Here is a 57,671-nt window from a genome sequence, read left to right on the forward strand (position 1 = left end):
CCGGCTGACCGCCCGTGTGGTGGACGGCAGACTGGTCACCGACCTGGTGTACGCGTGGCCCCGGACGGCGCACGCCGGCGCGCTCGACGTGATGTCCGGGTTCTCCCGCGCCGTGGCGTCCGCCGCCCGGACCGCCGCGCCCCCGCCGGTCAGGGCGCCGTCGACGACGTCGGGGCAGATCCTGCACACCGGGCGCCACCCCGCCCCCGGGCGGGTGCGCGTCGGGCGTGAACCGGTGGACGTCCTGTTGACCGGCGCCACCGGTTACGTCGGCGGCCACCTCCTCACCGCCCTCGTCGACCGGGGCGCCCGCGTCACGTGCCTGGTGCGCGGGGAGCGCGACATGGACGCCGCGGCCAGGCTCGACATTCCGCGCGGCGCCGTCGACACCGTCGCCGGCGACATCAACCGCGAAGGGCTCGGCCTGTCCGCGCACGGGCTGGCCCATGCCCGCCGGGCCGACATCGTCGTCCACGCGGCGGCGGACGTCCGGCTGGTGGCCTCGCCGGCCGAACTGGAGCGGACCAACCACACCGCGGTCCGGCGCCTGTTGGCCTGGATCGACACCGAGACCCGCGCGGCGACGCTGCACCACCTCTCCACTCTCGCCGTCGCGGGAACCGTCGGCGGTGGTCCCCGGCGGTTCAGTGAGGCCGACCTCCGCATCGGCCAGAACTTCACCACCCCCTACGAGCGGGTGAAGCTGGCCGCGGAGGAGACCGTCCGCGCCTGGGCGGCGTCGGGCCGCCGCTGCTGTATCCACCGCAGCGGCCACATCGCCGCGCACAGCCGGACAGGTGCCTTCCAGCACAACATCGCCGACAACCGCGTCTACCAACTGGTCCGCGGCTACGTACAGGCCGGCGCCGCGCCCAGCAGGCCCGCCGAGACCTTCGCGTTCTCCTACGCCGACACCGTGGCCGCCGGTATCGCCGCGCTCGCCACCCACCCGTATACGGCCCCCGGCGTCTACCACGTGGAGACCCCGTACTCGGTCCCCCACGACGACCTGGTCCGCTGGATGACCGATCACGGCTACCCGATCGCCCTGACCGACGGCCCGACCTTCGCAGCGGCGCTGGCCCGCGCCGAACGCGAGAACCCCGAAACAGCCCGGCTGACGGCCGCGTGGTCCCATGCCGCGCGGCGCAACGTCGAGATCGACTGCTCCTACACCACCGCCGCCCTCGAACGCCTCGGCGTCCGCTTCACCCCTCCCACCCCCGCCTGGTGGTCCCGATGCCTGGACTGGGCGCAAAGCACGGGATTCCTGCCGACGGCCGTGTCCTGCGCCCGGCCGGTCTGAGCGTCTTCGCGCCCTCCCGTCGCAGCAACGAAGGGAAAACCCGTGTCCCAGCTCTCCCCCGTGCTCACCCAGGCCACCCCGGTGGTGGCCGTCCGCGGCGAAGGCGTGTACCTCTTCGACGCCGAAGGACGCCGCTACCTCGACTTCACCGCCGGTGTCGGGGTGACCGGCACCGGCCACTGCCACCCCAGGGTCGTCGAAGCCGCCCAACGGCAGGCGGGCCGGCTCATCCACGGCCAGTACACCACCGTGTTGCACCAGCCGCTGCTCGATCTCACCGAACGGCTCGGGACCGTACTGCCCGAGGGCCTGGACTCCGTGTTCTACCTCAACTCCGGCAGTGAGGCAGTGGAGGCGGCCGTGCGTCTCGCCCGCCACGCCACCGGCCGGCAGAACGTGATCGTGTTCGACGGGTCGTTCCACGGGCGCACCATGGGGGCGGCGGCCCTCACCACCGCCGGCACCCGCTTCCGCGACGGCATCGGCCCCCTGATGCCCGGCGTGGCCGTGGCCCCGTTCCCCTACGCGTTCAGGCTCGGGCTGGACGCGGAGGCCGCCGTGGAGCATGCGCTGCGCGGCCTGGACCATGTCCTCGCCACGGTGAGCTCCCCCGGAGAGACCGCCGCGCTGTTCGTCGAGCCGGTCCTGGGAGAGGGCGGCTACGTGCCCGCGCCTCCCGGCTTCCTCGCCGGCCTGCGGGAGAGGGCCGACCGGCACGGCATGCTCCTCGTCCTCGACGAGGTGCAGACCGGCTTCGGCAGGACGGGGCGGTTCTGGGCCCACCAGCACGGCAGCGGCACCGTGCCCGACATCCTCATCACCGCCAAGGGCCTGGCCAGCGGATTCCCGCTGTCGGCGATCGCCGCGCCCACCGCGTTGATGCGCAAGGCACGGCCCGGCTCCCAGGGCGGCACCTACGGCGCCAATCCGGTGGCCTGCGCGGCCGCCGTCGCCACCCTCGACGTCATCAGGGACGAGCGCCTGGTCGACAACGCCGCGGCACAGGGCGAACTGCTTCTGCGCGGCCTGCGGGAGGCCGCCGCCGGCGTCCCGGCCATCGCCGATGTGCGCGGCCTCGGACTCATGGCGGCCTGCGAGTTCCAGCGTCCCGACGGCTCACCCGACCCCGCGACGGCCCGACGCGCCCAGCAGGCCGCCGCGGAACTGGGCCTGCTGCTCCTCACCTGCGGGGTGCACCAGAGTGTCGTGCGCATGATCCCGGCGCTCGTGGTGGACAGTGACCAGATCGGCGAGGCCCTCTCCCTGTGGTCCAAGGCCGTGACCTCGGCCACGGCCTGAGCGCAGCCCCCGAGCAGACCGTCCGTTCCCGTGCCGGAAAGGTTCACCCATGTCCGACGACACCCTCACCGACGTCAGCTGGGACAGCGACTACCTCGAATCCCACCGCGAGCTGTGGTCCCTGCCGCTGACCGACACCGACCGCGACGCCCTGTGGCGCGACGCGTCCGCCGGGGAGTGGGGCCCGGCCGACTCCGCGCGCCGCGGCCTCCGCTCCTTCGCACTCACCAGCCTGAGGACCGTCGGCTTCGTCCACGTCCGCAACCTCGTGGACGCCTCCGCACCCGAGGACGCCATCGTGTCCGCGCTGTCGTTCCTTCTCCGGGACTTCGGCCAGGTCATCCCGCAAAACGCCCAGGGCGACCTCACCCAGGTCCTGCGGGACCGCGACGGCGACGGCGCCACCGAGCTCGGCTTCCACTGCGACACCTGCGACCTCCTGGTGCTCCTGTGCCTCCAGCCCGCAATCCGCGGCGGCGGCATGACCAAGCTGGCCAGCGCCCGCCGTGTCCACGACATCATCGGACGCGAACAGCCCCGGGCCCTGGCCGCCCTGCGCGAGGACTGGACGTTCGACAGGACCGGCCGCGCGGGACAGCAACTGATCGTCTCCCCGATCCTCTTCACCCAGCCCGACGGGGCCATCGGCTGCTACTACCAGACCCGCACCGTCCGCGCCTCCGCGGAACGCAGCGCCACGCCCGTGACCGCCCGCCACTGGGAGGCCCTCGACGTCCTCGACGAGGTCCTCTACCGGCCCGAGATCGCCTTCGGCCTGCGGTTGGAGGCCGGCGAACTCCTCGTCATCCGCAACAGCAGGGTGCTGCACGGACGGTCGCCCTACACCGACGTCCCGGGCCCCGCCTCCCGTCGCGTACTGCGCCTCTGGATGAACACGGAGGCCCTGTGACCACCGCACACCGGCCCGCCGGCCGGGTCGCCCTCGTCACCGGCGGCGGCAGCGGCCTGGGCCGGGCCTGCGCCTTGGCCCTGGCCCGCGAGGACTGGTCGCTGGTCCTGGTGGGACGCCGCGAGGAAGCCCTGGCCGAGACCGCCGCGCAGTGCGCCGCGCCCCCCGGCCGGGTGCTCGCCGTCCCCACCGACATCACCGACCCCCAGCAGGTCGGGGCGCTCTTCGACGCCGTCCGCAACCGTTTCGGCCGCCTCGACCTGCTGGTCAACAACGCCGGCGCGCCCGCTCCCCGGCTGCCTCCCGAGGACGTCGCGTACGAGGACTGGAGCCGGGTGCTGGACACCATCGTCACCGGCGCCTTCCTCTGCTCCCAGCAGGCGTTTCGGATCATGCGGGACCAGGACCCGCAGGGCGGGCGCATCATCAACAACGGCGCACCCTCCGCGCACACGCCGCGCCCCTGCTCCACCGCCTACACCGCGGCCAAGCACGCCCTCCTCGGCCTGACCCGCTCCCTGTCCCTGGACGGACGCCGCCACCGGATCGCCTGCGGCCAGATCGACGTCGGCAACGTCGCCCCGCCGGACGGCAGTCCGCAGCCCCCGGCGTTGCAGGCCGACGGCAGCAGGGCCGTCGAGGCGACCCTGCCCGTCGAACGCTTCACCGAAGCCCTGGTGCTGATGGCCTCCATGCCGCTGGACACCAACGTCCAATCCCTCACGGTGCTGCCCACGACCATGCCGTTCGTCGGCAGGGGCTGATCCCATGCTGGTCAGCGCCCGCTCCTACGACGAATACCGCGCCATGTTCGCGCTGACCGACGAGGACCTCTCCCAGCGCGTGCTGGACTGCCCGGGCGGGGCGGCCGACTTCACCGCCGTCGCCTCCGCCCGGGGCGGCGACGCCCTCGCCGTCGACCCCCAGTACGCCCTCGGTCGGGACCTCGGCCCCCTCGTCCTGCGCGAGATCCAGTACAAACACGCCGACCTCGCGGCCACGGCCGACGCACACGTCTGGACCTGGTTCGGTGACGCCGACCGCTATACCCGCCTGCGTCTTCGATCCGCGCGGACCTTCAGCGCCGACCTCGCCACCCGTCCGGAACGTTACCTCGCCGCCGCCCTGCCCTCCCTGCCCTTCGCCGACCGTTCCTTCGACCTCGTCCTCAGCTCGCACCTGCTGTTCTCCTACGGGGCCACCCTCGACGAGGCGTTCCACCTCGCCGCCCTCCTCGAACTCGCCAGGGTGGCCCGCAAGCAGGTCCGGCTCTTCCCCGTCGTACTGCACACCAGCAACCGGCCCTACCCCGCACTCGACAGGCTCAGGCAGCGCCTCCACGACTCCACCATCCCCACCCGCCTGGAACCGGTCGGATACGAGTTCCAGCCGGGCGGCAACCAGGTCCTCATACTCGACTGCACCCACCACGACCCCCTTCCGGGCACGACCGCCGCCATACACACACCCCACCTGATCGATCCGACCCGATGGAGGCACCTGGAAACGCCCCGCTCCACCCCGTCATGACCCGGACCCGCACAGGCGGCCCCTCCCGAACGGCTCCGGAAGGAGGCGCACCTCATGAGGAATGGTGGGGCAAGGCCAACCAGGGGCTTCCCCCATCACCGGGAAACGGTTCCGATGCGCCCGTGTATCCGGGGGCCGGGCCTCCTCCTTGTCCTGGTTCGCCGCGGACTGCTCAGACCACGGCGGCCAACGCATCGGACGTCTCGGGGCCGGCGCAGGCATGGGCGCGCTCGAAGTGATCGAGGTAGGGGCGGGCCAACGGCCAATCGTCTTGGTCGTCGTGCGGGGTGCGGGTGGGACAGGGCTCCAGGGACCAACCCCCGCGTGTGCGGGGAGCACGAAGTCCTGTGTGTTGAGCGAGTGGATGCCTGAGACCAACCCCCGCGTGTGCGGGGAGCACGAAGTCCTGTGTGTTGAGCGAGTGGATGCCTGAGACCAACCCCCGCGTGTGCGGGGAGCACCCACTGGCAAAGGGCGACTGCCTGGTTCTGGGGGACCAACCCCCGCGTGTGCGGGGAAGCACCACATCGAGTTCGGCGCGCGGGAGATGGCGGCGGACCAACCCCCGCGTGTGCGGGGAGCACGGACAGGTCCCGGGCAAGGGCCTGGGCCTGAAGGACCAACCCCCGCGTGTGCGGGGAGCACGCAACGCCCCGGACTGCTCGGAGGGGTGCTGGGGACCAACCCCCGCGTGTGCGGGGAGCACCTGGTGGCCCGTCAGTGGTCGCGGATGCTGGCGTGACCAACCCCCGCGTGTGCGGGGAGCACTCCAGCCGGTCGCGGCCGCCCGAACGGGTGGAGGACCAACCCCCGCGTGTGCGGGGAGCACCGGTGGAGCCCAGAGACTTCCCCACCAAGGACGGACCAACCCCCGCGTGTGCGGGGAGCACTGAGTAGAGGCTGACCTAGTCGATGGCGGGGTGGACCAACCCCCGCGTGTGCGGGGAGCACGGTACGTGATGGAGGGCTGCGGCCTGTTCCGGGGACCAACCCCCGCGTGTGCGGGGAGCACTTGAGGGCGTCGAGGTCCTTCGCGGCGCTCGCGGACCAACCCCCGCGTGTGCGGGGAGCACTACTCCCGGCAGTACGCCACCAACAAGGGCGCGGACCAACCCCCGCGTGTGCGGGGAGCACGGTGGGTGATTGCCCAGACACGGACTCCGTCGAGACCAACCCCCGCGTGTGCGGGGAGCACGGGGTGACGATTCGGGGGTCGGTCTGGGCGACCGACCAACCCCCGCGTGTGCGGGGAGCACGCGATCTGCGCGTCGCGCCCGGCCACGATCATCGACCAACCCCCGCGTGTGCGGGGAGCACTTCCGGTAAAGTCGCCCGCCCTTTGATTATCATGACCAACCCCCGCGTGTGCGGGGAGCACGGCGTCCTCGGCTGCGCCTGCCACGTCGCCCAGGACCAACCCCCGCGTGTGCGGGGAGCACTGTATGAGACGAACGGGGTCACGGCTGTGGCCGGACCAACCCCCGCGTGTGCGGGGAGCACACGTTTCAGGTATGACTGTGCGTGACATAGCGGGACCAACCCCCGCGTGTGCGGGGAGCACCGGCGTTTCCATTTCGTCGGGCGAACTTCTCGTGACCAACCCCCGCGTGTGCGGGGAGCACGGCCCCGACAGGCGTCGCGCGGCCGAAGGCGCGGACCAACCCCCGCGTGTGCGGGGAGCACGGTGGTCGCCGCGCCGTACTGATGGGGCGCGGAGACCAACCCCCGCGTGTGCGGGGAGCACCTCAAGCGCTCGCGTACCAGCGGTCACATCCAGGACCAACCCCCGCGTGTGCGGGGAGCACCGCACGCGGGGATGGACCTTCGTCAGTAGTCGGGACCAACCCCCGCGTGTGCGGGGAGCACCCACCTGCTACCACAAGTGCGATCCGCGACCAGGACCAACCCCCGCGTGTGCGGGGAGCACGCGGGGTCGTCGCTCAGGGGAATGCCGGTGCGGGACCAACCCCCGCGTGTGCGGGGAGCACAAGATCGCTGAGGTGGGGTGCAGAAAGGACGCGGACCAACCCCCGCGTGTGCGGGGAGCACCTCCCCGGCCGGGCACGGTGACCACCGAGAGAGGACCAACCCCCGCGTGTGCGGGGAGCACGCATATGCTCCTGATCCCCCGATGGACATCGGGGACCAACCCCCGCGTGTGCGGGGAGCACGCCAGGTCGGTGCCGGCCAGCACGTGGATCCCGGACCAACCCCCGCGTGTGCGGGGAGCACGGGTTGAGGACCCGCTCGGGGTGGCCCGACAGGGACCAACCCCCGCGTGTGCGGGGAGCACCGTCTGGGTGCGCCCGTCCAGGGTGAGGGTTCCGACCAACCCCCGCGTGTGCGGGGAGCACCAGGTCGGCGACGCCCACGGCGAGGCGGGGGCGGACCAACCCCCGCGTGTGCGGGGAGCACCTTGGTGGCAGCAGTCACCGTAGAATCGCGAGGGACCAACCCCCGCGTGTGCGGGGAGCACCCGAGGGGTCCGACAGGGGTCCGGCGGGGTCTGGACCAACCCCCGCGTGTGCGGGGAGCACAGCTGGCCAGGAGACTGGAGGAGGTCCAGCGCAGACCAACCCCCGCGTGTGCGGGGAGCACCCTTCGCGACCTGCAGCAACGCAAGCCGTTATAGATTTTTAATCTTAGGGATTTCGAATAAAATAGACCTAAATGGTTCAAATTTACCGGTTTCACCGAAGCACTTCACCACAGCGCCTTGAACGAGCATCCCGCCCCTCCTACGCAGCTTGAACACTGCTGGCCATTCCATCCCACTTTGAGTATCGACGAACCAGCCCAGCCCTTCCACCCCTTCAACGTTTCGACTCACAGGGCACTCCCTCACGACTTGGCACAACCATTGAAGATGCCCCCGCATCGCCAAAACGAGCAAAATATGACATTTGACCACCCAGGGGGAGAGTGAGTTCCTCGGAAGCTATCGAAGTTAGGATCGAGAGCGCTAGCAACTTCCTCGCACGCGCGAGGGTGGGCCAAGCCGCTGCTGATTGACGCGGCCAGCCGATAGCACAGCTCCCTGCACGCGCGGGGGTTAAATCAGCGGAGTGACCGAATCTGGCATTTAGCGAACAGTCGATGCTGATTGATGTAATTTACTTGCCATGTCCTTTCGCCGCTCCCTCCAGAGAGCCACCGCCCGCACTGCCGCCCCCCAACGTGGCAACGACCGGCCTCGGGCGTTGGGCGTGGTGTGGGGCAAGTCCGAAGGACTTCCAGCCCCGTATCCCCTGATCGCGCACCTTCTCGACGCCGCCGCCATGATCGTGGCACTGGGTAGTGACAATTTCCGGATGGGCTTCGGTGGAGCGTCCAAAGCACTGGGGCGACAGGAGCTTCTGTGCCTGGCCCTGTTGGCGGCGCTACATGACCTCGGCAAGGCCATCACCGGCTTTGCCGCCAGGGACAAAACGGCCTGGTTGGCCATGTGGAAGGGGAAACCTCCTTTTTCCGAAGGTTTCTCGCGGGCGCACACCGCCCCGGGACACGCCAGCGCCATACAGGACGGCTGGATCGCGCAGATGGTCGCCGCAGGTCCAGCTGTTAAGACCGTCATCGAATACGTGGGGCTGGTGGTCGGTTCCCACCACGGCAAGGTCCCAGGACTGATGAACACGACCGACGCGCTCACGGCCCTGGCCGCCAGCGGTGACGCGCAGGCCGACTGGGTGTGGGTGCGCTCAGAGATCGCACACACCGTATGGCAGGCGTTGGGCAGCCCGATGTTCTCGGCGGATGAGGACGAACGCTCAAGTCGCGCCCTGGCGGTGGCGGGGGCCTGCGGGATGGTGCAGTGGGCCGACTGGATCGTTTCCCAGGAGTCCTACATCCAGCGCCGCATGGAGCATCTGCCCGGGCCACGGGGGTGGACGGTCGAGGCCGCCCGAGCGTTCTTCGAGTCGGGAATCGAGGCAGCGGCCGCCGAACTCAAACGCATCGGTGTACGGCCGTTGAAGCTGCAGAAGCAGACGTTCGTTGAGCGCTTCGGTTTTGAGCCGCGCGGGGTGCAGCTTTCCCTGCGACAGGAGCTGGCACCCATGATCACCGGGCCTGGTCTGCTGGTCATCACCGACCGTACGGGTGCGGGCAAGACCCAAGCCTCCTTGGATGCCTTCTCCATGATGCGCGAGCGGCTCAACGAAGAAAGAGGGCTGTTGTTCGTCTTGCCGACGATGGCCACCACCGACGCGATGTTCGGGCGGGTCGTGAAAGACATGCGGCGGACTCTGGGCGAGGATGCCACGGTTGAGCTCCTGCATTCCATGGCCAGTTTCTCCGAAGAGGCCGCCCGGCTGTTGGAGAGAAGACCCGGTACTGCCGAGGCCGTGGGTGGAGCCGCGATGGACAAAGCGGTGATCGAGTCCGACTGTGAGCGGGGCAGCCCTTACCGGTCGAAGTGGATGTCGCAAGGGGCGCGGCGTCTGCACGCCACGGTCGGGGTGTGCACTATCGACCAACTGCTCGCGATCTCCCTGCCTTCGCGTTTCCAACCGCTGCGCATGGCCGGTCTGCGCGACAAGGTCGTCGTGATCGACGAGGCCCACACCTGTGACGCCTACTCCCAGAGCCTGCTGCGGCGCACACTCATGTGGCTGGGGGCCATCGGGGTTCCGGTGATCGTGCTCTCGGCGACGCTGCCCGACAAGTTGACGCGATCTCTTCGTGACTCCTATGACGTGGGTGCCGCTTGTTGGCGGCGTATCAACGGTCTGGGCACGGTGGAGCAGTCGGGGCATGAGCAGCGGGCTCCTTACCCCGGCTGGCTCTACTACGACGCCCGGTCGGCGCGTACCCAGGTACGGCACTCTCCCGTGGGTGAGGTCGCCCAGCTCTCGTTTCGCCTGCACGCAATGGAACTCGCTGAGCGCGATCTGGCCAAGCGGGGGGTGCAGATGGCGGAGCGTTGCCGAAGTGTTCTGGACGCGATTTTCGCGCCTGGGGGGCAGGGAAACGCGTTGATCGTGGTCAACACGGTCACTGCGGCCCAGGCGCTGGCGGTGCGGTTGCGCGCGCAAGCCCCGGCCGATTGCCGGGTGGAGCTGCTGCACGCACGTTTTCCTGTGGGAGAGCGCGGTCGGCGCACGGACCGGCTGGAGCAGCAATTCGGCAAACCCGGCTCGCGGGACTCCGAGCAGCGTCTGGCGCGGCCACGCCGCTCGATCCTGGTGGCGACATCGGTTGTCGAGCAGTCCTTGGATTGGGACTTCGACGTGGTGATCAGCGAGCTGGCGCCGATGTCGCTGCTCTTCCAGCGCGCGGGCCGTGCCCACCGCCACCGCTCTGGCGGCCAGATTCCGCGTGCGTGGCGTCAGTGGTCGGTGCACGTGTTGGCGGGGATCGAGCAGGGGCTCCCGGTGGAGGCCGTCCCTTACCCTCTCGACGAGCTCATGGCCACGTGGGAAGCCCTTGAGGAACGCACGGGCAACGGGCTGGAAGCAGCTGCGGGCCTTCCTGGTCGTCTGGTCGAGGTTCCCACCGGTGTGCAGGAACTGGTGGAGCGGGCCACTCGCGACCAGTTGTGGCTGTGTTCGGAGGATGAGCGTTTCGCCGAGGCGGCGATGGCGTGCTGGAGCGAGGCCACGGTGCAGGCCGGGCAAGGCGAGCAGGTCGTCATCCCCCGCCCCGATCTTCGGGTCAAGGATCTTCACAAGCTGACCAGTGCTTCTGAGGACGTCGAAACGATCCTCACCACACGGCTGGGTGCTGACAGCGTGCGGCTGCTGCCGGTGTGGACCAAGGACGACCAAATGTTTTTGGATGCCGACTGCACGCTGCCGATGCCTCAGGTCCCAGAAGAAGAGGACGAGGAGAAGCCCGGTCGTAAGAAAAAGCGCAAGCGGGTCGACCAGGAGATCGTGTGGAGCATCGTCAAGCACACCATCTCCGCGCGTTCGGCCTTTTGGCACGAGGAAGCCCGATCGCCTTCTCCCGGTTGGTTCGACAGAGACCCCGCTCTGGAGCGCGTGGTCACCGTCGAGTTCGAACGCACAGCGACCGACCACCGCATCGCCGACACCGATGTCACCATCACCGGCCACGCTCCGGTTCACCCGATCAGCGCCTACCGGGTGTTGCTCTCGGAGGATCTGGGCCTGTTCGCCGCGTTCTCACGCCGCTACCGCTAGCAAAGGCACCCCTCTTGGACGACTACGACTACAGCCTGCGCCATTGCCCATGGCTGCCTCGCCGCCACTTCAACAGGGACACCGTGGAAGGAGGTTTGCAGTCCCTTTTCACCACGGCCCAGCACACGATCGACATCGTGGCACCCACCCCTCCGGCTTATGGGGCCGTGTGGCTGGTACTGACCACGCTGACGTATCGCATCACCGGCCTGGACCGACAAGACACCCCGCAGGAGTGGGAGAAGCGCCGCGACGCCTGGTATCGCCATGGCACCTTCACGTCCGTCCCCCCTGAGCTGCGCGACTCCGCCGGCGGTGCGGCGGAGAGCAACCCGGTCGAGGAATACTTCGAGCGCTACGCCGATGCTTTCTTCCTCTTCGGGGACAAGCCCTTCCTGCAGGATCGACGCCTTGCCGCTGAGTGCAAGCAGACCTCGGGGGTCAACAAGTTCGTGTTGGGCCGCCCCACCGGTGTCAACTCGGCCACGTGGTGGACACGCCACCACAAGGACAAACAGACCCCGATTCCCCCTGCGGAGGCCATCTGGTGGTTGCTGGTGCAGTGGTACTACGGTGCTGCCGGCCAGATCACCGCACGCGAGGTCGACGGCAAGTCCTCTTCCTCATCACGGTCAGGCATGCTGCGCGGGAGCATGGTCTACATCCCGCGCGGCAAGACCTTGTTCGAGAGCCTTTTGCGATCTCTGGTGCCTCCGGGAGAAGCCGCACCCGACCCGGGTGTGGCGGCGTTCGCCGACGAGTGCCCCTGGGAGTGGGAGGCCTGGCCCTCCCCCGGGCGGCCCGCTCTACAGCCGGGTGGGATGTGTGCGCTGTTGAGCGCGGTGCACAACCATTCGATGCTGCTGGTACGCGACGACAACGGCGATGTCGCCGATGTCTATCGCACGTGGGCCTACCGCAACCCGTGGCCCGCGCTCAAGAAGATCCCGTTTTTGAGTTACGAGCATTCCAAAGGCAACACCCGCAAGGCCAATCCCTCCCGCGCACTCTGGCGTGAACTCGACGCGCTTCTCCCCAGCGCGCGCAACAACGCGCAACCGAGCCGCGACGGCTATCTCCCTCCCGCGTTCCTGGCCGAACGGCCAGACGAAGGCATCGGGATCGCAGGTCTTACCGCGGTGGCCTTCCACCAGGATCCCAAAACCGTGGACTACGCCTGGTGGCTCTCCCAGACCCCTGTGGCTTTGGCTGAGTTCCTCACCGCGGCTGACGAGAACGAGCGGGCGATGGTGGCCGCCGAGATCCAACAGCTGCTGCAGACCTTCGACACCGAGGCGTGGCTCCTGCGTAGCGCGCTGCGCAGCGCCTGGCGCAATGGTGTTCGCAGCGGCCCCAAGGAGAAACTCCTCGAAGCATGGCCCAACCGCGCCACCCCGCTGTTTTGGAAGCGCGCCGAAAACCTCTTCTACGGGCTTTTGTCCGGTGACCAGAGCACCGCCCCTGCTGGGGACGGTAGCCAGGGCCAGCACAGGGGCCAGCGTGCGATTCGCGCACTGACCTGTGAGATCTACGACGAGGTCACCGACCTCGTCGTGCACGCCGAGACCGCCACATCAGCTGATTACCTCCTGCGTCGCGCGGTGATCCGCCACCGCCCCCGCCTCAACCAGACCGCTCATCGAAAGTGAATCCATGACCACACCACTTGCCGATACGCGTTATCGGCTGAGCGAACAGACTCTGCGTGACTTCGCCAAGGAGTTCACCGAGCTGGCGGCCTTCAACGCCTCAGCCCGCGGCGATCTGCGCACTGCGGTGCGTGCTGATCGCACCGACGCTGTTCGCGCTCAGCGCTACCTGATCAGTTGGATGCACGACGAGTTGGGCGGTCTTCCCTCACCCCACGTGCAGGCGTCGCTGTACACCACGGCCGGTCTCATCGCGCATTTCCACAGTGCCCCGACCCTGCTCGAACGCTATGAGCGGCACCTGGAGCAAGAGAAAGAAAAGGAGGAGAAGAACGAGGAGGAGGGAGGGTTTCCTGCGTGGGTTCCCCGCCTGGACCTGGGACTGGCCCTGGGCGAGGTGCAACGCGCCCAGGAAGCCCGCCGCTCTGAGAGGCCCTCCTCGGAATCCGCCGGCCTCTCCCCCATGGAGAAGAGGCTGCAACACCTGTGCCGCTGCGACGACGAGCGGCTACGCCGGTACCTCTTCTCGGCGCTCTCCTACCTGAACTCCGCCGGCGCGGTCCTTCCTGCGTGGTGGCAGCTGGCAGACGATCTTCGCTTCCGCGTCTACCAGCGCAACAAAGTCGCCCTGTACTGGCAGCAGTCCTTCATTTTCGCGCCCCCATGGCGCCGATGACCACACCACCGGTTTCCACCGGCGAGCACACCACCACCTCTTCATTCAACCGAAAGCGAGCACACTCCTGATGAACCCGCGTTTTCTCGACATCCACGTCCTGCAGGCCATGCCCCTCTCCAACCTCAACCGCGACGACCTGGGAGCCCCCAAGGAACTCTCCTTCGGGGGGAAGACGCGGATGCGCGTGTCGAGCCAGTGCTACAAACGCGCCACGCGAACCACGTTGAAGGACCTCTCCACCGACGGCCTGTTCGACTTCGGCGACCGTTCCCGCGCCCACGGGCGTTCCATCATCACCGAGCTGCAAGGCCGGGGCTGGGACGAGAAGGCAGCCAGCATCGCCGCACGCGACGTCTTCTCCACCATGGACAAAACCGAGGAAGCCGCTGCGGCCGAAGAGGCCAAGCCCAAGCGCGGCCGCACCAAACCCAAGGCCGAAGAGGTCGAAGGCAGCAAACTGCTGACCAACGTGTTGCTGTTCCTCAACACCAGCGACATCGCACGCCTGGCCGACCTCGCCGAGCAGCATCGCGACGCTTATGAGAATGCCGCAGCCGAAGGAAAAACCAAGACCGAGACCGCGCAGATCAGCTCCAAGGAACTCATCAAGACCCTCAAGGCCGGAACCGGCGCTGGCCTTGCCCTGTTCGGCCGCATGATCGCGGCACTGCCAGAAGGCAACATCGACGGTGCCGTACAGGTCGCCCATGCCTTCACGACCCACGAGGCCAAACTCGAAGTCGACTACTTCACCGCCGTGGACGACCTGCTCACCGGCACCGGCAAGGAAAGCGGAAGCGCGCACCTGGGAACCGCCGAGTACGCCAGCGGCGTCTTCTACCGCTACGCCACCATCGACATCGCCGAACTCACCCGCAGCCTCGGCGACGAGAAGGCAGCTCTCACCCTCGCGGGTCTCTTCACCCAGGCCTTCGCACTCGCCGTCCCCTCGGGCAAGCGCACCTCCACCGCCCCCCACACCCTCCCCACACTGGTCTACACCGCGGCTCGTACTGACCGCCCCGTCAGCCTCGCCGCAGCGTTTGAAGCCCCGGTTCGCCCCAACCAACACGGCCACCTCGACACCAGCCTCAAGGCGCTGGGAGAACACCTGGCCGGCCTGGACGGCTTCCTCGGCACCGAAGGACGCCTCTGGCACGCCCACTCCGCAATGCTCAGCACCCAGAAAATGCAGGACTCCCTTTCCCGGGACACCTCCGCGAGTTCCACCGACACCTCCGCAAACACCCACGTGTCGGCCGACGTCTTCGGGGACCGCCTGACCCTGCCGGCCTTGACCGAGCGAATCAGCGCAGGCGCGAAGTGACCGAACGAACCCTCGCGCTCTTGCTGACCGGCCCCTTGCAGTCTTGGGGCTGCAGGTCGTCGTTCAACTACCGTGACACCCAGGACCACCCAACGCTGTCGGGGATCTTGGGGTTGTTGGCCTCCGCCTCAGGAATTACTCGTGATGAGCCTTTGCCCGAGGAATGGTCGGGCCTGAGCATGCTCATCCGCGTCGACCGCGCCGGCACCCCCCTCACCGACTACCACCTCATCGGTGGGGGCTACCCGGCGGCCGAACGGATGATCACCGCCGAGAAGTCACGCCGGTCACACGCTGTCATCACTGAACGCGACTACCTCAGTGATGCCGCTTTCACCGTCTACCTCCAAGGGTCCGCTGAGGTGACCGAGGAACTGGCGCGAGCACTCAAAGCACCGCACTGGTCGCCCTACCTGGGCAGGCGCGCCTGCCCGCCATCCCTGCCGGTGCTTCTTGGAACCGTCGGCGAGAAGAAAGAGGAGATCGCCGCGCGTCTGCCCCTCTACCGGGCCGGCCGCAAAAAAGCAGCCGGAGGGAAACCAGCCGTGTTGCGCGTCGACGCCTACCGCGACGCCCGCTCCTCTGCTCGGGAAGAGGACGACATCCCGGTCGACCGTTGGGCCCGCGACGTACCCACCGGCAGCGACCCCGAGAACCGCTCTTTCAGTGAGCGGCCGGTCAACGAGTTCCCGCTCGAATTCACCACAGACGACTGCGCAGGCATCGGCATCGCCGCTTACACCACGATCGTCACCGCACTGAAGGAAGCAGCGTGAGCGACCCGCAAGAACTCTGGCTCACCCAGATCGTCTTTCCCACCGCCTCGGTGGGACGCTTCCTGCGCGACGCCAGGAAAACGCACCAGATGATCATGGGGATGTTTCCCGACGACCTCGGCGTCCACCCCCGCCGTGCATGCGGGGCGCTGTACCGCATCGAGCCCACTGAGCGTCAAGTCGTGATCCTCGTGCAGTCCACGATCGAACCTAAAACGAAGAAATTCGCGCACAGCCGCACGCTCTCACTCGCCCCGTTACTCGACCGGCTCACCGAAGGCGCGACCGTGCGCTACCGGATCGCCGCCAACCCCATCAAGTCGGCCAAGACACCGGGGGACCGCTCACGCGGCCAGCGCAAAGCCCTGCACGGCCACCATGCCGAGGAGTGGTGGGAGCGCAAAGCCCACGAGGCGGGCCTGCACCTGACTCTCACCCGCAGCCGCCGCTACGACTTCGCCGCGGCCCCTCCAACCGAGGAACCTCCCGAAACGGACGACAAAAAACCCGACCGTCTTCTGCACCACGGAGTCCGCTTCGAAGGACTCGCCGAAATCACCGACCCCAAGGCGCTCACAACCGCCATCGTCGACGGAATCGGTCGAGGAAAAGCCCACGGGCTCGGCCTGCTCTCAATCATTCCCCAGGAGACCTGACCATGGTCCGCCGCTTACCCAAAACCCTGGGAGCGCCCTCGGTCATCGCGCTCCCCCGAGTCATCGACCGATTGAGCTTCCTCTACCTCGACACCGTCAAAATCCAAGCCGACCGCAACGGCGTGTGCGCCATGGTCGAATTCGACGGAGAAACCGAGCGGGTCTACCTGCCCAGTGCGGGCATCGCCTGCATCCTCCTTGGACCGGGCACCTCCACGACCCACGAGGCCATCTCCAAACTCACTCGTGACGGAACCACCATCATCTATGTCGGAGACGCCGGTGTGCGGTGTTATTCGGCGTTCCTCAACGACAGCACAACCACTCGTCTCCTCGACCGCCAAATCGAGATCGTCTCCGACCCACAGCGCCATCTCGACGCCGCGCGCCGTCTCTACGGCATGCGCTACGACGAGCCCCTCCCTGAAGAACTCACACTGGACCGGCTTCGCGGTCTGGAGGGGCGGCGGATGAAAGCGCTGTACCGCACACTCGCCCAGCAGCACAAAATTCCCAGCTTCAAACGCAGCTACGACCCCAACGACTGGGAGTCCCAGGACCCGGTGAACATGGCGCTCACCTGTGCCAACATGACCCTCTACGCCATGGCGACCGCCGTCCTGCTCAGCCTGGGGGCATCGCCGGCCATCGGCATCCTCCACCACGGCCAGCAACGCGCGTTCGCCTTGGACATCGCTGATCTGTACAAAGCAAAAGTCTCGGCACCTCTGGCATTCTCACTTCACAAAAGTCTCCATCCCGACCGACAGGTCCGGCACCGGATGCGTGAAGATTTCCGCCTCCTGAACCTGATACCGAGCATGGTTGAAAACGTCTACAAAGTATTGGACCTCCCACACAAAAAGCAGTCAGAACCCGCTGACATCGTCAACCTCTGGGACCCCGACGGCGCTGTCCCCTCAGGGGTCAACTACAGCAAAGTGGACTGGTAGATGGCTGGCGGGTTTGTCGCTATCGCCACTACAGCCATCGTGGATGGAACCCGCGGCGCGCTGACTCGATGGATGGTCGAGCCTGCGCCCGGGGTCTACGTCGGGACACTCACAGAACGCGTGTGGAAAGAGCTGTGGGGTGGTCTTTGTTCGTCGATTGATGCTCAAGGCGGGTGGGCCGTGTTGATCCACAACGCTCCAACCGAACAAGGGTTCAGCGTCCTCACCCATGGAGAAGGGACAAGGCGACCTCGCGAAATTGACGGATTTGCATTAATTGGGTGGCCTTTGTCTGAATCTCTTGAGGTTAAAAATCTATAACGGCCCACATTGCCGCAGGTCGCGAAGGGTGCTCCCCGCACACGCGGGGGTTGGTCCGAGGTGGTTCTGATGGATCTGACGCAGCAAACGTGCTCCCCGCACACGCGGGGGTTGGTCGTACTCGACGGTTCCGTCAGTTTGGCGCTTGGCGTGCTCCCCGCACACGCGGGGGTTGGTCCTGCTCGCGTGGTGCGGTTGTGGCGGTCAATCTGTGCTCCCCGCACACGCGGGGGTTGGTCCCATGGGTTCAGGACGACAGCGAGCTGCGCAAGGTGCTCCCCGCACACGCGGGGGTTGGTCTAGGAAAGGGATACGGCCCCCTTTTCCCATCCCGTGCTCCCCGCACACGCGGGGGTTGGTCCCCCGCGATTCTACGGTGACTGCTGCCACCAAGGTGCTCCCCGCACACGCGGGGGTTGGTCTAACCCCCTCCCGATCCGCCAAGTCTCGCTCGGGTGCTCCCCGCACACGCGGGGGTTGGTCCATTTGGAGCTGCACCACGAGGGTTGGCAGACGGTGCTCCCCGCACACGCGGGGGTTGGTCGCCCAGGCCCAGGCCGAGAAGACCGGCCGTGACGTGCTCCCCGCACACGCGGGGGTTGGTCCGGGGGACTTCGGGCCGACCGGCCCCGACCGCTGTGCTCCCCGCACACGCGGGGGTTGGTCCTCACCGCGCTGCTGGCCGGACATGACTGCACCGTGCTCCCCGCACACGCGGGGGTTGGTCCTGGAGGTATTCGGTGGCCTCGTCCGGCCTGTTGTGCTCCCCGCACACGCGGGGGTTGGTCCTCCGGGGGCAGCCGTGAATGACCCGCGCCAGCGTGCTCCCCGCACACGCGGGGGTTGGTCCCATCCTTCGCTGTCCTTGCCAAACCCCAGATGGTGCTCCCCGCACACGCGGGGGTTGGTCGGAGGGGCCGCGCCGAGGGGGGCGCGGCCCGGAGTGCTCCCCGCACACGCGGGGGTTGGTCTGGTCGCGGGTCGCATTACTGACGCCAACGCCCGTGCTCCCCGCACACGCGGGGGTTGGTCGGTACCGGCCAGCTCAAGGCGAGATGCGTCACCGTGCTCCCCGCACACGCGGGGATTGGTCTCCAGCGGCCGTCGCGTCCCAGGTACACCTCGTGTGCTCCCCGCACACGCGGGGGTTGGTCCTCTTATCACAAAACGCTCCCAGTCCCCGGGAGGTGCTCCCCGCACACGCGGGGGTTGGTCGATTCCGTCACCGACGGGTGGGACTCCGGTACGGTGCTCCCCGCACACGCGGGGGTTGGTCGGTGCACTTCACAGGCAGGTTGGCGGGGCGGATGTGCTCCCCGCACACGCGGGGGTTGGTCGGCCACCCCCACCCGCCCCTACGAGGTCATCAAGTGCTCCCCGCACACGCGGGGGTTGGTCCGACCCGTGGGCAGGCGGATTCACCGCCGGAGAGTGCTCCCCGCACACGCGGGGGTTGGTCCTCCGAGCTTTCTTTGGACGGCACGATTCGAGCGTGCTCCCCGCACACGCGGGGGTTGGTCCGGTCCGGGACGACACTTTTGTGTTGTCGACTAGTGCTCCCCGCACACGCGGGGGTTGGTCGTTGCGGCGCAGCGCATCGGGGTTGGCTGCGGGGTGCTCCCCGCACACGCGGGGGTTGGTCCGCCACGAGCACGTTGCGCGCGCGAGCGGGCCGGTGCTCCCCGCACACGCGGGGGTTGGTCCACTCCATTCAAGTTCCACGGGGTGAGGCTCTGGTGCTCCCCGCACACGCGGGGGTTGGTCCAAGTCAGGGACAAATAAGTTCAAGCTTCGCGTGTGCTCCCCGCACACGCGGGGGTTGGTCCATCATGAAAATGGCGACGGGGTTGTACGTCCTGTGCTCCCCGCACACGCGGGGGTTGGTCTGCATAGGTGTGAGGACGCAGTCTCCGGGATGCGTGCTCCCCGCACACGCGGGGGTTGGTCTTGGGGTGTGGGAGTGGACGCGAGGCACGCGGAGTGCTCCCCGCACACGCGGGGGTTGGTCGATCGCGGAGAAGAGCGGTCTGGCGTAGGTGTGGTGCTCCCCGCACACGCGGGGGTTGGTCCGAGCCCGTGAGCCCAGAGTGGTGCACCTCGCCGTGCTCCCCGCACACGCGGGGGTTGGTCCCCGGGACGTGGATGGTCACGCCCGGCGTCGTCGTGCTCCCCGCACACGCGGGGGTTGGTCCCCCGGGGCCGTGCGGCGGGCCCCACAGAGGCCGTGCTCCCCGCACACGCGGGGGTGGCTACGTCGGTGTTTTGTGGGGTTCTGGCGCGGTTTTTGTGAAGCGGTCACACAACGTAACGGTCATCAGTGATTATCAGGAACCCTCCGCGCTGATCGTGTTCCCTCGGCAGGGTCCAATCCCATGGACGAGGTCTGCGCATGGATCGCCCGGGCACTGTTTCCCGAAGCCATCGACATCACGGTCACCAACGTGGAGACCACGGAGAATGGGATGTCCATCGAGGCGAGAACAGCGGGTGACGGTGCTTGCTGCCCGGCCTGTTCCCAGTGGTCACAACGGGTGCATGGCTCCTACTGGCGTCATCCCGCCGACCACCCGCCGCCGGATCACCGGTGCGCCTTCGCCTTCGGGTCCGCCGGTTTCTGTGCCCGAACCCCGGATGCGGTCGGCGGACCTTCGTCGAACAGGTGGCAGGCCTGACCCACCGACGCAGCCGCTGGACCGAGCGGCTGCGCCCGGTACTGGCCGCGACCGGGCTCGCCCTGGCCAGCCGCGCCGCCGCCCGCCTCCTCTGCGGCCACCTGGCGATCCCGGCCAGCCGGAGCACCCTGGTGCGGCAGGTGGCCGCCCTCGATGACCCCGAACCGTCAAAGGTCCGCGTGATCGGCGTGGATGAGTTCGCCCTGCGCAAAGGGCATGTCTACGGAACAGTCCTGGTCGACGTCGAAACCCGCCGCCTGTGGATCTGCTGTCCGACCGAGAGGCGGCCACGGCCGCAGCCTGGCTCCAAGAGCACCCTGATATCGAGGTCCTGTGCCGGGACCGGGCCGCGTTCTACGCGGAGGCCGTCGACACCGGTGCGCCCCAGGCGGTCCAGGTCGCCGACCGGTGACACCTGTGGCACAACCTCGGCCAGGCCGTCGAACGCTGCGTCTCCGACCACAGGACCGAGCTGCGCCCCGCGTCCTCAACGGCTCAGGAGGAGGCCCCTGAAGCCGAACCCGCACCCGCCCCGCTCCGCCGGGCACCGCCACGCCAACCGGGTGTGCGAGACCCACGCCACCGTCCACGACCTGCGCTCCAAAGGCCACAGCATGAGGTCGATCCAACGCCAGCTCCGGATGGGCGCCAGCACCGTAGTCCGCTACGCCCACGCCGCGACCCGCGAGGAACTGCTCCGCAGGCCGTGCCAGGAGCATTCGAGCCGGGTCGACCCCTTCAAGCCCTACCTCGACCAGCGCTGGGACCAGGAGGGATGCACCAACGCCTGGAAGCTCTTCGAGGAGATCAAGGAGCTGGGCTACCCCGGCGGTTACTCCATGGTGCGCGCCTACCTGTACCCCAAGCGCATCCGAGCCCAGCCGGCCGAGCCGCGACCGCCCCGGGTGCGCAAGGTCGCCGGGTGGATCATGACACCCCCGGATGCCCTGAGCGAGGAGGACCGCCTGCCACCTCAAGGAACTGTCCGAGGGGTGCCCGGAGCTGGGGACGCTGGCCGTACTCGTGCGCTTCTTCGGACAGATGCTCACCCGACGGGAAGGGCACCGCCTGGAGGCATGGCTCAACGAGGTGCGTGGATCGGGGCTGCGTGCGCTGCGGGTGTTCACTGAAGGGCTGATACGCGGCCAGGACGCGGTGCGGGCCGGGTTGAGCCTGCCGTGGAGTTCCGGCCCGGTCGAGGGCAACGTCAACCGCATCAAGATGCTGAAGCGGCAGATGTACGGCCGGGCCGGGTTCGTTCTGCTGCGTAAGCGGGTGCTGCTCGCCTGAAAACCATCACGCTTTGTGACCATTCCACAGAAAAAGCGCCAGAACCAGCACTGACGAACAGGACCAAGCGCGGGCGCGCGGTGGTGGACCACATCGCCGCGTTGACGGACCCCCAAGTGATCGAGCAGCACCGCGCCCTAATGCGGTAAGGGCCTGACCTGGTGTGCAAGGGTCTGGGACCATGGAATCTCCAGCCACGTGACAATCAGTAAGGGCTTCTCATGCTGCGCATCGCCATCCCCAACAAGGGTTCGCTGAGCGATTCGGCGGCCAGGATGCTCCATGAGGCCGGCTACCGGCTACGCACCGAATCCAATGAACTGGTGGTCGTCGACGAGGCCAACGGGGTGGAGTTCTTCTACCTGCGTCCTCGCGACATAGCCACCTATGTCGGGTCCGGACAGCTCGACATCGGCATCACCGGGCGCGACCTGCTGTTGGACTCAGCGGCCCCGGCCGAAGAGGTACTGAAGCTGGGCTTCGCCCGCTCCACGTTCCGCTTCGCCGGTGTGCCCGGATCTGCCGGCAGCGTCAACGACCTGGCAGGCATGACCATCGCCACCTCCTACCCCGGGGTGGTCGCCAAGCACCTGGCCGAACACGGCGTGGAAGCGGCCGGGATCGTGCGCCTGGACGGCGCGGTCGAGACCTCCCTGCGGTTGGGTGTCGCCCAGGTCATCGCCGACGTCGTCGAGACCGGTGCGACCCTGGCCCACCTGGGGTTGGAGGTCATCGGAGAGCCCATCATGCACTCCGAGGCCATCATCATCCGCCCCTTCGGGGCCGACGCCTCCCACCCGCCTGCCCAGCGCTTCCTGCGCCGCATGCAAAGCGTTCTGGTCGCCCGCGGTTACGTGATGGTCGATTACGACATCGCCGCCCGCCACCTCGACAAAGCGATGGCGTTGACTCCCGGCCTGGAGTCACCGACCATCTCTCCCCTGCACCGGGAAGGGTGGTCGGCCGTGCGGTCGATGGTCCCCGCCGACAAGGCGCACACGGTCATGGACGAGCTGGCGGCCGTGGGCGCCCGCGCCATCTTGGCCACCCGCATCCACGCCTGCCGTATCTGAACGCGGCTACGGGTACTCCAGAAAGGAACGCACAGGTCGCGCCGTTTCGAACGGAGTTCGGGGCCAGTCCTGTCCGGGGCCGACCGGTCCGATTCGGGCCCGGCCTTCGTGGCCGCTTTGCTCACCTGCCGTCCGGCAGCCCGGCCCCGAGTGCACTGACACCTTGAATCCCTCACCGTTTTTCGAACGGGGTGTGCAGGGCTGTCATGAAACCGATCTTGAGTTGCCCGGAAATGACCTTCTGCCGCTCGCTTCGGAACGGGCGCGATCGTTGTGGGAAAAGGAGCCCTACGCTCAAGCCCCGTGGAAGCAGGCCGGCAGGGTCGGGCCCAGCGAAATGCCGCCGGGCCCCGCCCCGGGGCGCCCGAGGCGGGGGCCGGGCTGGACAGACCGGCCCCCGCCAAAAGGATGGCTGTGACAACAGCTATGGCTTGAGCAACCCTCGATTCCGCGGCCGGAGGAGAGGTCGTTTCTCTTCGGCTTTGTCAGGGCCCAACCGGCTGCATGATCGCTTCGATCTCCACGAGAAGGTCTGATCGGCAGATGTCCACGGGAAAATAGGCGACATCGGCACCGGCGGGCAGATAGCCACCCAAAAGGTCTCTCACTTTCGGCAGATCGGCGTCGTGGCGTACATAGACCTTGCTGCTGCGGATCGCGGCCAATCCGAAGGTTCCCGGTACACCGTGCTTCAGAAGGTTCTCCGGGGAGACCAGACCGGCGATGTTCTCCATTGACGTGTGCACCTGCGCCTCAAGGTCTCCGATGTTGACACTCTGGTGGCCGCGGATGGAGGCGGTTCCCGAAACGTAGATGGTTCCTGCTTCTTCCTGCGCGGAACCGGGCAAGAACGAAGCCCGGGCGAATTGCGGTGCCCGGGGCCCGTACCGATCCGGATAGCTGTATGCCGAGATCTGCACCGGATTCTCGATGTTGGTGACACCTTGGCGGCTGGTGGCCAGAAGGTAGAACCAGACACCGCGCTCCCGTGCTCCGATGCCCGTGGCCGCGGGTGCCTGCGTCACGTCCAGGGCCTGTTCGTCGAAGGCCAGTGCCCGGCCCAGGCAGAAGTCCCGGTACACCTCCAAACCTTGGTGGTTGTTCCCGTTGATCTCACCGATCGAGTTCCACATCCGAAAGATCGTCGGATACCCCAACTGCTCGAGTACGTCGAAAGCCCTCGAATAGGCGTTGAACACCGGGCGCCGGTACTCGTCCTGATACGGAACGTACGCCGCGCAGAGCACCGTGTTTTTGTCGTGTGCGTAGTAGACGCCGCCGAGCTCACCGGACTCGACTTCTCCCGTAGCGGGCCAGATCTCGTCGAAACCGGTTGCGGGTGATGCGGACATCGGCAGGTCGAGGGCCAGGGAACCGTTCTCGATCCGGGGTGCGGTTGCGGTTGCGGTGTAGCGAATCATCCCGAGCCGACGGTACGCGGTGTTGGGAGTGGCGCTTGCCGGTTCAGCCGGTTTCCAGACAGGCAGCATCGCAATATCTCCAGAAATAGGGGGAGGGATGAGAGGGGTCGTCCTACGCCTCGGAGGCCCGGCTCATTTCCATGTGCAGGTGGTCGGCGAGCTGGCTGCTGGTCGGCAGGTCGAAGAGCAGAGTCGCGGCCACCGTCATCCCGCTGAGGGTGGAGATCCGGTTGCGCAGCTCGATCATGGCCAACGAGTCCAGACCCAGTGCGTCGAACCGATCCGTGCCCACGATGCTTCCGGCGTCGGCATGCCCGAGGATCGAGGCGACCTCAGCCCGCACGAGCTCGTCCAGTTCGATCGTGGAGAGCCCTGCCGGCCAGCGTCTCCGTGTCGGAGGCGCCTCGGTGCGGAAGAGGTCGCGGATGACTGGTGGGGCCTTCGGGGCGTTGCGGTCCAGACGCACCGGTAGCAGGACGGGTTCCTTCGCTCCGAGAGCAGCGTCGAACAGGTCCAGGATCTCGTCAGGGGTGAGGCCGAGAACGCCGTAGGAGCGCATGCGCAGGAGCGCCACCTCCGGGATCTGGTCGCCTAGGCCGCCTTCTTTGCCCGCACCAAGCTCCAGCAAGCCCCAGGCCAGTGACAGCGCGGGCAGGCCCCGCCTCTGCCGATGCACGGCAAGCGCGTCCAGGTAGCGGTTCGCGGCACCGTAGTTGGCCTGCCCCGCGTTCCCGAAAGTTCCGGCGACGGACGAGAACAGGATGAAGGCGCGCAGCGGCAGGGCCTGAGTGGCAAGATGCAGGTTCCAGGCTGCGTCCGCCTTTGACCGCAGCACCGTGTCCATCCGCTCAGCGGTTTGGGAGGCGAGCACGCCGTCGTCGACGACTGCGGCAGCGTGGAGCACTGCGCTCAATGGGGGGTCGCAGGAACGGACGAGTTCGTCGACCGCGGCGGGATCGGAGACGTCGGCCGCGCGGACGGTGACCAAGGCGCCGAGCTCGGTCAGTTCCGCCACCAGTTCGGCCACCCCCCGGGCGTGCCGCCCTTGACGGGACACCAGCATCAGATGCCTTACACGGTGTGTTGTGACCAGGTGGCGGGCCAGCAGTGAACCGAGAGCGCCGGTGCCGCCGGTGAACAAGACCGTGCCGTCCGGGCCGAGAACAGGAGCTGTTTCCGGGATGGTCGGGGTGGCCCCCACTATCCTCAGCGTGTAAGGCACATCGCCGCGCAGAGCGATCTGGTCCTCAGTGGTACCGCCGACCAGTTCCAGGACTCTTTCGATGGGCATGTCGGTATCGGTGTCAACCACGCTGACCTGGCCGGGGTACTCGGCCGACACCGCTGTGGCCATCCCGACCACGGCGGCCGAGGCCAGGTCCGGGTCCAGGCCGGTGGCGTCCCGAGTGACCACGATCAGATGGCCCTCACCGCTCCATGCCTGGAGATCGGCCAGCACACGCGCGGTGAGCTGATGAACGTCCTCCTGCTCGGCGACGGCGTTCACGAGCGTGACCGGGGCCGTCTCCCGAGAAGTGGGCATCGGGACCCAGTGCGGCCGATACAGCATTGACTCGGCCGCAAGCAGGGGGCGGGTGAGCATCGATCCCACGGAAACCAGCGCACGGTCTGTCTCATCGCGGATGTCGACGGTGAACCGGCCCTCACCCGTCCGGGTGCAGCGAACCCTGGCGGTACGGCCGCTTCCGCGATCGAACACCTGGACGTCGTTCCAGGCGAACGGCATGCGGGGGCCACCGGAAGGATCGGCCAAGGCGTGCGCGTGAACGGCGGCGTCGAGCAGAACCGGATGCACGTCGAACGGCCCATCGGCCGCCCGGGGCAGGCTCAGCTCGGCGAAGAGTTCCTCACCGAACGTCCATAGCCTCTGCACTGCCTGGAAAGCCGGACCGTAGTCCAGCTCGGCGTAATTCTTTTCGACGTCGATCTCGGTGGCGCCGGCAGGAGGCCAAGGCGTGGTCGCCAAGTTTACGGGCTTGGCAGAGACGGCCAGTTTCCCTGAGGCATGCCGGGTCCAGGTGCCGCTCCCGGGTTGCTGGGAGTAGATGTCGAAACGGCCGTCCTCGATCACCAGTTGCAGCAGGCAGTCCTGGGTCGGGTCGAGCCGTAACGGACTCTCCATTATGAGTTCGCCGACCGCGCGGCCCCTATTGGCGTGGACGATGAGGTCTACAAAGACAGCGGCCGGCACCACGACCGACCCGCCGATCACGTGGTCTCCGAGCCAGGGGTGGGAGCGCAGCCCGATCTGACCGCCGTGCACCACTCGTGAGGAGTCCGGGGCGACCAGAGCCGGCCCGAGGAACAGATGCCCGCCTCCCGTCTGCACCGCCGCCGGCACCTGGGGCGGGATCCAGTAACGGGAGCGCCGGAACTGGTAGGTGGGCAGATCAACGGGATCGGAACCAAGCCTGCCCGCGACGTCTCCCCAGCTGATCGAGGCGCCGGCGCAGTGCAGTGTGCCCAGTGCGAGGAACAGGCTGTCGGCCGTACCGGCGGTCGAGACTGAGGGGCCGTACAGGGCTGCGGCTCCCCGTAGTACCGCGTCCGGACCGATCTCCAGGAATGCCCCGACCCCGGAGTCGGTGGCCCTCTGGAGGGCGTCGGTGAAACGCACCGGCAGCCGGGCGTGGCTCACCCAGTACTCGGCGTCGATCTGCGTCAGAGGCTGACCGGTCACGGCAGAGATCACGGTACGGGAGGGCGCACGGTAAGTCAGGGTCTGGGCAACGGCGCGGAATTCCTCCAGCATCGGGTCCAGCAACGGGGAGTGGAACGCGTGGCTCACTCGCAGGCGCCGGTGCCCTGGAAAATTTGCGGCGATCTCGAGAACCGCCTCTTCCACACCGGAGATCACCAGCTTGCCGGGAGTGTTCACAGCCGCCACAGCGACCTCGTGATCGCGGCCTTCCAACAAGGTCAGCACGTCGTTCTCGGTGGCATTCAGCGTCATCATCGCCCCACCGGAGGGGAGGGCGGCCATCAGCCGCCCACGGGCGGCCACCAAGGCCGCTGCATCAGCCAGGGACATCATCCCGGCCACGTGGGCGGCAGCGATCTCCCCCACCGAGTGCCCGGCGAGGACGGCCGGGGTCACGCCCCACGACTCCAGCAGGCGGAACAGGGCCACCTCGAACGCGAACAACGCGGCCTGGGCGTGGTCGGTCCGGTCGAGCAGAGCTTCCTGTTCCTTGTCGGTCTCTCCGAACGCCACGTCCTGCACGCTTTGCCCACCCACCGGGCCGATCGCGGCGCTGGTCGCCGCGAAGGACCGGGCGAAGACGGGGAACCTCTGCGCCAGTTCACGCCCCATGCCGGCCCGTTGCGCCCCCTGGCCGCTGAACAGGAAGGCGACCTGAATGCCGGGGTCCGCCCTCCGCCCCGCGGTCTCCCCCGCGGCCAGGGCCCTGAGGGCGTCGAGGTCCCCGGCGGCCACCACCGCACGGTGGCTCAACGGGGTTCGGCGCAGCAAGTCTCTGGCCACCCTGTCAGGATCGGCCCGGGGCAGCTCCGACAGCGAGGCTGCCAAGGCCGCGGCCGAGTCCTGTAGGGCCTGCGGGCCGACCGCACTCAGTATCCACGGTAGTGGAAGCGCCTCTGCGGCGTCTCGGCGGTGCTCAGCAGGTGGTGTCTCCTCCAGTACTACGTGGGCGTTCGTGCCACCGATACCGAACGAGGAGACGGCGCTGCGGCGGATCCGCTCGCTTCTCGGCCACGGGCGTCCCTGTTCGAGCAGAGCGACTTTCCCGGAGTCCCATCGGACCCTCCGGCTGGGGTTGTCGGCATACAGCGAGGCGGGCAGGCGCTCGTGCAACATCGACTCGACCATCTTGATCACACCGGCCACGCCGGCCGCAGCCTGTGTGTGCCCGAGGTTTGACTTCACCGACCCCAGCCATACCGGGTCGCGCCGTCCCTGCCCGTAGGTGGCCAGCAGCGCCTCCGCCTCGATCGGGTCTCCCAAAGCCGTGCCCGTGCCGTGCCCGTCCAGTGCGTCGACATCGGTCGGGGTGAGGCCTGCGTCGGCCAAGGCGGAACGGATGACGGCCTGTTGCGCCTGCCCACTCGGCGCGGTGAGACCGTTGGAGGCGCCGTCGGAGTTCACGGCGCTGCCCCGGACCAGCGCCAGCACCGGATGGCCGTTGCGGCGGGCGTCGGAAAGCCGTTCCAGCAGCACCACACCCGTGCCTTCGGCCCAACCGGTCCCGTTGGCCCCGTCGGAATAGGATCGGCATCGGCCGTCGGGCGACAGGCCCCGTTGACGGCTGAACGCCAGGAAGTTCCGCGGTGAGGAGATGACCGTCGAGCCACCGGCCAATGCGAGGGAGCACTCCCCCGATCTCAGTGCTCTGACGGCCCAGTGCAGTGCCACCAGCGACGAGGAACAGGCCGTATCGACTGCGATCGACGGGCCGTTGAAGCCGAACGTGTACGAGATGCGCCCGCAGGCCGTCGCCCGCGAGGAGTTGATGCCCAGCCTTGCTTCCATTTCGTGAACGTCGAAACGCGCTGCGTAGTCATCGCTCATCACCCCGACGAATACGCCGGTGTCGCTCCCTCTCAGGGTCGTGACGTCGATCCCGGCCCGCTCGAACAGCTCCCACGATGTCTCCAGGAGCAGTCGCTGTTGAGGGTCGACGACCAGTGCTTCGTTCGGCGGGATACCAAACGGTTCCGGGTCGAAATCCATGGCGTCGTAGAGGAAACCGCCTCGACGGGTCGTCGAGTGGCCGACCCGTTCGGCATCCGGGTCGTACAGGTCGTCGACGTCCCAGCCGCGGTCCGTGGGAAAGTCACCGGTGGCGTCCACACCATCTGCGACCAGTCGCCACAAATCCTCCGGAGAGGAGGCGCCTCCCGGGTAGCGGCAGGCCATTGCGACGATCGCGATCGGGTCGTCCCGTCCCGGGTCCCCGGGAACCTTGATCCGCGCGGCCTGCGGCTGGACGGGCGGCTCCGGCCGGCTGAGCAGCCCCAGCACAGCCTTGGGGGTGGGGCGGTCGAAGATCAGCGTGTGCGGAAGGTCGGCACCGGTGAACTCCCCGAGCCTCAGACGCAACTGGCTCCCCGTCAGCGAGGTCAGCCCGAGATCACCGAAGGGTCGGTCGAGCCACCCCTCCCCTATGCTTGCGCCGGTCAGGGCCTCTATCTCGGCGCGCATGAACTCGACCAGACCAGGATGTGCGTACGGTGCGACAGGCGCCGCGAACGCCTGCGACCGAACCGGCTGAAGTGGATCGATCAGAGAATTCGGCGACTCGGCTGGCCCGGACGCGGCGCCCCGCACCGTGGCCGTGACCGGCGTGCCGCCCGCACCCGAAACCGTTCCCGGGACCGAGAAACCAGCCGTGGCCGCAGGCCCCGCCCCACGACCGGAACGTTCGGCGGCACCGGGGACCGGGCCGCCCGTGCGCGGCTGCCACGCAAGCGCACGGCGCAACGGTTTACCGGAAGCGTTGCGCGGGACCTCGGCGATGGTCTCAAAACTCACCGGGACCTTCTCCGGAGACAACTGTTTCGTGCACAGTCGACGCAGACCGCTCCGGTCGAGGACGTCTTCGTCGGCAGGGACGATATACGCGACCGGAACCTGACCGAGCATGTCATCGGGGCGACCCGCCACCAGGACGTCGGTCACCGAAGGATCACGCAGCAGGACGGTCTCGATCTCGGCGGGGTGGATGTTGCGGCCACCGCACAGGAACATGTCATCGATGCGCCCCTCGATGCTCAGTACGCCGTCCTCCAGGCGCCCGGCGTCTCCGGTTCGATACCAACCCTCCACGACATTCGGCGTGGGCCGACCGTGGTAACCGATCATCAGGGCCGGTGTCCGCAGATGGATTTCGCCTTTGACGATCGCGACCTCGACCCCGGGCAATGGGATCAGCCCCGGATCGCCGGGGCGCTGGATGGCGGTCATGCCACAGGTCTCGGAACTGCCGTACCCGTCAACCAGGTCGAGGCCGAAAAGGTCCCGCACGGCGGCCCGAGTCGGCGCCGTGTTGCTGGCCCCGGCGCTCAGGCACAGTCGCGGCGCCCAGGCCCGGTCAAGCCGTTCGTTGCGTAGTTTCAGGTAGATCGCCGGCACTCCGAGCAGCACGGCGCCCGGATGCTCGGCCAGGGCAGCCGCTGTGTCATCCACGGCGATCCGGACGTGCGCGCCGATCGTGATGGCACCGCCCAACACGCACGACAACGCGAAACTGGATTGTAGGGGCAGGGGCCAGACGATCGTGTCCTCTCCTGAAAGCCCCAGCATCGGCACGTACCCGGCTGCCGTGGCCCAGACCGTGGCCCGCTGCGAGGTGATGACGCCCTTGGGGTCACCGGTGGTACCCGAGGTGTAGACCAGCCAGGCAGGATCATCCATGGCCAGATCGTCCCGTGGGGACGTATTCCGCCCGCGTGCGGCGGCCGGCAAGCCGTCCTCGACGATCAGCAACCGAAGATTCTCACGAGCAGCGCACAACCGATGCGCGATCCCGGCCTGCGCGGCATGGGCGATGAGCAGAACGGCCCCACTGTCGTCGGCTATGCGTGCCAGTTCCGCCTCGGTGGCGGTCGGGCCGACCGGCACTCCTACGGCCGAGGCCCGCAGCACTCCCAGCCAGTATTCGACGAACTCGACCCCTGCTCCCAGGTGGAGCAGAACCCGTTCACCAGGATGCACTCCCAGTCCTGACGCGATAGCAGCACTACGGCTACGCAACTGACCGTAGGTCACCGAACGGCGTCCGTCACTGTAGGCCGGGCGTTCGGCCGGATGCATAAGCAGTGAAGTCACCAAAGGCCTGATCAGGGAGTCCTGAACCATAAACACGTTTTCGGTGTGGGCCATCTCAGCTCGAACTCCATCAGTATCGGTCGACAAGGAATATCCGATAAAAGAAACCAGGGTTCATCTGGCGGCTCACATGAATGCGAAACAAGGCACGATCGGACCAGGAGCCAGCTCTCCGCCAGACAAGCACTCGCTCCAACCGATCATTCGCACGGATGCCAAGCAGGCTCAAGTTTTCAACCGTGAAATAAACTGTTAATACCGACGACTTATTCTTTAATCTTTTCAACAAATCCGAATAATTTCACTGCGACACAAGCCACACTGAAATCTGTTCCGTGAATAATCTACGCGTTGCGGTGGCACGGAAAGGTCGGTCGCTCTTCAGAACTCACGGCCACTCGGCACAGGAAAGATCGTGTGGGTGGTAAATGCCGCTTGTCGTGTGTGGCACTTCAGTAGCCCCTTGGGCCGATGGTCGAACAGGATCTTCCCTGCTGCTCCTTCTTCTCAGCTGGCGCCCCCTTACGACAGGCAGGAACACCAAGACGTCCCGTCGATGGAGTAGCGAGGCAGGCCAGGAAGCGAGGGGAGTGATCCAGCAGATGAGGCTCTGTGGCTGCCGGTCGACCCGCGCATTGATCCTGGTCCGTGGTTCCGACTGCCGATCAGCATAATGCCGAAGGTTTCTCAGAACGCACTCTTCCACGGCACACCGGCCTCTTCATGCTCGCCATCTGCTGGAATACCGGAAAAAAATTTTCAGCAGCAACCCCCGCTTTCCAAACGCAGGTCAAAGGCGGTTTCTCATGCTCTCCTCCAGCTCAGAAGTCCGAGTACGTCTCCGAATCACCTCGCCGGAAGAGTGCTTCGGACAATCGGAACCCTGGGGCCCTCTCCTAAGCTGCGGACTCGCCCAAGACACGGTTCTTCAAGAACGCGCGAACCAGCGACACGAATACTTCTCGTGCGCGTTGGGCTTGTGAACAGCGCAGATGCAGAAATCGGGACGCAGGGCCGCCGTTTTCTGCCAACCTAAGGCCGCCGGGTTTCGCAAGGGGACTGGATCGACGCCATTCCTTGAATCCCATTACCCCAGGCCCGCCGCCTCGCTCCTTGCCGTTCTTCCGCCAATCCGCGGTACGGGCGCCGGCTCTGCGCGACCCTATAGAGCGGCCTGCCACAAGCGTCGACCGTGCTCTACGCCCGCCCCGCTTCCCGCCGTCCAGGGCCGAGCAAGCACCCACGAAGGCATGGGCGCCATCACCCTGCTCACCGGTGACCACGAAAAAGCCCAACGCACGTTCCACCGGTCACTGGAAGAGCGCCTCATGCCCGGCAGCGAACGCGGCGTCGCACCGCAACGCCGCCACCTGGGCGCCCTGTGGCGCATTACCGGGCGCGTCGACGAGGCCCTGGACTCCTACGGACAAGCCTCGGGCGACACCTGCCAAGACGCCCGCGTCCGCCTCGTCCTGGCCGACATCACCGCCGACGAGGACAACCCCGCGGTCGGACTGGAACACGTCGAAACCGCCCACCGAATCCAACCTCCCGACCTCCACGCCCCCAGGCGCGACTTGCCCGGCTGCGAAGGAGACGGACCGGCCACGGATCCCATGCTTCCCGCGCGCGATCGGCAATCCCCACTGAGGGGAAGTCCACGCAGGCCACAGCCCCGGCCACCACACTTGGTCAGCACGGTCGGGGCCTTTCCCACCAGCACACCTGACAGCGGTTGCCGAATCTCCCGGCACGATGACGACGACCACGAAGGACACACTCATGCCCGCCACACCGACGACAAACGCCGAACAAGCCCGCCAGGACATGGTCGACACCCTGCTCCAGCTCCAGAAGGAATGGGGCATGACGCTCGAACAAGCCGGGCTCGAACCCGGAATGCGGGTGCTGGAGATCGGGTCCGGCGGATACAACGCCGCACCGATCGCCGAGTTGGTCGGCCCAGAGGGCGAGGTGACCACCATCGACATCGACTCCGACGTCACCGACCGCACTCGACGCGTTTGGGTACCTCATCACGACGGCGCGCGTCTCCGGAACCGACCGTTGTCCGCAGGCGACCATGATCTTGGCCCGCCTGCGCGAGGCACACCGTACTCTGCGCGAGCATGACGGTGCACCCGCTCCCGGAGGCCTCGCCGACGTGGCAAGGCGGGCTCAGGCGGCACTCGCCCAAGCAGCTCCCACGGTTCGTCGGCGCAAGCCGACGCGACCGATCAACCCTCAACAGTGCGACATCGCGCCCCACCTCCCGAGCACCTCATGGGGCATCCTCGAAGACCTTCGGACGGCAGGCCCCGATTTCGCGAGGAGGGGCGACCGGGGCCCGGGGCGTGAAGGAAGGCAGCCACAGGCGTGCGGATGGCAGGCCGTCTCACTCGTGTCCTATCCGGTATCCCACTCCATGGACAGTGGTAATCCAAGAGCTGGCTCCAAGTTTGCTGCGCAGACTGCTGACATGGGTGTCGATGGTGCGACCGTTCTTCGCCCATTCGTTGCCCCAGACCCTCGTCATGAGCTGTTCCCGGGATACCACCTTTTCTCGTTGCGAGAGCAGAAGATAAAGGAGGTCGAATTCTTTCCGGGTCACCTTGACGTCCTTGCCACTGACACGAACCTTTCGTCCCGCGCAATCCAGGTACAGCTGACCGTGGCAGATAACCGATCCCTGAAAAGCCGGCTTCGGCCGGGTACGACGCATGACTGCCTCTATCCGGGCAATTAGCTCTCTCAACCCGTAAGGCTTGTTGATACAGTCGTCCGACCCCGCCTGAAGCCCCAGCACCCGATCTAATTCGGTTCCCCCGTCGGTGACTGAAATGATTGGCGTGTCACAAATGGCCCTTATCTGTCGGCAGACCTCAAGTCCATCGAGATCGGGGAGATCGAGGGCCAGGAGGACGAGATCAGCGTTTTCAGCCTCATCGAGTGCGGCCTTTCCAGTGCCGACACTGTCGGCGTCGTAGCCGTTCCGCCGCAGGTTGGAGACAGTAGTCTTGGATAAATTTACATCGTGTTCCACTACAAGAGTGCGAATCACGTACTCCTCCAGGGTGAACTTTCCCCGCGAAAGTGAGTAACCTTTCTTCCAACCGACAAACGCCCCGTTGCCACAGATAAACAATGACAGCCGCTTATATATTCCCGATTTTTTACCGGTGTTTTGCCAGTGTTTTACCGATACCCCAATTGCAGCATTGATTAAAGTTGAACTGTCCGGTTTTGTCAACTATTCTGCATGTTGTTGCAGGAGTGAGGGGAGTTGTCCGCAAAACGCGTATTTCCAGGTCACAGCCAACAAATTAGACCCAATACACAAAATGTGACATAAATCACTTTTTTTCCAGAGCTGTTTGCCAAGCCGGAGGCGGGGCCACCACCTGGGCGTCGGCCCAAGTTTTGGCTTCACCATTCACTCGACCCGAGTTTTTATTTCTTTCTCGCTTCTTCTTTGTTATGGAAAAATTAATTCCACGGCTCCCGCGCATTCGAGGACCAGCGCGCAGTCCTCTTCCAAAGGCCTGCGGAGACACCACCGGGCACTCAAGGACGACCCCACGCCGCCGGCGGCGTGTCAGCCGACGTGACGAGGACCGCGAAACCACTCACCCCGCCGGCGGCCGTCCTTGTGCGGACCAGCGGGAGGTGCCGACCATGGCGAACCGGTGCCCTTCTCGGACCGGCCCCCATCCCGTCCTCCCCCGGGAGCACTGGGGGCGCACGGGCTCCGCCTTCCCATACTCGGCATCGCATGCGTCCTCGTCTGCGACGAGAGCACGTGGCCAAGCATCCGGAGCGACTCGTGAAGTGAGGTCTTGACCGGCTCCGATGCGCAGGTCCCTGGATGGCGGAGTGCCTTCGCGACCCGTTTCGTCACGAGGAGCGGAGCAGACGAGGACCGGGGCCGACCTTGTCCGGGGGTCAGTACGCGACACCGACGAACCGGCCGACAGAGGCGGGATCCCGGGACAGGGCGAGCAGGGCGTGGGCAAGATCCGCGCGGGAGATCGAACTGCCGCGTACCACGTTGCCGCCGACGGTCGTGCGATAGACGCGGGTAAGGGGGCCGTCGGTCAATCGAGGCGGGCGTACCACCGTCCACTGGAACTCACTCCGTTCCATCTCCTCCTCCATCGCCGCAAGGTCTGCATAGGTCGCGCGCAGGGCAGCTCTGAGAGAGGGGATCACAACACAACGCTGCACAAGCCCTTCACCGTCGGGAACCGGGCCGACCGGCACCGCGCTTAGCGCAAGAAAGCGTTTGACTCCTCCTTCCTCTAGCGCTCGCAAAACCCGGCCGGTCCCCAGAGAAGCGACGCCTACCTGCTTTCTGCCGCGCGGACCCAGCGCGGAAATGACGGCATCCCGTCCCGCGACGAATTCAGCCAGCCTTTGCGAGGTGAGCACATCGGCTGTCACCGTTTCGAGAGCAGGGTGCTTGAGGAGAACCCTCGCCGGATCGCGCACCACGGCTGTCACCCGCCACCCGGAATCGAGAGCTTGCCGGACCACATGCTGCCCGGTTCCACCAGTCGCCCCAAAAACTGTGATCTTCATGGGTTCGGCACCTTTCACGTACGGCCGGTTTCCGGGTTCCCACGATCACTACAACAACGCTAAGTGCCGAGTCAATCGGCTACCGCCCCGGAAGGGCTCCTGCCGGTCAATGGCGGAGAAGAAAAATTTTTATTTGATCTGACATACTTGACAGACCTGCCGAGATGTTCACATTTAAATGAATGAATCTGACTTCATTCTGAAATACCATCCTTGACTGCGATGCCATGGAGGAGTGAAAATAATTTCGGTGGCCGATTCATCGTGAAGCAAATCCGAAGCCGCAGTCTCGGTGGAATACGAATTCGAAACCGAGACCAGCCCCACCGAGGAATCGATCACTCGCCCCCCGCACCCGGCAATTATTCTGCACAAAAGCAACATTAGGCGAACATGGAATCCATCGCTTTTATTTTCCCAGGCCAGGGTTCGCAGCGCGTCGGAATGGGAACGGAGTTCCACCAGCGTGCTCCGGACCTGGCCGACACCTACTACCGCACCGCCGACGAAATACTCGGGTTCTCGCTCTCGGATCTGTGCCGGAATGCTTCCGCCCAGACGCTGCGCGACACCTCGATCACCCAACCGGCGGTTTTCCTCACCAGTCTCGTAGCCCTGGAGCTACTGCGCGATCACGCTGTGGCACCTGACGTCGTAGCCGGACACAGCCTTGGCGAATTCACGGCGCTCGTGTGCGCCGGGGCACTGGAATGGACCGACGCACTCAGTCTGGTCCGGCGGCGCGGAGAGTTGATGAAAACGGTCAACGAGAAGGTTCCCGGGACCATGGCGGCTGTCCTGGGGCTGGAAAAAACCGTAGTGGAGGCGGCCTGCTCCGAGGCCCTGGTGAAGACGGGGGAGATCGTCGAAGTGGCCAACGACAACGGCCCCGACCAGGTCGTGGTCTCCGGGCAGGTGCGAGCTGTCGAGGAACTGATTCAGATAGCGAGAAGTGCGGGCGCGCGGCGGGTCGTGCCGTTGGGTGTCGGGGCGCCTTTTCATTGCAGTCTCCTGCGGGAGATCGAGGAGGAATTCGCCGAAGTCCTGGAAGGGACCGATTTTCGCGACCCGACTATTCCGGTGATCTCCAGTGTCACTGCCGAGCCGCTCTCGGACGCCCACGACATCATCCGCATACTGCGTCGCCAGTTGACGGCTCCGGTGCGCTGGCGCGAGACGGTCATCCGTATGTCACACGGGGGGGCGGAAAAATTTGTCGAGGTCGGGCCGGGGCGGGTCCTTACCGGACTGTGTCGGACGATCCTCCCGACAGCCCAGACCTACACGACCGCCACCGTCGACGAATGCGAGAAGACAACCGCCGCCCTTGCCAAAGCGGAACTGTGATCGGTTGCGCGGATTTCCGCTTCGCCAACGCTTCGTGGAGGTAATCGCACAATGCCAGGCAAGGTGTTAGTCGCCAACCGCGGTGAAATCGCGGTTCGGATCATCCGAGCGTGCCAGGACGCCGGGATCTCAACCGTCGCCGTCTACGCCGCACCGGATAGAGACGCCCTGCACGTGCGGGCGGCGGATGAAGCGCACTCGCTGGGCGGGGACACCCCGGCCACCAGTTACCTCGACATGGCGAAGGTGCTGGCTGTGGCGGCTCGATCGGGAGCCGACGCGGTGCATCCCGGTTACGGCTTTCTGTCCGAGAACGCGGATTTTGCGCAGGCAGTCCTCGACGCCGGCTTGACCTGGGTCGGACCACCGCCACAGGCCATCCGCGATCTGGGAGACAAGGTCGCGGCGCGCAGCATCGCACAACGCGTGGGGGCGCCTCTGGTGGCCGGTACTCCCGGTCCGGTCAGTGGTGTTGAGGAAATCCAGGCGTTCGCGGACCGGCACGGGTTGCCCATCGCCATCAAGGCCGCCTTCGGCGGTGGTGGAAGAGGGCTGAAGGTCGCTCGTGCCAGGGAGGAGATCCCGGAGCTTTACGAGTCGGCTGTGCGGGAGGCCACCGCGGCCTTCGGAAACGGAGCGTGTTTCGTCGAGCGCTATCTGGAGCGTCCCCGTCATGTGGAGACGCAGTGCCTGACCGACACCCACGGCAACGTCGTCGTCGTGTCCACTCGCGACTGCTCGTTGCAGCGGCGTCACCAAAAACTCGTGGAGGAAGCACCTGCGCCTTTTCTCACCGATCAGCAGGACGCGGAGATACGTGCGGCATCGAAAGCCATCATGCGAGAAGCCGGCTACGTAGGGGCAGGAACCTGCGAGTTCCTGGTCGGCGCAGACGGGGCTCTTTCGTTTCTCGAAGTCAACACCCGTCTTCAGGTCGAGCACCCGGTCACGGAAGAGGTCACGGGTATCGACCTGGTACTCGAAATGCTGCGTATCGCAGACGGTGAAGAAATCGGTTATGACGATCCCGTCGCCAGAGGGCACTCCATCGAGTTTCGTATCAATGGCGAAGACCCAGGAAAAGGATTCCTTCCCACACCGGGAACAGTGGCTGCCTTTGTTCCGCCGACCGGTCCAGGAGTGCGGGTCGACACCGGGGTGGAATCCGGAAGCGTTGTCGGCGCGGCCTGGGATTCCCTCCTCGCAAAACTGATCGTCACCGGCGCCACCCGGGAGCAAGCACTGGGGCGTGCTCGCCGGGCCCTTGCGGAATTTCACGTCGACGGTATAGCAACTGTTCTTCCTTTCCATCGCGCGATCGTCATGGAACCGGCATTTGTTGGATCTTCGTTCGCCGTTCACACTCGTTGGATCGAGACTGAGTTTTCCGCCGAACTCTCCCCGTTCACACCTCCGAGCACCGGAACCGTGCCCGAATCCCTATGGGAGACAGTCGTTGTCGAGGTCGAAGGCCGGCGTTTGGAAATCGCTGTTCCCGGGCCGTCCACAGCGCCGGGAAACCGGATGAAGCGACGGGCCAACCCGCAGAGCAGGAGTGCGGTGTCCGGTGACACGCTCTCCTCCCCCATGCAGGGGGCCATCGTGAAAATCGCCGTTCGCGATGGTCAGCACGTCGAAGAGGGCGAACTGGTAGTCATGCTCGAAGCGATGAAGATGGAGCAACCGCTCAACGCCCCTCGTTCCGGAACGGTCAGAGGGATCAAGGTCGATGTGGGGGATACGGTCGCCTCGGGTGCCGTCATTTGCGAGATAAAAGAATGATGAGAGCTTCATGTTCGACTCCGACCAGAAAAACGGCAGCACTCACGGGCAGAAATAAAACCCCTGGAAACCTGCCAAATCCTCGACATCCCGATATCAAAATTTCTTTGGATTCGAAAACCGTTTCGAACGGCAAAGATTTTTGCACCGTCGAACCACCACGAAAACCTTGACCTTCCGGAAAGCGGACCCTTCTTCTTTGAATGCTGCTTTTCCGATGAGTGCCAATTTCGCGCCGGTATCGAAAAACAGGGAGACGCGTGTGGATGCCCAAGTCATTGTCGTGGGTGCCGGCCCAGCCGGAATGATGCTCGCGGGAGAGCTCCGATTGGCCGGAGTGGACGTCATCGTTCTGGAACGCCTTGCCAAGCGCACAGGAGAGTCCCGCGGACTGGGATTCACCGCTCGCACCATGGAGGTTTTCGACCAGCGCGGTCTGCTGCCCCGGTTCGGGGAGATCGCGATCAGCAACCACGGCCACTTCGGCGGGCTTCCGGTCGACTTCGGCCTGCTCGACGGCGCCCACCAGGCGGCGAAGAGCGTTCCACAGTCCCAGACCGAGACGGTGTTGGAAGAGTGGGTCCTCGGGATGGGCTGCGACATCAGACGCGGCCACGAAGTCCTCGCGGTGAAGGACAACGGCAACGAAGTGGAGGTCGAGGTCCGTGGACCAGAGGGCATTCTCCGGCTCACCAGCGGCTACCTCGTCGGTTGCGACGGCGGGCGCAGTCTCGTGCGCAAGGCCCTCGAATTCGACTTTCCCGGGACTCCCGCGACCCTGGAAATGTTTCTGGCCGACGTGAAAGGGCTCGATCTCGCACCCAGGATGATCGGGCAGACCCTACCGGGCGGCATGGTCATGGTGGGACCGCTACCGGACGGTGTCACCCGCCTCATCGTCTGCGAACGCGGGACCCCGCCGCAGCGCCGCGAAACACCACCGGCGTACGAGGAGGTCTCCGCTGCCTGGAAACGCCTCACCGGTGACGACATCTCCCACGGAGAACCGGTGTGGGTGAGCTCCTTCGGCGATGCCACCCGTCAGGTCACCGAATACCGCAGGAACAGGGTCTTCCTGGCCGGCGACGCCGCACACATCCACCTCCCGGCTGGTGGCCAAGGCATGAACACGAGCATTCAGGATGCCGTGAACCTCGGCTGGAAACTCGCCGCCGTCGTCCAGGGGCGAAGCCGTGAAGCGCTCCTGGACAGCTATCACACCGAACGCCATCCGGTGGGCGAACGCTTGCTGATGAACACGCGGGCGCAGGGGCTGTTGTTCCTGAGCGGTCCCGAGATGCAGCCGCTACGCGACGTGATGTCCGAGCTCATCGCCTATGAGGACGTGGGTCGGCACCTGGCCGCGATGGTCAGCGGTCTGGAGATCCGCTATCCCGTCGACGGAGGGCGGCACCCCCTGCTGGGGAGGCGTATGCCCGGCCTGAAGCTGTCCGGACCGACCCGTTTCGCCGACAGCACGGAGGTACTGCACAGCGGACGCGGCGTCCTCCTGGATCTGGGGGACAACCCTGAACTACGCCGAAGGGCCGCGGGGTGGGAAAGCCAAGTGGACATCGTGACCGCAGAACTCGGGCCGCTCCCGAAGGACAGTCCCCTGAACGCAACCACCGCAGTACTGGTGCGCCCCGACGGTTACGTGGCGTGGGCCGCGCCTGGAAGCCACGGCGACCTGCCAATGGCGCTGGAGCGGTGGTTCGGACCACGGCGATAACCGTCCCCCATCACAGCCGACCCGATTGCGAGGAGACAAACATGCACAGCACTTTGATCGTGGCCCGGATGGCCCTCCATTCGAGTGACGAGGTGGCCCGTCTGTTCGGCTCGTTCGACGCGACCGACATGCCCCATCTCATGGGGACGCGCCGTCGCCAGCTGTTTTCGTACCAGGGCCTCTACTTCCACGTTCAGGACTTCGACACCGACACCGGCGGCAGGCGCATCGAACAGGCCAGGCGAGAGCCACGCTTCGTTCGGATCAGCGACGACCTGAAGCCCTACATCAATCCCTACGACCCGACCACGTGGCGCTCCCCCGCGGACGCGATGGCCACACGCTTCTACAGCTGGGAGGCGTCAGCGTGAACGACAGGCGAGCTGTGATCACCGGTATCGGCGTGATCGCCCCCGGGGGGATCGGAGTGAAGGAATTCTGGAGCCTTCTCAGCGAAGGGCGGACGGCGACGCGGGGAATCACTTTCTTCGACCCGTCCCAGTTCCGCTCCAGGGTGGCCGCGGAGATCGATTTCGACCCGCTTGCCTCTGGACTGGGCCCCCAAGAGGTCCGACGTATGGACCGCGCAGCCCAACTGGCGGTCGTGGCCGCTCGTGAAGCGGTGGCCGACAGCGGGCTCGAGATCGACCGGCTCTCCCCCTACCGGGTCGGGGTCACCATCGGTAGCGCGGTAGGCGCGACGATGGGCCTGGACCAGGAATACCGCGTGGTCAGCGACGGTGGGCGACTGGATCTGGTCGACCACGGGTACGCGGTGCCCCACTTGTACAACTATCTGGTGCCCAGCTCGTTCGCGGCAGAGGTTGCTTGGGCGGTGGACGCGCAAGGTCCGTGCACCGTGGTCTCCACGGGCTGTACTTCCGGTCTCGACGCGGTCGGCCACGCCGTCGAGCTGATCCGCGAGGGCTCGGCGGACGTCATGATCGCCGGCGCCTCGGACGCGCCCATATCGCCGATCACCATGGCCTGCTTCGACGCCATCAAGGCGACCACGCCACTCAACGACGCCCCCGGAGAGGCGTCTCGCCCCTTCGACGGAACCCGTAACGGATTCGTACTCGGCGAGGGATCGGCCGTGTTCATCCTGGAAGAGCGTGAAGCCGCCAAACGGCGCGGGGCCCACATCTACGCGGAGGTCAGTGGTTACGCCTCTCGGTGCAATGCCTTTCACATGACGGGCCTTCGGCCGGACGGCGTGGAGATGGCCGAGGCCATCGGTGTCGCCCTTGCGGAAGCAGGCACTGCCGCAGCGGAGATCGACTACGTCAACGCACACGGATCAGGGACCAAACAGAACGACCGGCACGAGACCGCGGCGTTCAAGAAAAGCCTCGGGGAGCACGCCTACCGGGTTCCCGTCAGCTCCATCAAGTCGATGGTCGGCCACTCCTTGGGGGCCATCGGCTCGATCGAGATCGCCGCCTCGGTACTGGCCATGGAGAACAACGTGGTCCCACCCACCGCGAACCTCCATACACCAGATCCCGAATGCGACCTGGACTACGTTCCCTTGACCGCTCGGGAGTGGCCGACGGACACGGTGCTGACGGTCGGCAGCGGTTTCGGCGGCTTCCAGAGCGCGATGGTCCTGACGGGCGAGAAACGGGGGACGCGATGAACGCCCGGACCGTGGTCACGGGAATGGGGATCGCAGCGCCCAACGGGCTCGGAGCAGAGGACTTCTGGACGGCCACCCGGAACGGCCGGAGCGGGATCGGACCCGTGTCCCGCTTCGACCCCGCCCAGTACCCCCTGCGGTTGGCCGGCGAGGTGCCGGGATTCGTTGCCGAGGACCACCTGCCGGGGCGCCTCCTGCCCCAGACCGACCGGATGACGAGGCTCGCGCTGGTCGCAGCCGACTGGGCGCTGACCGACGCGGGGATCACCCCCGATGAGGTACCCGCCTTCGATATGGGGGTCGTCACCTCCAGCTCTTCGGGGGGCTTCGAATTCGGCCAAGGAGAACTCCAGAAGCTGTGGAGCAAAGGCAGCCGCTATGTCAGCGCCTACCAGTCCTTCGCTTGGTTCTACGCCGTCAACAGTGGCCAGATCTCCATTCGCAACGGGATGAAAGGACCCAGTTCAGTATTGGTCAGTGACCAGGCGGGCGGCCTCGACGCGGTGGCCCAGGCCCGGAGACAGATCCGCAAGGGCACTCCCATGATCGTGACCGGTGGTGTCGACGCCTCCATCTGTCCCTGGGGATGGGTCGCTCAGCTGGCGAGCGGACGGCTGAGCACCGGCGACGACCCGCGGCGGGCTTACCTTCCCTTCGACGCGCACGCCCATGGCCATGTTCCGGGCGAGGGGGGCGCGATCCTTCTCCTGGAGAACGTCGAGAACGCACGATCGCGTGGCGCACGGATCTACGGAGAGATCGCGGGGTACGCGGCTACCTTCGATCCACGGGCGGGCAGCGGCCGCGAGCCCGGACTGCGAACAGCCATCGAGCTGGCGCTTGCGGACGCGGAGGTACGGCCCGAGGACGTCGACGTGATCTTCGCGGACGCCGCCGCCATCCCGGAGATGGACCGTGTCGAAGCCGAAGCCATCGCCGCGGTGTTCGGGCCGTACGGGGTACCGGTGACCGCACCCAAGTCGATGACCGGACGACTGTACTCAGGCGCCGCTGCCCTGGACCTGGCGTCCGCCCTGTTGTCGATCTCCACCGGCGTGATCCCGCCGACCACCAACGTCGAGGCGGTTCCCGACTACCGGCTCGACCTGGTGACGGACGAGCCTCGCTCGACTCCGATACGTACGGCCCTGGTGGTGGCCCGCGGCCACGGCGGATTCAACTCCGCGGTCGTCGTCCAGGCCCCATCAGACTGATCCCTTCTCCCTTCCCATCCACCCGAAGAAGGATTCTTATGAGCACAAAGAATTTCACCCTCGACGACCTGAAGCGAATCCTGCGTGAGGGGGCCGGTTCGGACGACGACATCGACATCGACGGGGACATCCTCGACGCCGGGTTCGAGCAGTTGGGCTACGAGTCCCTGGCTTTGTTGGAGACCGGCAGCCGAATCGAACGTGAGTACGGGATCACCCTCGATGAGCCCTCTCTCGTCGACGCCACCACCCCTCGCGCCCTGATCGCACTGGTCAACGCCCACCTCGCCGACTCCCTCGCTGCCTGAAGGCCGACCGGCGCCCCTTCACCGGGGCGGGTCCCCACTCAACCGACACGGCCGGTCGACCCCACGACCCCCACGTTCAGGAGAAGTCATGCCCCAGCAGGACCAACGAGTCGCCCTTGTAACCGGAGCCACCAGTGGAATCGGCCTCGCCGTCACCCGACTGCTGGCTGTTCAGGGACACCAGGTTTTCATCGGAGCGCGCACCACCGAGAACGTGGTCGGCACGGTGAAACGCTTGCGCGAGGAGGGAATGGACGTGGACGGCGCCACCCTCGACGTCTGCTCCGACGACAGTGTCGAAGCGTTCGTCCAAGCAGCGGTGGACCGCTTCTCCACGATCGACGTCCTGGTCAACAACGCAGGCCGCAGCGGTGGTGGTGTCACCGCCGATATCACCGACGAACTGTGGGAGGCGGTCATCGACACCAACCTCAACAGCGTCTTTCGCATGACCCGGGCGTCTCTCAACGCCGGCGGCATGCGGCACAAGCAACGCGGTCGCATCATCAACATCGCCTCGACCGCGGGCAAACAGGGGGTGGTACTCGGAGCTCCGTACTCGGCGTCCAAACACGGTGTCGTGGGTTTCACAAAAGCGCTCGGCAACGAACTGGCCCCTACCGGGATCACCGTCAACGCGGTCTGCCCCGGCTACGTGGAGACGCAGATGGCCCAGCGGGTCCGCCAAGGCTACGCCGAGGTCTGGAACACCTCCGAGGACGCGGTCCTCGAGAAGTTCAGCGCCAAGATCCCCCTCGGCCGCTACTCCACCCCTGACGAGGTCGCCGGCCTCGTGGGCTATCTCGCCTCCGACACCGCGGCCTCGATCACCTCCCAGGCGCTCAACGTCTGCGGCGGCCTGGGCAACTTCTGACCCGCACGAACACTCGCCGTCCCCCTCCATCGGAGCACCTTTTCACCCCAAGGAGACACCACCATGCCTGAACAAGGCCGTCACGAGGTGGAACACGAGATAACCATTGCGGCCCCGGCCGTCGACGTCTACCGGCTCATCGCGGACGTGGAGAACTGGCCACGGATTTTTCCGCCGACCGTCCACGTCGACCACCTCGAGCGGAGCAGCACCGAAGAGCGTATCCGGATCTGGGCCACCGCCGGTGGCGCCGCGAAGAACTGGACCTCCCACCGCACACTCCTCCCCGACGAACTGCGAATCGACTTCCGTCAGGAGGTCTCCGCCCCGCCCGTGGCCGCAATGGCCGGAACTTGGCTCATCGAACCCCGTTCCGCCAACGAGTCCCGGGTACGGCTCCTGCACGACTACCGTGCGGTCGACGACGACGCCTCGCACCTCGCTTGGATAGACCAGGCCGTCGACCACAACTCGCGCTCCGAACTCGCGGCACTCAAAACCAACGTGGAACTGGACGTTTCGGCCAAAGACCTGCTGCTGTCCTTCGAAGACACGGTCCACGTCGCCGGAGCGGCCAAGGACCTCTACGACTTCGTCAACGAAGCACATCTGTGGACCGAGCGGCTGCCCCACGTGGCGAGAGTCGACCTGGAAGAGGAGACCCCCGGTCTCCAGACCCTTGAAATGGACACGCGCACCAAGGACGGTTCCACTCACACCACCAAGTCGATCAGAGTGTGCTTCCCCCATCATCGAATCTCCTACAAGCAGATCACCCTTCCCGCCCTGATGTCTTTGCACACCGGTTACTGGCTTTTCGAAGAGACGGCCGACGGCGTCACCGCCACCTCCCAACACACGGTGGCGATCAAAAGGGAGGCCGTCGCCGAGGTGCTCGGCACCGGAGCCAAAATCTCCGACGCGCGCTCCTACATTCGTGACGCCTTGGGGGCGAACAGCCGGGCCACACTCGGCCACGCCAAAACCTACGCCGAGCGCGACCGCTGAACATGACCGAGCCGAGCACAGTACTTACCCAGGTCATAGTGGTCGGCGCCGGGCCGGTCGGACTGATGCTCGCCGGTGAGCTGCGACTGGGCGGTGCGGAGGTAATCCTTCTGGAGCGCCGCACCGCTCCGACCAACGAGTCCAGGGCTTCCACACTGCACGCCCGCACCATGGAAATCTTCGACAGCCGCGGACTGCTGCCGGCTTTCAAGTCCCCGCCCAACGATGTGATGGGCCATTTCGGTGGAATTCCCGTCGCCCTTACCCTCCCCACCCCGTACCCCGGTCAATGGAAGGTCCCACAGGTACAGACCGAAGCCGTCCTTCAACAATGGGCGCTCTCCCTCGGGGTGAAACTGTGTCGCGGCCACGAGCTGCACGGCCTCACCGTTCACCGTGACCACGTGGAGGCTCTTGTGGTGGGGCCTGCCGGGCCGGTGCGGGTCAACGGTGCCTATCTGGTCGGATGTGACGGCGAGCAGAGCACGGTGCGTCGACTGAGCGCCGCCTCCTTTCCCGGGACGGACGCGGTCCGCGAACTGATTCGTGCCGATGTGGCGGGAATCAAGGTCCCCAACCGGCGATTTCAACGCCTGCCCGCCGGCATGGCTGTTGCCGCCCGGCGCGGCGACGGGGTCACCCGGGTCATGGTCCATGAGTTCGGCCGAGCTCCGACCGAACACGCGGGTGAACCGGGCTTCACGGAGATCCGGGACTCCTGGGAGCGGGTCACCGGAGAGGACATCGGAACGGGGAGGCCGCAGTGGGTCAACCGGTTCACCGATGCCTCCCGCCAACTGGCCCAGTATCGCCACGGTCGGGTGTTGTTCGCGGGTGACGCCGCCCACCAGCAGATGCCCATCGGCGGTCAGGCTCTCAACCTCGGGCTCCAAGACGCGTTCAACCTCGGATGGAAACTCGCCCTCCACGTCACCGGCAAAGCCCCGGAGACACTGCTCGACAGCTACCACGACGAAAGGCACCCGGTCGGCGACCGGGTCCTGGGAAACATCAACGCTCAGGCAACGCTGCTTCTCGGGGGGCCGGAAACCGACGCCCTGCGTCAACTCTTCGGAGAGCTCGTCGACTACGGGTCCGTCCGACAGAACCTGGCGGGAACGGTTTCCGGTCTGGCCATCCGATACGACACCGGTTCCAGTGGCCATCCGCTTCTCGGAGTGCGGCTGCCGCCGGCCCAACTCGTGTGCGACGGCGTGGAGACAAGCACCGCACGCCTACTGACCCCCGGTCGTGGAGTGCTTCTGGACCTCTGGGGCGGCCTCGGCCACAGAGCCCACCTCAAAGCCGCGTGCGCGCCCTGGACAGACCGTATCGACACGATCACGGCCCGGCCTTTCGATACCCACGGCACTGCGTTGGAAGAGGGCGACGCTCTCCTCATCCGGCCCGACGGTTACGTCGCCTGGGCGTCTCAGGGCAACCCGGTGGGGTTGCCCGAGGCACTGCAACGCTGGTTCGGGCCTCCCTCGACGACCGTTCCTCACCCCATCCTTTCAACCGATCGGAGAGACGACATGAGCAAGCTTGTGGGCAAGACAGCACTGGTGACCGGATCGAGCCGGGGAATCGGCCGAGGGATCGCCGTCCGGCTGGCACGGGAGGGCGCCCTGGTCGCCGTCCACTATGCGGTCGGCCAAGACGCCGCCGAGGACGTCGTCGCCGCGATCGAGAAGGACGGCGGCCGGGCTTTCGCCGTGCAGGCAGAACTCGGGGTTCCGGGGGACGTCCACCAACTCTTCCTCGGACTCGAACAAGGCCTGAAAGAACGTACTGGGTCGACCGAACTGAACGTCCTGGTCAACAACGCGGGTGTCATGGGTGGCGTCTCGGCCCAAGACACCACCTCCGAGCAGTTCGACCGGCTGTTCGCCGTGAACGCCAAGGCGCCCTTCTTCATCATTCAGCGCGCACTGGCCCTCCTCGCCCCCGGCAGCCGGATCGTCAACATCTCTTCCGGGCTCACACGGTTCGCCAACCCCGACGAGATCGCCTACGCGATGTCGAAAGGGGCCGTGGAGCAGCTCGCCCTGCACTTCGCCAAGTTCCTTGCCCCACGCGGCATCACCGTCAACAGCGTCGCACCGGGGATCACCCGCAACGGAAGCCCTGTCTTCGACATCCCCCAGGCAGTCGAACAGATGGCGCAAATGTCAGCCTTTGGCCGGGTGGGCGAACCTCAGGACATCGCTGATGTGGTGGCCTTCCTCGCCTCCGACGACGCGCGATGGATAACCGGGGCCTTCATCGACGCCAGCGGCGGCACTCTCCTGGGCTGAGCATCGCCCGGCGCCGATGCGGCTATCGGCGCCGGGCGGTGTGCGTCCACGCAGACTCGAAACGGTCGGCACGATCCCGGGATGGGCACCATGAAACCCGCAGAGAGCAAGACGCGCCACTCCGCCGACGAGGCCGTCGCCAGGTGGAGCCCGCAAATGTGGGGGCTCCTGATCGTCCTGGCCGGCAACATGCTCATCGACGCTCTCGAAGTGTCCACGGTGCTCGTCGCGCTGCCGTCGGTCGGCCGGGAGCTGAACCTTTCCCTCCCGCTCCTCCAATGGCTGGTGAGCGGATTCGCTCTCGGCTTCGGTATGACCGTGCTGTTCGGCGGCCGGATCGTCGAGTCGTTCGGCCGGCGCCGGGTTTACCTCGCCGCACTCGTCTGTTTTGCCGCGGCCTCTGTGATCGCGGGGCTCACCAACGACCCCACCGTCCTGGTCGCCACCCGATTCGTCAAGGGCGTATGCGCGGCCCTCACCGCTCCCATCGGTCTGGCCATCATCAGCACCGCGTTTCGTCGTGGACCCGATCGTGATCGGGCGGTCGCGGTGTACTCCTTTGTCGGAGCCTGCGGTTTTGTCGCCGGTCTCCTTCTCGCCGGACTGCTGACCGGACTGAGTTGGAGGCTGACTTTTGTTTTCCCGGCTCCCGTCGTCCTGGTGCTCCTCGTGGGAGGGATACTGCTCATTCCCCGTGACGTCCCCGACAGGACCGCGCCCCTGCGCCTCGCGGCTGTGGGAGCAGTGTGCCTGGCCGGCGGTTTCTCGGCTCTGGTCCAAGGAGTCGTGATGGTGCCGGTGCGAGGCTGGGGGGATCCGCTCACCCTCGGAGCCTTTGCCGCGACCGGGGTTCTTTTCCTGCTTTTCTGCGTCGCCGAACATTTCGCGAGTCGGCCGCTGATCCGTTTCGGAGTACTCCGTAACGGCGCACTGATTCGCTCGATGTTAGGCGCCGCGGCCCTCAACGGTTCATTTGTGGGGCTGCTTCTGGTGGCCACGTTGCACATGCAGACGGTGTTGGGATGGTCCCCGGCCGAAACAGCCTTCGCCTTCCTTCCTGCGAGCCTTCCACTGGCAGTCGCCGCACTGTTCTCACAACGCCTGACAAAGCGATTCGGCGCCGTTCGACTGATCGCTGTCGGGGCGCTCGGCCCCCCGCTCGGATACGCCCTCTATTTGAGGCTGTCTCCACCGGTGGTGTACGCGGTCGACATCTTGCCCACGATGCTGTTGGTGGCGTGGGGTTTCGTATTCGGGTTCGCCGCACTGAACGCCCAGGCCGTTTCGCTGGTACCGACGCGCGACCGGGCCTTGGCCAGCGGGCTCTACCAGACCGCTGTGCAGACCGCGGCCGCGGTCGTCCCCGCTCTGGTGGTGGCGTTGCTCCTGACGGGAGCGACACCCGGCGATCCCCAACAGATGCTCGACGGACACCGGTTCGCAGTAGGGGCGATCACGGCCCTAGGCGTGTCAGGGCTGGTGGTCGCTGTTGTCGGTCTAATCGCGGACCGCCGCTGTAGGGGCCGTGACACCACTGGGAGAAGCGCGCGGCCGGAGACGGCACCCACCTGCACGAAAGATCCGTGAAGCCCCAAAGGCGACCTGTCCCCGGAACACTTCCACCTGTCTCTCGCTCCAGTCTTCGCACGCTCGTTTGCGGCCTCCCACCCAAGAAACCCACCTGGAGGGTGAACCCCATGTCCATTACCGACACGACCACCTCGCGCACGCAATGGTCCATGAGCGAGCGGCTGGAGGAACTCGACCTGATCAAAGCCACGGCCTGCAACGGGAGCGATCCCGAGGCGACCCGGCGTCAACACGCCAAGGGAAAGCTGACGGCGCACGAGCGGATCGCCCTGCTCCTGGACGAGGGATCGTTCCACGAGGTCGAGCAGTTGCGCCGGCACCGGGCGACAGGGTTCGGCCTGGAGGACAAGCGTCCTTACACCGACGGCGTCATCACCGGATGGGGGACCGTGCACGGGAGAACGGTCTTCGTCTACGCTCACGACTTCCGGATTTTCGGTGGAGCCCTGGGAGAAGCGCACGCCACCAAGATTCACAAGGTGATGGACATGGCCTTGGCGGCTGGTGCGCCGCTGGTGTCCCTCAATGACGGTGCCGGGGCGCGGATTCAGGAGGGCGTTTCCGCTTTGGCCGGTTACGGCGGGATCTTCCAACGCCACACGAAGGCATCAGGGGTGATCCCGCAGATCTCAATCATGCTGGGGCCGTGTGCGGGCGGTGCCGCCTACAGTCCCGCCTTGACCGATTTCGTTTTCATGGTCCGCGACACCTCCCAGATGTTCATCACCGGACCTGACGTCGTCCAGGCTGTGACAGGAGAGAAGATCAGCCAGAACGGCCTCGGTGGCGCCGACGTGCACTCAACTGTCTCCGGGGTTGCGCACTTCGCCTACGACGAGGAGCGCGCCTGTTTGGAAGACGTACGTTTTCTTCTGTCGTTACTTCCCTCCAACAACCGGGAACTTCCTCCGAGCCAACCGTGCGAGGACCAGACGGACCAGCGCAACGAAGCGTTGTTGACCCTGGTTCCAGAAGATCCCGGACATGTCTACGACGTGCGTGTCGTTATCGAGGAGATCGTCGACAACGGAGAGTATTTCGAGATTCACGCCGACTGGGCCCCCAACATTGTCTGCGCGCTGGTGCGAATCGGCGGAGAGGTGGTGGGTGTCGTGGCCAACCAGCCCGCAGCCTACGCCGGCGTACTGACGATCAAAGCGAGCGAGAAAGCCGCCCGGTTCGTACAGTTCTGCGATGCCTTCAACATCGCACTGGTGACTCTGGTCGATGTCCCCGGTTTCCTGCCGGGGGTCGACCAAGAGCACAACGGCATCATCAGGCACGGAGCGAAACTGCTGTACGCCTACTGCAACGCTACGGTTCCGCGGATTTCCCTCGTGTTGCGCAAGGCCTACGGCGGCGCCTACATCGTCATGGACTCGCGTTCCATCGGCGCGGACCTGGCGTTCGCCTGGCCCGGCAACGAGATCGCGGTCATGGGCGCGGAGGGCGCGGCCGAAGTGATCTTTCGTCGTGCGATCAAGGCATCAGACACCCCCGATGCCTTGCGCCAACAGAAGATCAAGGAGTACCGGGCCCAGCTCATGCACCCTTACTACGCAGCGGAACGGGGCCTGGTGGACGACGTCATCGACCCACGGCGTACTCGCGAGGTTCTCGTCGACGCCCTTGCGATGTTGAGAAGCAAGCATGCTGACCTGCCCCATCGCAAGCACGGGAACCTGCCGCAGTGATGGGCCGGCAGACAGACGCCGCCACGGTCGCCCCCCTTTTTTTCCGAATCGTCAGGGGGCGCCTCGACACCGCGGAACTTGCAGCGCTCACTGTTGTTCTGCTCAGGGCAGCTGCTGTTGCGAGGCCCGAATACGTCGGTGGACGGCAACCGAAAGCCGCCGAATGGCGGCGCTCCTCACAAGCAGTAGTGCGTAATCATGGTCCGCGGAGCTGGTGCGGCACGCCAAGACGACCCTGACCCGAAGCTGTTGTGTTCTCCGTATAGAACGGTCTCCTCAGCCGCCGGTCTGGGGCTGTGCCGTCAGCATGGTTCCTGAATTCACTTTGCCGCTACGGAATAAGAATAAGAGTGCACGGCGACGCACTCTGTGATTCTAGTCACTGCGGCCATTGGCAATATCGATCCACACCTCGTCTCTTGACTGCTGGAGGTGAAAGTGACGGCCCGAGCCCTTGTCCTGCCAGATGGCCCGCTGTTGCAAATCTTCTCCCGGGGCCGAACTCTACGTCGGTGACCTCGCGGTTTCCGAAAATCTGGACATCGCCTCGGAGGGATTCACGACCGCGTTCTGGATGTGGCCGTTCTTTGCATGGAAGGAACTTCCCAGACTGATGGCCCGGAAGCAGATGGTCACCACCGGTTGGCCTTCGGCATATGCGGACGGCGCTCTGGACTATTTTTCTCTACTGACGGAAAATCCAGAGGTGATGTCACGCTCAGTTGAGGGAAGAACCGGCCGGACGGCCAGGTCCTTCCAGACATGAGAGCACGAGTAAATGGAGGTTTTTCAACAATGCCGGAAACAAACATCAGACCAGAGAAACCCCAAAGGCTAGAGGCGGGTTTTGTTTCTTTCGGGATCCTTGAGACGAACTCCCCCGAGGCTGCTGCTGACCTCGTGGACGCGCTTACCAGCGAGGTTCGGCAATGGGCGCGGGCAACTCCGGGGTTCCTGTCTGCCAGGATTCATGTGAGCGTGGACCGGACGGCAGTTGTCCACCGCAGCGAATGGGCGACGGATTCCGACTACCAGGATTCGTTCGTCGACACCGCCCGTGGAAAAACCCTGCGCGAATTGGCGAGACTACCGGGGATTGTGTCGGCGACCTCTGTGCACGCCTTCCCCCTGGATGGCCTTGAGGGGCCAGAGGCCGGCAAGGAGCCGGGGATCGTGGCGGTGGCGGTACGGCACTTCGCGAACCGCGACGCCGTGGACGGGGTGATGGAATTGCTGATGAGCAGTGGAGAGTGGAAGCGGAACTTCCCGGGGTTCATCTCGGCGTCCCCATGCGTCAGCGCCGATGGCACAACCTTCGTCAACTACCCGATGTGGGTTGATGAATCCGCACAACACTCATGGATGAAAGACCCACGGATCTCCGAAGGACAGGAAGAGATCGCTCGCTTGGAGGCTGCTCCCCCGGAGTACTTCATCTGCACTCCAGTTGCGTACATCACAGCGGTTTGACTTGAACTTAAGTTCAAGTTCTATCGTCGGTGCCAACGACATCAGCTGATCGACACCGGCAAGGGAGAGCAGTGGATATGCCCCAGACAGTGACTGCTCCCCTCCACCGCAGAAAAGCAGGCCAGGCAGTTGTACTCGTCTTGGTCGGGACGCTGACGGTCATGGCCGGCGCGACCGTTGCGCCGGCCATCCCTGGAATCCAGCGAACTTTCGGAGACGCCGCGGACGTCGAGTTGATGGCCAGGATGGTCACCACCACCCACGCTCTGGCAATCGTGCTCTTCTCACCGTTCTCAGGCTTCGTCGTGGAGCGCGTCAGCGCTAGGAACGGGCTGATGCTCGGCTTGCTTGCCTTCAGCATCGGTGGAAGTTCAGGGTTCTATCTCCCCACGCTTCCCACGATCCTCATTGGCCGGGCCGTTCTCGGAATCGGAGTTTCACTGGTACTGACCAGCGGAATGACGATGATTGCGGATCTGTACGAAGGTGTGAAACGGCAGCGGTTGTTGGGATGGCAGACAGCTGCGGGCGCATTCGGCGGTGCGGTTCTCCTCTTGGGAGGCGGAGCCCTTGCCGCATTGGATTGGCGGGTTGTATTCCTTGTCTACCTGCTGGGCATCGCATACATCGTCCCAGTGCTGATCTATCTTCCCAGGCCCCGAAGAAAAGCAGAAACTTCTCTGACTCCAGGAAACACGTCCGAGTCCGTCGAACGCCAGACCAAGAAGGTTCCATCGACAGTCGCCGCAGCCCTTGTCGCCATGCTGCTGGGGCAGATTGCTTTTTACTCCGTTCCCGTACAAGTCCCGTTTCTTGTCGAGAATGATTTCGGTGCCAGTTCGATCGTCTCCGGAGCAGTCATCGCCGCACAGACGTTCACCACTGGTATGGTATCGACGCGTTTCGCATTTTTTCGTCGCTTCGCGGCCGAATCCGGACTGGTAGCGCTCTCCTTCTTGGGAATTGGAGTCGGCTACCTCGTACTCTTCCTCGCTCAAAACGCCCTTGTCCTGACGGCCGGTCTGGTAATCATGGGAACCGGTCTAGGAATCCTCATTCCCAATCTCAACAATTGGGTTATGGGCGAGGCAGCACCCCGAATGCGTGCCCGTTACGCGAGCCTCCTGACGACCTCGTTGTTTCTGGGGCAGTTCCTGGCCCCGATCGTGACCCAGCCGGTCGTGGAGGCAATCGGTGTCCAGCACCTTTTCGCTGTTGTTGCCACTGGCGCGCTCGTGGTCGCTGTCGTGTACTTCATCGCGGGACGGCCTCTGGGCCGCACGCCTTCCCATCGGACGAGGTCTGCGGCTTTCGACCGGCCAGAGAAATGCGAACGAGCCGGTCCAACCGGTTGACACAGCCACTTCCTCCGATTCAAGCCTTTTTGAAACAATTGCCCAATCAGCAGCCATTAGGGAAAGCATGTCTAATCCTCTCCGACTGACAATTATCTGTTCCAGCGTCCGGGAGGGCCGCTTCGGTCCCACCGTGGCAAAGTGGTTCACGCAACAGGCCGAACAGCGCCGCGACCTCCAGGTCGGCTTCGTAGACCTTCTCGACTTCCAGCTGCCGCACCAGCTGACGGGTTCCCCCCAACCGCCAGCTACCGAGATGCTGTCGATCTTGCCCCCTCAACTCGATGAGGCCGAAGCCTTCGTCGTGGTCACTCCCGAGTACAACCACAGCTTTCCTTCCTCATTGAAAAGTCTGCTCGACTGGCAGAGGACCCCTTGGCAGGCAAAACCCGTCGGTTTCGTCTCCTACGGCGGCCTGGCCGGTGGTCTGCGCGCGGTCGAACAGTTGCGGCCGATCTTCAGTGAATTGCACGCGGTGACCGTGCGCGACGTGGTCAGCTTCCACATGGCGTGGGACCTGTTCGACGAAAACGGGGACTTGAAAGACCCGGAAGGCTCCTCGGCGGCAGCCAAGATTTTGCTGGATCAGCTCGCCTGGTGGGGACTCGCCCTGCGTGAGGCAAGGGAGAAGCGGCCCTACGGAGGATAGAAGCCCTGTTCTTTGCAGTGGGCCGTCAAGCACGGCTCTGCGGGGGTCTGGACGTTGTCATGCAGACCCCCGCACGGATGCACGCGCGTGGACTCCGTTGTGTCGACCGTCTTGCGAGGCAGCCATGTCAGCGCCCGTCACAGGTCAATCCGCAGCACCAAGCCCTGCTGCGGTTTTCGTGCTCCTCTCGGCTTCGACCCTCACCGTCATGGCCGGTACCGTCCTCTCCCCCGTCCTCACCGCCATCCGGCATGACCTCGACCTCACCGAGACAACTGCCGGGCTCCTGCTCACCGCGCACGGCCTGTCGTTGGCCGTCACCAGTCCACTGGCCGGTCGGCTGGTCGATACTCTCGGGCCCCGCCGTCTCCTGTCCGCAGGACTCCTGTTATACGGCGTTGCCGGCTCGTCCGGCCTTTTGACGACCTCATATCCGGTGCTGATCGCTCTTCGCCTGCTTTTCGGCGTCGGTGCGGCAGTGGTGTTCGTGGCAGCGACTGTGGCCCTGTTGTCACTCTGCTCCGGGACAGGCCAGGACCGTCTGATCGGGTGGCGTTCGGTGGCCATCAGCTGTGGAGGAATCGTTTGGCCCTTGGTGAGTGGGGCGCTCGGGAGTATCGCCTGGAGCTGGTCCTTCGCTGTCTATTTCGTCGCTGTTCCGCTGGGCGTGATGGCACTGTTCACCGTTCCCGAGTCCCGGGTGAGCAGTGCAGGCCCCCGCGTAGGCTCACTCGTGCTGCTCCGACGCAAGCCCGTTCTCCTTTCCCTTTACGCTCTGTCTTTTCTCAGTTCCCTGCTGCTGTACGTCATGGCGGGGTTCCTTCCCCAGCGGCTCGCCGAAACCGGTCTTTCCCATCCCTTTCTGATTTCCCTCTACATCATGGCCACGTCACTGTTCGGAACCCTGGGAGGGTTGGCCTACGTGCGGTTCCGGGGACGTCTGCAACACCAAACAGTGATCCGGACGGCTGCCGTCTGCTGGATGGTCGGGCTGGTTGTGGCGGGTTTGGCAGACCGGCCGGTCTTGCTGATCCTGGCTCCGGCGTTCTTCGGAAGCGGGATGGGCATCGCCGTTCCCGCTCTGACGGTCCTGATCGGCCGGGCGGCTCCGCCCAGCGCGCGCGGCCTGGCCACGTCGATGTCGGCCACAGCCGCTTTCACCGGCCAGTTCTGTGCACCGCTTCTGATCGGCCCCCTGATCGGTGCCACTTCGCTGGGCACAGGTTTCCTCGCAGCCGCGGCGATAGCGGCGGTTGTGGTGATCTCGCTCAGCGCCGGATGGCGCTTGTCCTGTTCCGCAGGCCCCGATACAGCCCCGCCGGATACGATCCGGCGATCGGCGAATCGGCCAGACACCACCGAGGTGCACTGAGATGACCGATGTCCACGAGATCATGCTCGCTGCCGGTGACGTCAAGCTGTCGGCGCTGCTCGCCGAACCCACTCATGCTCCGCCGCGGGCAGTCATCGTGGCCGTACACGGCAGCGGCATGCGGGCCGGTTATTTTCATGGCCAAGCCACCCCTGAACTGTCGCTGTTGGCCCTCGGTGCACGCCTGGGCTTTACCGTATTGTCCATCGATCGCCCTGGTTACGGGTTGTCCGCGCTCCGCCTCCCCAAGGGGCAGGAACTCAACGGACAGGTCACGACACTGCTCGCGGCGCTGACCGACTTCACCCGCAGCCGCCCGACCGGAGCGGGGTTGTTCCTTCTGGCGCATTCTCACGGAGGCAAGCTCGCGCTCGCAGTCGCCGCAGACGAAAGGAGACCGAACTTCATCGGGGCCGATGTCTCCGGTGTCGGCTATCGCTATGCGGAGGACGTCCGAAGCATGCCGGCTTTCGACACCCGAGCGGCTCAGCTCAAGCACTGGGGTCCCCTGGGTCTCTATCCGCCCGACACTTTTCGTCTGGCCGCATCGCTCACCGCAACCGTGCCCGAGCGGGAACAGGAGGAACTACTCGGCTGGCCGGACGTCTTCGCCGATATCATCGGCCGAGTGAACATCCCGCTCCGGTTCACTTTCGCCCAACACGAGCGCTGGTGGAGTCACGACGAGGAGGCGCTGACCGAACTGGCCGAACTGTTGCCGACCGGAGCCAGGATGGAGCGGTTGCCGAACGCCGGACACAACATCAGTCTGGGCTGGGCCGCACGGTCTTACCATCTGAAAGCTCTCGCCTTTTTGGAGGAGTGCCTGGTTTCTCGGGAAGTTGGTCAGCAGGGCGCCGATTCGCCCTGACGGATCTCCAGCCGACGTGGCCCTGGCCCCTCTTCACCCAGTTCATCGTAGGGATTTGCCAGAGTGCACCGTTCCAGGGTGAGGCAACCGCACCCGATGCAGTCGGTCAATTTGTCACGCAAACCGATCAACTGGGCGATGCGCGTTTCCAAGTCGGCTCGCCAGTGCTCGGATACGCAGGCCCAGTCCTCTTGGGTCGGGGTTCGGCCCTCCGGGAGCAGATCGAGGACGTCTCGGATCATGCCGAGTGGAATCCCGACCCGCTGGGAGACGCGGATAAACGCCACCCGACGCAGGACGTCCCTGGTGTAGCGGCGTTGGTTCCCGCTGGTGCGATTGCTCCGGATCAGTCCTTCGCGTTCGTAGAAGCGAAGCGTGGAAGTGGGAATTCCCATGCGTTTTGCGACTGTGCCAATCGTCAACTCCTTGGCAAAGGGGGGGTTCAACATGGCTATACCGTACGGGCAACTTAATCTATGGTTCAACTTTGCGCGGTCCTTGGCCCCACTCTTGGCCCGAGTCCGAGGCCGGGGTCTCCAGCGGCGCGAACAGCGGGGTGAATATCGTGTGCCATGGAGGGACCTCGGACGCCCAACAGCAAACGACAATCACGTAATCACCGGCCAAAGAGTTCCAGCGTCGTGTTTTCGCTTGTCGGATTCCTCCCCCACCGGACAGAGGAGGCCGGGGTTTCGGGGCCCTCCGAATGCACTAGCCGAAACACTGTCCGGCCCGGGTCCTTCCTCCGGGAGGGGTAACTTCATCGTTTCCGGGCTCTTGGGGGAGCCCGCCGAAACCCACTCCGCACCACGTCCTTACTCCCGGGGAGTCCCCCGCTCGGAGGCGGCCCAGAACTCCGAGGCCCCGAGAGAGGGACGGGCAGCCGCAATCGCCCATTGCCGGGTCCTGTCCTGATGCTCCCCTGCCTAGCCGGCCCACTCCGCCCATGGGCCGAGGGTGAAGCCGCCGCCCTCCCGTCGGACTTCCACCGCGCCCGCGCCGCCGAAGTGCGAGGGGACGAGCAGTTCCCGTTCGTCGGCTGCCCGTTCGAGGATCCGGCGGCGACTGGCCACCGCCT

At 65.8% G+C, this 57,671-nt stretch carries 43 protein-coding genes and 2 CRISPR repeat arrays (2 of these 45 cut by a window edge); of the genes, 36 read left to right on the forward strand and 7 right to left on the reverse strand.

Annotated elements, in window-relative coordinates; all coding sequences use genetic code 11:
* The 17 genes from QSJ59_RS14735 to hisG all read left to right on the forward strand — a co-directional run.
* Positions 1-1,306, forward strand: partial view of an amino acid adenylation domain-containing protein gene (locus QSJ59_RS14735; protein WP_285760103.1) — the end only. Its footprint begins 2,894 nt before the window's first position; only the last 1,306 of its 4,200 coding nucleotides appear in the window; the start codon falls outside the window, past its left edge; the stop codon is at positions 1,304-1,306.
* 42 nt (positions 1,307-1,348) lie between these two features.
* Positions 1,349-2,605, forward strand: coding sequence for an aspartate aminotransferase family protein (locus QSJ59_RS14740; protein WP_285760104.1), 1,257 nt, complete (start codon positions 1,349-1,351; stop codon positions 2,603-2,605).
* Between the two features lie 49 nt (positions 2,606-2,654).
* Positions 2,655-3,515 carry a TauD/TfdA family dioxygenase gene (locus QSJ59_RS14745; protein WP_285760105.1) on the forward strand — a complete coding sequence of 287 codons (861 nt, stop codon included), beginning with the start codon at positions 2,655-2,657 and terminating at the stop codon, positions 3,513-3,515.
* Positions 3,512-4,279 carry an SDR family oxidoreductase gene (locus tag QSJ59_RS14750; RefSeq protein WP_285760106.1) on the forward strand — a complete coding sequence of 256 codons (768 nt, stop codon included), beginning with the start codon at positions 3,512-3,514 and terminating at the stop codon, positions 4,277-4,279. Before QSJ59_RS14745 ends, QSJ59_RS14750 begins: the two co-directional genes overlap by 4 nt.
* A gap of 4 nt (positions 4,280-4,283) precedes the next feature.
* The gene (locus QSJ59_RS14755; protein ID WP_285760107.1) at positions 4,284-5,045 is read left to right on the forward strand and encodes a class I SAM-dependent methyltransferase; all 762 of its coding nucleotides are present in this window, start codon (positions 4,284-4,286) and stop codon (positions 5,043-5,045) included.
* 311 nt (positions 5,046-5,356) lie between these two features.
* A CRISPR array of direct repeats spans positions 5,357-7,643; the repeat unit is 28 nt; unit sequence GACCAACCCCCGCGTGTGCGGGGAGCAC.
* 524 nt (positions 7,644-8,167) lie between these two features.
* Positions 8,168-11,188, forward strand: coding sequence for a CRISPR-associated helicase Cas3' (gene cas3 / locus QSJ59_RS14760; protein WP_285760108.1), 3,021 nt, complete (start codon positions 8,168-8,170; stop codon positions 11,186-11,188).
* Positions 11,189-11,202: 14 nt separating this feature from the next.
* Positions 11,203-12,837, forward strand: a complete 1,635-nt coding sequence (casA, locus tag QSJ59_RS14765) for a type I-E CRISPR-associated protein Cse1/CasA (RefSeq protein WP_285760109.1) — start codon at positions 11,203-11,205, stop codon at positions 12,835-12,837.
* A 4-nt stretch (positions 12,838-12,841) separates the two neighbouring features.
* Positions 12,842-13,513: a type I-E CRISPR-associated protein Cse2/CasB gene (locus QSJ59_RS14770; RefSeq protein ID WP_285760110.1), complete on the forward strand. Its 672-nt coding sequence runs from the start codon at positions 12,842-12,844 to the stop codon at positions 13,511-13,513.
* A 70-nt stretch (positions 13,514-13,583) separates the two neighbouring features.
* Positions 13,584-14,843: a type I-E CRISPR-associated protein Cas7/Cse4/CasC gene (gene cas7e, locus QSJ59_RS14775; RefSeq protein WP_285760111.1), complete on the forward strand. Its 1,260-nt coding sequence runs from the start codon at positions 13,584-13,586 to the stop codon at positions 14,841-14,843.
* On the forward strand, positions 14,840-15,619 hold the full coding sequence (gene cas5e / locus QSJ59_RS14780; RefSeq protein ID WP_285760112.1) for a type I-E CRISPR-associated protein Cas5/CasD: 780 nt from the start codon (positions 14,840-14,842) through the stop codon (positions 15,617-15,619). The genes cas7e and cas5e overlap by 4 nt, the downstream gene beginning before the upstream one ends.
* Positions 15,616-16,275, forward strand: coding sequence for a type I-E CRISPR-associated protein Cas6/Cse3/CasE (gene cas6e / locus QSJ59_RS14785; RefSeq protein WP_285760113.1), 660 nt, complete (start codon positions 15,616-15,618; stop codon positions 16,273-16,275). The genes cas5e and cas6e overlap by 4 nt, the downstream gene beginning before the upstream one ends.
* A gap of 2 nt (positions 16,276-16,277) precedes the next feature.
* Complete coding sequence (cas1e, locus tag QSJ59_RS14790; RefSeq protein ID WP_285760114.1) at positions 16,278-17,228, forward strand: type I-E CRISPR-associated endonuclease Cas1e; 951 nt, start codon at positions 16,278-16,280, stop codon at positions 17,226-17,228.
* Entirely contained in the window at positions 17,229-17,549 is a 321-nt protein-coding gene (cas2e, locus tag QSJ59_RS14795; RefSeq protein ID WP_285760115.1) for a type I-E CRISPR-associated endoribonuclease Cas2e, read from the forward strand.
* Positions 17,550-17,577: 28 nt separating this feature from the next.
* Positions 17,578-19,801: a CRISPR direct-repeat array (repeat unit 28 nt; unit sequence GTGCTCCCCGCACACGCGGGGGTTGGTC).
* 679 nt (positions 19,802-20,480) lie between these two features.
* Positions 20,481-20,633 carry a transposase gene (locus QSJ59_RS14800; RefSeq protein WP_285760116.1) on the forward strand — a complete coding sequence of 51 codons (153 nt, stop codon included), beginning with the start codon at positions 20,481-20,483 and terminating at the stop codon, positions 20,631-20,633.
* A 611-nt stretch (positions 20,634-21,244) separates the two neighbouring features.
* On the forward strand, positions 21,245-21,511 hold the full coding sequence (locus QSJ59_RS14805) for a transposase (protein ID WP_285760117.1): 267 nt from the start codon (positions 21,245-21,247) through the stop codon (positions 21,509-21,511).
* Positions 21,512-21,561: 50 nt separating this feature from the next.
* A complete protein-coding gene (locus QSJ59_RS24370) occupies positions 21,562-21,660 on the forward strand; it encodes a hypothetical protein (RefSeq protein ID WP_432707485.1) in 99 nt (32 codons plus the stop codon).
* Positions 21,661-21,732: 72 nt separating this feature from the next.
* A complete protein-coding gene (gene hisG, locus QSJ59_RS14810) occupies positions 21,733-22,584 on the forward strand; it encodes an ATP phosphoribosyltransferase (protein ID WP_285760118.1) in 852 nt (283 codons plus the stop codon).
* Positions 22,585-23,069: 485 nt separating this feature from the next.
* Here the strand turns inward: hisG and QSJ59_RS14815 are convergent, their stop codons facing one another.
* The 3 genes from QSJ59_RS14815 to QSJ59_RS14825 all read right to left on the reverse strand — a co-directional run bounded on the left by QSJ59_RS14815 (position 23,070) and on the right by QSJ59_RS14825 (position 32,351).
* Entirely contained in the window at positions 23,070-24,005 is a 936-nt protein-coding gene (locus QSJ59_RS14815) for an FkbO/Hyg5 family chorismatase (RefSeq protein WP_285760119.1), read from the reverse strand.
* 112 nt (positions 24,006-24,117) lie between these two features.
* Positions 24,118-30,813, reverse strand: coding sequence for a type I polyketide synthase (locus tag QSJ59_RS14820; RefSeq protein ID WP_285760120.1), 6,696 nt, complete (start codon positions 30,811-30,813; stop codon positions 24,118-24,120).
* Between the two features lie 1,310 nt (positions 30,814-32,123).
* A complete protein-coding gene (locus tag QSJ59_RS14825; RefSeq protein ID WP_285760121.1) occupies positions 32,124-32,351 on the reverse strand; it encodes a hypothetical protein in 228 nt (75 codons plus the stop codon).
* 244 nt (positions 32,352-32,595) lie between these two features.
* Between QSJ59_RS14825 and QSJ59_RS24375 the strand changes: the two genes are divergently transcribed.
* Positions 32,596-32,946: a hypothetical protein gene (locus QSJ59_RS24375; protein ID WP_432707481.1), complete on the forward strand. Its 351-nt coding sequence runs from the start codon at positions 32,596-32,598 to the stop codon at positions 32,944-32,946.
* 262 nt (positions 32,947-33,208) lie between these two features.
* Here QSJ59_RS24375 and QSJ59_RS14835 read toward each other — a convergent pair whose 3' ends face one another.
* Both QSJ59_RS14835 and QSJ59_RS14840 read right to left on the reverse strand, forming a co-directional pair.
* Positions 33,209-34,063, reverse strand: coding sequence for a response regulator transcription factor (locus tag QSJ59_RS14835; RefSeq protein ID WP_285760122.1), 855 nt, complete (start codon positions 34,061-34,063; stop codon positions 33,209-33,211).
* Positions 34,064-34,755: 692 nt separating this feature from the next.
* The gene (locus QSJ59_RS14840) at positions 34,756-35,391 is read right to left on the reverse strand and encodes an NAD(P)-dependent oxidoreductase (RefSeq protein WP_285760123.1); all 636 of its coding nucleotides are present in this window, start codon (positions 35,389-35,391) and stop codon (positions 34,756-34,758) included.
* 393 nt (positions 35,392-35,784) lie between these two features.
* Between QSJ59_RS14840 and fabD the strand changes: the two genes are divergently transcribed.
* The 18 genes from fabD to QSJ59_RS14925 all read left to right on the forward strand — a co-directional run bounded on the left by fabD (position 35,785) and on the right by QSJ59_RS14925 (position 56,593).
* A complete protein-coding gene (fabD, locus tag QSJ59_RS14845) occupies positions 35,785-36,738 on the forward strand; it encodes an ACP S-malonyltransferase (protein WP_285760124.1) in 954 nt (317 codons plus the stop codon).
* 51 nt (positions 36,739-36,789) lie between these two features.
* The gene (locus tag QSJ59_RS14850) at positions 36,790-38,520 is read left to right on the forward strand and encodes an acetyl/propionyl/methylcrotonyl-CoA carboxylase subunit alpha (protein ID WP_285760125.1); all 1,731 of its coding nucleotides are present in this window, start codon (positions 36,790-36,792) and stop codon (positions 38,518-38,520) included.
* Between the two features lie 262 nt (positions 38,521-38,782).
* Positions 38,783-40,252 carry an FAD-dependent monooxygenase gene (locus QSJ59_RS14855; RefSeq protein ID WP_285760126.1) on the forward strand — a complete coding sequence of 490 codons (1,470 nt, stop codon included), beginning with the start codon at positions 38,783-38,785 and terminating at the stop codon, positions 40,250-40,252.
* 41 nt (positions 40,253-40,293) lie between these two features.
* Positions 40,294-40,623, forward strand: a complete 330-nt coding sequence (locus QSJ59_RS14860) for a TcmI family type II polyketide cyclase (protein ID WP_285760127.1) — start codon at positions 40,294-40,296, stop codon at positions 40,621-40,623.
* Complete coding sequence (locus tag QSJ59_RS14865) at positions 40,620-41,891, forward strand: beta-ketoacyl-[acyl-carrier-protein] synthase family protein (RefSeq protein WP_285760128.1); 1,272 nt, start codon at positions 40,620-40,622, stop codon at positions 41,889-41,891. Before QSJ59_RS14860 ends, QSJ59_RS14865 begins: the two co-directional genes overlap by 4 nt.
* Positions 41,888-43,105 carry a ketosynthase chain-length factor gene (locus tag QSJ59_RS14870; protein ID WP_285760129.1) on the forward strand — a complete coding sequence of 406 codons (1,218 nt, stop codon included), beginning with the start codon at positions 41,888-41,890 and terminating at the stop codon, positions 43,103-43,105. The genes QSJ59_RS14865 and QSJ59_RS14870 overlap by 4 nt, the downstream gene beginning before the upstream one ends.
* Before the next feature lie 38 nt (positions 43,106-43,143).
* Complete coding sequence (locus QSJ59_RS14875; protein ID WP_285760130.1) at positions 43,144-43,413, forward strand: acyl carrier protein; 270 nt, start codon at positions 43,144-43,146, stop codon at positions 43,411-43,413.
* A gap of 88 nt (positions 43,414-43,501) precedes the next feature.
* Positions 43,502-44,287: a 3-oxoacyl-ACP reductase FabG gene (fabG, locus tag QSJ59_RS14880; protein ID WP_285760131.1), complete on the forward strand. Its 786-nt coding sequence runs from the start codon at positions 43,502-43,504 to the stop codon at positions 44,285-44,287.
* A gap of 63 nt (positions 44,288-44,350) precedes the next feature.
* Positions 44,351-45,295: an aromatase/cyclase gene (locus QSJ59_RS14885; RefSeq protein WP_285760132.1), complete on the forward strand. Its 945-nt coding sequence runs from the start codon at positions 44,351-44,353 to the stop codon at positions 45,293-45,295.
* 2 nt (positions 45,296-45,297) lie between these two features.
* Positions 45,298-47,592, forward strand: coding sequence for an SDR family oxidoreductase (locus tag QSJ59_RS14890; RefSeq protein WP_285760133.1), 2,295 nt, complete (start codon positions 45,298-45,300; stop codon positions 47,590-47,592).
* 81 nt (positions 47,593-47,673) lie between these two features.
* On the forward strand, positions 47,674-49,179 hold the full coding sequence (locus QSJ59_RS14895; RefSeq protein ID WP_285760134.1) for an MFS transporter: 1,506 nt from the start codon (positions 47,674-47,676) through the stop codon (positions 49,177-49,179).
* Between the two features lie 152 nt (positions 49,180-49,331).
* Positions 49,332-50,876 carry an acyl-CoA carboxylase subunit beta gene (locus QSJ59_RS14900; protein ID WP_285760172.1) on the forward strand — a complete coding sequence of 515 codons (1,545 nt, stop codon included), beginning with the start codon at positions 49,332-49,334 and terminating at the stop codon, positions 50,874-50,876.
* Positions 50,876-51,115 (forward strand): acyl-CoA carboxylase subunit epsilon, encoded by a 240-nt coding sequence (locus QSJ59_RS24380; RefSeq protein ID WP_432707486.1) that lies wholly within the window; start codon positions 50,876-50,878, stop codon positions 51,113-51,115. Before QSJ59_RS14900 ends, QSJ59_RS24380 begins: the two co-directional genes overlap by 1 nt.
* Positions 51,116-51,671: 556 nt before the next feature.
* Entirely contained in the window at positions 51,672-52,346 is a 675-nt protein-coding gene (locus QSJ59_RS14905; RefSeq protein WP_285760135.1) for an antibiotic biosynthesis monooxygenase, read from the forward strand.
* A gap of 77 nt (positions 52,347-52,423) precedes the next feature.
* Positions 52,424-53,701, forward strand: a complete 1,278-nt coding sequence (locus QSJ59_RS14910; RefSeq protein WP_285760136.1) for an MFS transporter — start codon at positions 52,424-52,426, stop codon at positions 53,699-53,701.
* 67 nt (positions 53,702-53,768) lie between these two features.
* Positions 53,769-54,350: an NADPH-dependent FMN reductase gene (locus QSJ59_RS14915; protein ID WP_285760137.1), complete on the forward strand. Its 582-nt coding sequence runs from the start codon at positions 53,769-53,771 to the stop codon at positions 54,348-54,350.
* A gap of 124 nt (positions 54,351-54,474) precedes the next feature.
* The gene (locus QSJ59_RS14920) at positions 54,475-55,722 is read left to right on the forward strand and encodes an MFS transporter (RefSeq protein WP_285760138.1); all 1,248 of its coding nucleotides are present in this window, start codon (positions 54,475-54,477) and stop codon (positions 55,720-55,722) included.
* A 1-nt stretch (position 55,723) separates the two neighbouring features.
* The gene (locus QSJ59_RS14925; protein ID WP_285760139.1) at positions 55,724-56,593 is read left to right on the forward strand and encodes an alpha/beta hydrolase; all 870 of its coding nucleotides are present in this window, start codon (positions 55,724-55,726) and stop codon (positions 56,591-56,593) included.
* Here the strand turns inward: QSJ59_RS14925 and soxR are convergent.
* Complete coding sequence (gene soxR / locus QSJ59_RS14930; RefSeq protein ID WP_285760140.1) at positions 56,569-57,042, reverse strand: redox-sensitive transcriptional activator SoxR; 474 nt, start codon at positions 57,040-57,042, stop codon at positions 56,569-56,571. The two genes, QSJ59_RS14925 and soxR, sit on opposite strands and share 25 nt — an antisense overlap.
* Positions 57,043-57,519: 477 nt before the next feature.
* A protein-coding gene (locus QSJ59_RS14935) for an MBL fold metallo-hydrolase (protein WP_285760141.1) crosses the window boundary here: on the reverse strand, positions 57,520-57,671 show its 3' end. Its footprint extends 766 nt past the window's final position; 152 of the gene's 918 nt are visible here — the last part of the coding sequence; the start codon falls outside the window, past its right edge; the stop codon is at positions 57,520-57,522.

It is taken from the genome of Nocardiopsis ansamitocini, assembly GCF_030268225.1.
GTDB lineage: Bacteria > Actinomycetota > Actinomycetes > Streptosporangiales > Streptosporangiaceae > Nocardiopsis_D > Nocardiopsis_D ansamitocini.

What these genes read in the sequence shown, in the direction of transcription:
- QSJ59_RS14870 (WP_285760129.1), top strand. Translation starts at nt 41,888, where the DNA reads ATGAACGCCCGGACCGTGGTCACGGGAATGGGGATCGCAGCGCCCAAC.
- cas3 (WP_285760108.1), top strand. Translation starts at nt 8,168, where the DNA reads ATGTCCTTTCGCCGCTCCCTCCAGAGAGCCACCGCCCGCACTGCCGCC.
- soxR (WP_285760140.1), bottom strand. Translation starts at nt 57,042, where the DNA reads ATGTTGAACCCCCCCTTTGCCAAGGAGTTGACGATTGGCACAGTCGCA.
- QSJ59_RS14745 (WP_285760105.1), top strand. Translation starts at nt 2,655, where the DNA reads ATGTCCGACGACACCCTCACCGACGTCAGCTGGGACAGCGACTACCTC.
- hisG (WP_285760118.1), top strand. Translation starts at nt 21,733, where the DNA reads ATGCTGCGCATCGCCATCCCCAACAAGGGTTCGCTGAGCGATTCGGCG.
- QSJ59_RS14900 (WP_285760172.1), top strand. Translation starts at nt 49,332, where the DNA reads ATGAGCGAGCGGCTGGAGGAACTCGACCTGATCAAAGCCACGGCCTGC.
- QSJ59_RS14875 (WP_285760130.1), top strand. Translation starts at nt 43,144, where the DNA reads ATGAGCACAAAGAATTTCACCCTCGACGACCTGAAGCGAATCCTGCGT.
- QSJ59_RS14905 (WP_285760135.1), top strand. Translation starts at nt 51,672, where the DNA reads ATGCCGGAAACAAACATCAGACCAGAGAAACCCCAAAGGCTAGAGGCG.
- cas2e (WP_285760115.1), top strand. Translation starts at nt 17,229, where the DNA reads ATGGCTGGCGGGTTTGTCGCTATCGCCACTACAGCCATCGTGGATGGA.
- QSJ59_RS14755 (WP_285760107.1), top strand. Translation starts at nt 4,284, where the DNA reads ATGCTGGTCAGCGCCCGCTCCTACGACGAATACCGCGCCATGTTCGCG.
- QSJ59_RS14770 (WP_285760110.1), top strand. Translation starts at nt 12,842, where the DNA reads ATGACCACACCACTTGCCGATACGCGTTATCGGCTGAGCGAACAGACT.
- QSJ59_RS14815 (WP_285760119.1), bottom strand. Translation starts at nt 24,005, where the DNA reads ATGATTCGCTACACCGCAACCGCAACCGCACCCCGGATCGAGAACGGT.
- QSJ59_RS14915 (WP_285760137.1), top strand. Translation starts at nt 53,769, where the DNA reads ATGTCTAATCCTCTCCGACTGACAATTATCTGTTCCAGCGTCCGGGAG.
- QSJ59_RS14860 (WP_285760127.1), top strand. Translation starts at nt 40,294, where the DNA reads ATGCACAGCACTTTGATCGTGGCCCGGATGGCCCTCCATTCGAGTGAC.
- QSJ59_RS14885 (WP_285760132.1), top strand. Translation starts at nt 44,351, where the DNA reads ATGCCTGAACAAGGCCGTCACGAGGTGGAACACGAGATAACCATTGCG.
- QSJ59_RS14925 (WP_285760139.1), top strand. Translation starts at nt 55,724, where the DNA reads ATGACCGATGTCCACGAGATCATGCTCGCTGCCGGTGACGTCAAGCTG.
- QSJ59_RS14910 (WP_285760136.1), top strand. Translation starts at nt 52,424, where the DNA reads ATGCCCCAGACAGTGACTGCTCCCCTCCACCGCAGAAAAGCAGGCCAG.
- QSJ59_RS24380 (WP_432707486.1), top strand. Translation starts at nt 50,876, where the DNA reads ATGGGCCGGCAGACAGACGCCGCCACGGTCGCCCCCCTTTTTTTCCGA.
- QSJ59_RS14890 (WP_285760133.1), top strand. Translation starts at nt 45,298, where the DNA reads ATGACCGAGCCGAGCACAGTACTTACCCAGGTCATAGTGGTCGGCGCC.
- QSJ59_RS24375 (WP_432707481.1), top strand. Translation starts at nt 32,596, where the DNA reads ATGCCCGCCACACCGACGACAAACGCCGAACAAGCCCGCCAGGACATG.
- cas7e (WP_285760111.1), top strand. Translation starts at nt 13,584, where the DNA reads ATGAACCCGCGTTTTCTCGACATCCACGTCCTGCAGGCCATGCCCCTC.
- cas1e (WP_285760114.1), top strand. Translation starts at nt 16,278, where the DNA reads ATGGTCCGCCGCTTACCCAAAACCCTGGGAGCGCCCTCGGTCATCGCG.
- QSJ59_RS14920 (WP_285760138.1), top strand. Translation starts at nt 54,475, where the DNA reads ATGTCAGCGCCCGTCACAGGTCAATCCGCAGCACCAAGCCCTGCTGCG.
- fabG (WP_285760131.1), top strand. Translation starts at nt 43,502, where the DNA reads ATGCCCCAGCAGGACCAACGAGTCGCCCTTGTAACCGGAGCCACCAGT.
- QSJ59_RS14895 (WP_285760134.1), top strand. Translation starts at nt 47,674, where the DNA reads ATGGGCACCATGAAACCCGCAGAGAGCAAGACGCGCCACTCCGCCGAC.
- QSJ59_RS14850 (WP_285760125.1), top strand. Translation starts at nt 36,790, where the DNA reads ATGCCAGGCAAGGTGTTAGTCGCCAACCGCGGTGAAATCGCGGTTCGG.
- QSJ59_RS14840 (WP_285760123.1), bottom strand. Translation starts at nt 35,391, where the DNA reads ATGAAGATCACAGTTTTTGGGGCGACTGGTGGAACCGGGCAGCATGTG.
- fabD (WP_285760124.1), top strand. Translation starts at nt 35,785, where the DNA reads ATGGAATCCATCGCTTTTATTTTCCCAGGCCAGGGTTCGCAGCGCGTC.